Annotated in this window: 53 protein-coding genes and 1 riboswitch (2 of these 54 cut by a window edge); of the genes, 40 read left to right on the plus strand and 13 right to left on the minus strand. The window is 64.5% G+C overall.

Annotated elements, in window-relative coordinates:
- The 11 genes from IB256_RS19805 to lpxC form a co-directional block, all read left to right on the plus strand.
- Window positions 1–719, plus strand: the 3' portion of a protein-coding gene (locus IB256_RS19805; RefSeq protein WP_192403775.1) for a UDP-N-acetylmuramoyl-tripeptide--D-alanyl-D-alanine ligase. The gene continues 646 nt to the left of window position 1, outside the view; only the last 719 of its 1,365 coding nucleotides appear in the window; the start codon falls outside the window, past its left edge; it ends in the stop codon at window positions 717–719.
- Entirely contained in the window at window positions 720–1,802 is a 1,083-nt protein-coding gene (gene mraY / locus IB256_RS19810) for a phospho-N-acetylmuramoyl-pentapeptide-transferase (protein WP_081517491.1), read from the plus strand.
- A 13-nt stretch (window positions 1,803–1,815) separates the two neighbouring features.
- Window positions 1,816–3,162, plus strand: a complete 1,347-nt coding sequence (gene murD, locus IB256_RS19815) for a UDP-N-acetylmuramoyl-L-alanine--D-glutamate ligase (protein ID WP_192403777.1) — start codon at window positions 1,816–1,818, stop codon at window positions 3,160–3,162.
- Window positions 3,162–4,361: a putative lipid II flippase FtsW gene (gene ftsW, locus IB256_RS19820; RefSeq protein WP_045209625.1), complete on the plus strand. Its 1,200-nt coding sequence runs from the start codon at window positions 3,162–3,164 to the stop codon at window positions 4,359–4,361. Before murD ends, ftsW begins: the two co-directional genes overlap by 1 nt.
- On the plus strand, window positions 4,351–5,424 hold the full coding sequence (murG, locus tag IB256_RS19825; RefSeq protein WP_192289959.1) for an undecaprenyldiphospho-muramoylpentapeptide beta-N-acetylglucosaminyltransferase: 1,074 nt from the start codon (window positions 4,351–4,353) through the stop codon (window positions 5,422–5,424). Before ftsW ends, murG begins: the two co-directional genes overlap by 11 nt.
- Window positions 5,417–6,871, plus strand: a complete 1,455-nt coding sequence (gene murC, locus IB256_RS19830; protein WP_192289957.1) for a UDP-N-acetylmuramate--L-alanine ligase — start codon at window positions 5,417–5,419, stop codon at window positions 6,869–6,871. Before murG ends, murC begins: the two co-directional genes overlap by 8 nt.
- Complete coding sequence (locus tag IB256_RS19835) at window positions 6,868–7,815, plus strand: D-alanine--D-alanine ligase (protein ID WP_192289955.1); 948 nt, start codon at window positions 6,868–6,870, stop codon at window positions 7,813–7,815. Before murC ends, IB256_RS19835 begins: the two co-directional genes overlap by 4 nt.
- 3 nt (window positions 7,816–7,818) lie before the next feature.
- A complete protein-coding gene (locus IB256_RS19840) occupies window positions 7,819–8,682 on the plus strand; it encodes a cell division protein FtsQ/DivIB (RefSeq protein WP_192289953.1) in 864 nt (287 codons plus the stop codon).
- Between the two features lie 21 nt (window positions 8,683–8,703).
- Window positions 8,704–9,951: a cell division protein FtsA gene (ftsA, locus tag IB256_RS19845; RefSeq protein WP_045209630.1), complete on the plus strand. Its 1,248-nt coding sequence runs from the start codon at window positions 8,704–8,706 to the stop codon at window positions 9,949–9,951.
- A 53-nt stretch (window positions 9,952–10,004) separates the two neighbouring features.
- Entirely contained in the window at window positions 10,005–11,189 is a 1,185-nt protein-coding gene (ftsZ, locus tag IB256_RS19850) for a cell division protein FtsZ (RefSeq protein WP_017518095.1), read from the plus strand.
- Window positions 11,190–11,301: 112 nt separating this feature from the next.
- Window positions 11,302–12,213, plus strand: a complete 912-nt coding sequence (gene lpxC, locus IB256_RS19855; protein ID WP_045209632.1) for a UDP-3-O-acyl-N-acetylglucosamine deacetylase — start codon at window positions 11,302–11,304, stop codon at window positions 12,211–12,213.
- A 69-nt stretch (window positions 12,214–12,282) separates the two neighbouring features.
- On the opposite strand, the gene IB256_RS19860 is transcribed toward lpxC, so the two are convergent.
- A complete protein-coding gene (locus IB256_RS19860; RefSeq protein ID WP_192403779.1) occupies window positions 12,283–12,750 on the minus strand; it encodes a DUF721 domain-containing protein in 468 nt (155 codons plus the stop codon).
- 290 nt (window positions 12,751–13,040) lie between these two features.
- Here IB256_RS19860 and secA point away from each other — a divergent pair, with 290 nt between their 5' ends.
- The 4 genes from secA (at window position 13,041) to IB256_RS19880 (ending at window position 18,928) form a co-directional block, all read left to right on the plus strand.
- On the plus strand, window positions 13,041–15,791 hold the full coding sequence (gene secA, locus IB256_RS19865; protein ID WP_192289949.1) for a preprotein translocase subunit SecA: 2,751 nt from the start codon (window positions 13,041–13,043) through the stop codon (window positions 15,789–15,791).
- 118 nt (window positions 15,792–15,909) lie between these two features.
- Window positions 15,910–17,127 carry a bifunctional glutamate N-acetyltransferase/amino-acid acetyltransferase ArgJ gene (argJ, locus tag IB256_RS19870; protein ID WP_081517499.1) on the plus strand — a complete coding sequence of 406 codons (1,218 nt, stop codon included), beginning with the start codon at window positions 15,910–15,912 and terminating at the stop codon, window positions 17,125–17,127.
- Window positions 17,128–17,276: 149 nt separating this feature from the next.
- Complete coding sequence (locus IB256_RS19875) at window positions 17,277–17,906, plus strand: glutathione S-transferase family protein (RefSeq protein ID WP_081517500.1); 630 nt, start codon at window positions 17,277–17,279, stop codon at window positions 17,904–17,906.
- Between the two features lie 71 nt (window positions 17,907–17,977).
- Window positions 17,978–18,928, plus strand: coding sequence for a Nudix family hydrolase (locus IB256_RS19880; protein ID WP_192289947.1), 951 nt, complete (start codon window positions 17,978–17,980; stop codon window positions 18,926–18,928).
- 62 nt (window positions 18,929–18,990) lie between these two features.
- On the opposite strand, the gene IB256_RS19885 is transcribed toward IB256_RS19880, so the two are convergent.
- From IB256_RS19885 to IB256_RS19900, 4 genes are read right to left on the minus strand one after another with little or no spacing between them, the layout of a single operon-like run.
- On the minus strand, window positions 18,991–19,563 hold the full coding sequence (locus IB256_RS19885; protein WP_081517502.1) for a cob(I)yrinic acid a,c-diamide adenosyltransferase: 573 nt from the start codon (window positions 19,561–19,563) through the stop codon (window positions 18,991–18,993).
- Between the two features lie 3 nt (window positions 19,564–19,566).
- The gene (locus IB256_RS19890; RefSeq protein ID WP_192403988.1) at window positions 19,567–21,618 is read right to left on the minus strand and encodes a sensor histidine kinase; all 2,052 of its coding nucleotides are present in this window, start codon (window positions 21,616–21,618) and stop codon (window positions 19,567–19,569) included.
- Between the two features lie 60 nt (window positions 21,619–21,678).
- A complete protein-coding gene (locus IB256_RS19895) occupies window positions 21,679–22,590 on the minus strand; it encodes a putative 2-dehydropantoate 2-reductase (RefSeq protein ID WP_192403780.1) in 912 nt (303 codons plus the stop codon).
- A 38-nt stretch (window positions 22,591–22,628) separates the two neighbouring features.
- A complete protein-coding gene (locus IB256_RS19900) occupies window positions 22,629–23,594 on the minus strand; it encodes a response regulator (protein WP_192289943.1) in 966 nt (321 codons plus the stop codon).
- Between the two features lie 160 nt (window positions 23,595–23,754).
- Here IB256_RS19900 and IB256_RS19905 point away from each other — a divergent pair, with 160 nt between their 5' ends.
- Together IB256_RS19905 and IB256_RS19910 are read left to right on the plus strand one after the other, a co-directional pair.
- The gene (locus IB256_RS19905; RefSeq protein ID WP_045209642.1) at window positions 23,755–24,234 is read left to right on the plus strand and encodes a YajQ family cyclic di-GMP-binding protein; all 480 of its coding nucleotides are present in this window, start codon (window positions 23,755–23,757) and stop codon (window positions 24,232–24,234) included.
- Window positions 24,235–24,376: 142 nt separating this feature from the next.
- Entirely contained in the window at window positions 24,377–25,222 is an 846-nt protein-coding gene (locus IB256_RS19910; RefSeq protein ID WP_192289939.1) for a mechanosensitive ion channel family protein, read from the plus strand.
- A 72-nt stretch (window positions 25,223–25,294) separates the two neighbouring features.
- Here the strand turns inward: IB256_RS19910 and IB256_RS19915 are convergent, their stop codons facing one another.
- The gene (locus IB256_RS19915) at window positions 25,295–27,103 is read right to left on the minus strand and encodes an AmpG family muropeptide MFS transporter (RefSeq protein WP_138212325.1); all 1,809 of its coding nucleotides are present in this window, start codon (window positions 27,101–27,103) and stop codon (window positions 25,295–25,297) included.
- Window positions 27,104–27,145: 42 nt separating this feature from the next.
- On the minus strand, window positions 27,146–27,520 hold the full coding sequence (locus IB256_RS19920) for an MGMT family protein (RefSeq protein WP_192290640.1): 375 nt from the start codon (window positions 27,518–27,520) through the stop codon (window positions 27,146–27,148).
- Between the two features lie 193 nt (window positions 27,521–27,713).
- Here IB256_RS19920 and IB256_RS19925 point away from each other — a divergent pair, with 193 nt between their 5' ends.
- On the plus strand, window positions 27,714–28,715 hold the full coding sequence (locus IB256_RS19925) for a DUF481 domain-containing protein (RefSeq protein WP_192289937.1): 1,002 nt from the start codon (window positions 27,714–27,716) through the stop codon (window positions 28,713–28,715).
- 83 nt (window positions 28,716–28,798) lie between these two features.
- Here IB256_RS19925 and IB256_RS19930 read toward each other — a convergent pair whose 3' ends face one another.
- Entirely contained in the window at window positions 28,799–29,557 is a 759-nt protein-coding gene (locus IB256_RS19930) for an SDR family oxidoreductase (RefSeq protein WP_192289935.1), read from the minus strand.
- 107 nt (window positions 29,558–29,664) lie between these two features.
- On the opposite strand from IB256_RS19930, the gene IB256_RS19935 reads away from it, so the two are divergent.
- The 13 genes from IB256_RS19935 to IB256_RS19995 all read left to right on the plus strand — a co-directional run bounded on the left by IB256_RS19935 (window position 29,665) and on the right by IB256_RS19995 (window position 40,753).
- Complete coding sequence (locus IB256_RS19935; protein ID WP_192289933.1) at window positions 29,665–30,402, plus strand: HugZ family protein; 738 nt, start codon at window positions 29,665–29,667, stop codon at window positions 30,400–30,402.
- 88 nt (window positions 30,403–30,490) lie between these two features.
- A complete protein-coding gene (locus IB256_RS19940) occupies window positions 30,491–30,958 on the plus strand; it encodes an FxsA family protein (protein ID WP_138212329.1) in 468 nt (155 codons plus the stop codon).
- Window positions 30,959–31,195: 237 nt separating this feature from the next.
- Complete coding sequence (locus IB256_RS19945; protein WP_009617968.1) at window positions 31,196–31,489, plus strand: co-chaperone GroES; 294 nt, start codon at window positions 31,196–31,198, stop codon at window positions 31,487–31,489.
- Between the two features lie 48 nt (window positions 31,490–31,537).
- Window positions 31,538–33,178, plus strand: a complete 1,641-nt coding sequence (gene groL / locus IB256_RS19950) for a chaperonin GroEL (protein ID WP_045209649.1) — start codon at window positions 31,538–31,540, stop codon at window positions 33,176–33,178.
- A gap of 73 nt (window positions 33,179–33,251) precedes the next feature.
- Window positions 33,252–33,314, plus strand: a riboswitch (Fluoride riboswitch).
- A 64-nt stretch (window positions 33,315–33,378) separates the two neighbouring features.
- On the plus strand, window positions 33,379–33,762 hold the full coding sequence (crcB, locus tag IB256_RS19955) for a fluoride efflux transporter CrcB (RefSeq protein WP_081517512.1): 384 nt from the start codon (window positions 33,379–33,381) through the stop codon (window positions 33,760–33,762).
- Between the two features lie 45 nt (window positions 33,763–33,807).
- Window positions 33,808–34,122, plus strand: coding sequence for a DUF190 domain-containing protein (locus IB256_RS19960; protein WP_192289929.1), 315 nt, complete (start codon window positions 33,808–33,810; stop codon window positions 34,120–34,122).
- Window positions 34,123–34,252: 130 nt separating this feature from the next.
- Window positions 34,253–34,936 carry a response regulator transcription factor gene (locus tag IB256_RS19965; protein ID WP_081517514.1) on the plus strand — a complete coding sequence of 228 codons (684 nt, stop codon included), beginning with the start codon at window positions 34,253–34,255 and terminating at the stop codon, window positions 34,934–34,936.
- On the plus strand, window positions 34,926–36,200 hold the full coding sequence (locus IB256_RS19970) for a sensor histidine kinase (RefSeq protein ID WP_192289927.1): 1,275 nt from the start codon (window positions 34,926–34,928) through the stop codon (window positions 36,198–36,200). The genes IB256_RS19965 and IB256_RS19970 overlap by 11 nt, the downstream gene beginning before the upstream one ends.
- Before the next feature lie 82 nt (window positions 36,201–36,282).
- Complete coding sequence (locus IB256_RS19975; protein WP_192289925.1) at window positions 36,283–36,954, plus strand: class I SAM-dependent methyltransferase; 672 nt, start codon at window positions 36,283–36,285, stop codon at window positions 36,952–36,954.
- Window positions 36,955–36,957: 3 nt separating this feature from the next.
- Window positions 36,958–37,662: a lipopolysaccharide kinase InaA family protein gene (locus IB256_RS19980; protein ID WP_192289923.1), complete on the plus strand. Its 705-nt coding sequence runs from the start codon at window positions 36,958–36,960 to the stop codon at window positions 37,660–37,662.
- On the plus strand, window positions 37,659–37,883 hold the full coding sequence (locus IB256_RS19985) for a hypothetical protein (RefSeq protein ID WP_192289921.1): 225 nt from the start codon (window positions 37,659–37,661) through the stop codon (window positions 37,881–37,883). Before IB256_RS19980 ends, IB256_RS19985 begins: the two co-directional genes overlap by 4 nt.
- 90 nt (window positions 37,884–37,973) lie before the next feature.
- A complete protein-coding gene (gene pncB, locus IB256_RS19990; RefSeq protein WP_192289919.1) occupies window positions 37,974–39,173 on the plus strand; it encodes a nicotinate phosphoribosyltransferase in 1,200 nt (399 codons plus the stop codon).
- A gap of 95 nt (window positions 39,174–39,268) precedes the next feature.
- Window positions 39,269–40,753 carry a helicase HerA-like domain-containing protein gene (locus IB256_RS19995; protein ID WP_192289917.1) on the plus strand — a complete coding sequence of 495 codons (1,485 nt, stop codon included), beginning with the start codon at window positions 39,269–39,271 and terminating at the stop codon, window positions 40,751–40,753.
- A 120-nt stretch (window positions 40,754–40,873) separates the two neighbouring features.
- Here the strand turns inward: IB256_RS19995 and IB256_RS20000 are convergent, their stop codons facing one another.
- The 3 genes from IB256_RS20000 to IB256_RS20010 form a co-directional block, all read right to left on the minus strand.
- The gene (locus tag IB256_RS20000) at window positions 40,874–42,763 is read right to left on the minus strand and encodes a methyl-accepting chemotaxis protein (protein ID WP_192403782.1); all 1,890 of its coding nucleotides are present in this window, start codon (window positions 42,761–42,763) and stop codon (window positions 40,874–40,876) included.
- A 384-nt stretch (window positions 42,764–43,147) separates the two neighbouring features.
- Window positions 43,148–45,043, minus strand: coding sequence for a methyl-accepting chemotaxis protein (locus IB256_RS20005; protein WP_192289913.1), 1,896 nt, complete (start codon window positions 45,041–45,043; stop codon window positions 43,148–43,150).
- 155 nt (window positions 45,044–45,198) lie between these two features.
- Window positions 45,199–45,396: a Flp family type IVb pilin gene (locus IB256_RS20010; protein WP_192403990.1), complete on the minus strand. Its 198-nt coding sequence runs from the start codon at window positions 45,394–45,396 to the stop codon at window positions 45,199–45,201.
- A gap of 376 nt (window positions 45,397–45,772) precedes the next feature.
- Between IB256_RS20010 and cpaB the strand changes: the two genes are divergently transcribed.
- The 9 genes from cpaB to IB256_RS20055 all read left to right on the plus strand — a co-directional run bounded on the left by cpaB (window position 45,773) and on the right by IB256_RS20055 (window position 55,130).
- On the plus strand, window positions 45,773–46,693 hold the full coding sequence (cpaB, locus tag IB256_RS20015; protein WP_192403784.1) for a Flp pilus assembly protein CpaB: 921 nt from the start codon (window positions 45,773–45,775) through the stop codon (window positions 46,691–46,693).
- A 15-nt stretch (window positions 46,694–46,708) separates the two neighbouring features.
- A complete protein-coding gene (locus IB256_RS20020; RefSeq protein WP_192289909.1) occupies window positions 46,709–47,941 on the plus strand; it encodes a type II and III secretion system protein family protein in 1,233 nt (410 codons plus the stop codon).
- Between the two features lie 65 nt (window positions 47,942–48,006).
- Entirely contained in the window at window positions 48,007–49,191 is a 1,185-nt protein-coding gene (gene tadZ / locus IB256_RS20025) for a type 4b pilus Flp biogenesis protein TadZ (RefSeq protein ID WP_045209663.1), read from the plus strand.
- Window positions 49,188–50,435, plus strand: coding sequence for a type 4b pilus Flp biogenesis ATPase TadA (gene tadA, locus IB256_RS20030; RefSeq protein ID WP_081517525.1), 1,248 nt, complete (start codon window positions 49,188–49,190; stop codon window positions 50,433–50,435). Before tadZ ends, tadA begins: the two co-directional genes overlap by 4 nt.
- Complete coding sequence (locus IB256_RS20035; protein WP_192289907.1) at window positions 50,432–51,319, plus strand: type II secretion system F family protein; 888 nt, start codon at window positions 50,432–50,434, stop codon at window positions 51,317–51,319. Before tadA ends, IB256_RS20035 begins: the two co-directional genes overlap by 4 nt.
- 10 nt (window positions 51,320–51,329) lie before the next feature.
- Window positions 51,330–52,238, plus strand: a complete 909-nt coding sequence (locus IB256_RS20040; protein ID WP_192289905.1) for a type II secretion system F family protein — start codon at window positions 51,330–51,332, stop codon at window positions 52,236–52,238.
- A complete protein-coding gene (locus IB256_RS20045) occupies window positions 52,235–53,035 on the plus strand; it encodes a tetratricopeptide repeat protein (RefSeq protein WP_192289903.1) in 801 nt (266 codons plus the stop codon). The genes IB256_RS20040 and IB256_RS20045 overlap by 4 nt, the downstream gene beginning before the upstream one ends.
- A 19-nt stretch (window positions 53,036–53,054) precedes the next feature.
- On the plus strand, window positions 53,055–53,336 hold the full coding sequence (locus IB256_RS20050; RefSeq protein ID WP_192289901.1) for a DUF3613 domain-containing protein: 282 nt from the start codon (window positions 53,055–53,057) through the stop codon (window positions 53,334–53,336).
- An 18-nt stretch (window positions 53,337–53,354) separates the two neighbouring features.
- Window positions 53,355–55,130, plus strand: a complete 1,776-nt coding sequence (locus IB256_RS20055) for a pilus assembly protein TadG-related protein (protein WP_192403786.1) — start codon at window positions 53,355–53,357, stop codon at window positions 55,128–55,130.
- A gap of 24 nt (window positions 55,131–55,154) precedes the next feature.
- On the opposite strand, the gene IB256_RS20060 is transcribed toward IB256_RS20055, so the two are convergent.
- The gene (locus IB256_RS20060) at window positions 55,155–55,991 is read right to left on the minus strand and encodes a response regulator transcription factor (RefSeq protein ID WP_138212347.1); all 837 of its coding nucleotides are present in this window, start codon (window positions 55,989–55,991) and stop codon (window positions 55,155–55,157) included.
- 150 nt (window positions 55,992–56,141) lie between these two features.
- Window positions 56,142–56,490, minus strand: partial view of a prepilin peptidase gene (locus tag IB256_RS20065; protein ID WP_285886538.1) — the 3' portion only. It continues 131 nt past the right edge of the window; the window shows 349 of its 480 coding nt (coding positions 132–480); its start codon lies beyond the right edge, outside the window; the stop codon is at window positions 56,142–56,144.

Consider the following 56,490-nt stretch of genomic DNA (forward strand, 5'->3'; position numbering starts at 1 on the left):
TGGCCATCCTCAATCGCGACGACAAGGCCTTTGATACCTGGCAGGCCCGTGCTGCCGGTCGTCGTATCTCCAGTTTCGGCCTGCACGATGCGCGCGCCGATTTCCGCGCCAGCGATGTAAAGCGTGATGCTCGTGGTTGCCCGGGTTTCACCCTGCAGGGCCCGGCCGGCGAGGCTGCCGTCCAGCTGAATCTGCTGGGTGAGCACAACGTCACGAATGCGCTGGCCGCTGCCGCAGCCGCTCATGCCCTTGGCGTGCCGCTGGTCGGGATCGTTTCCGGCCTGCAGAACCTGCAGCCGGTCAAGGGTCGCGCCGTAGCCCAGCTGGCGACGAATGGCATGCGTGTGATCGACGACAGCTACAACGCCAACCCGGCTTCAATCTGCGCGGCGATTGATATACTCGCCGGCTTTTCCGGCCGGACCGTCCTGGTCCTCGGGGACATGGGCGAGCTGGGCGCGTGGGCGGAATCTTCCCACCGCGAAGTGGGAACCTACGCCATTGGCAAAGTCACCGCGCTCTATGCCGTCGGACCGTTGATGAGCCACGCCGTGCAGGCGTTCGGTTCCGCGGGCCGGCACTTCGCCGATCAGGCCAGCCTGATCAGCGCCCTGGCCGACGAAGCATCGACCACCACCATTCTGATCAAGGGTTCCCGCAGCGCGGCGATGGACAAGGTCGTCGCGGCGCTGTGTGGTTCCTCCGAGGAGATTCACTAAATGCTGCTGCTGCTCGCCGAGTACCTGCAACAGTTCTACAAGGGCTTCGGCGTCTTCCAGTACCTGACCCTGCGCGGCATCCTGAGTGTGCTGACCGCGCTCGCCCTGTCGCTCTGGCTGGGCCCGTGGATGATCCGCACCCTGCAGATCCGCCAGATCGGCCAGTCCGTGCGCAACGACGGCCCGCAATCGCACCTGTCCAAGAAGGGCACGCCGACGATGGGTGGCGCGCTGATCCTCACCGCCATCGCCATCAGCACGCTGCTGTGGTCCGACTGGTCGAACCGTTACGTCTGGGTCGTGCTGGCCGTGACCCTGCTGTTCGGCGCCATCGGCTGGGTGGATGACTACCGCAAGGTAATCGAGAAGAACTCCCGCGGCCTGCCGAGCCGCTGGAAGTATTTCTGGCAGTCGGTATTCGGCCTGGGCGCGGCGATCTTCCTCTATATGACTGCCGAGACGCCGGTCGAGACTACCCTCATCGTGCCGATGCTGAAGAACGTCGAGATCCCGCTGGGCATCTTCTTCGTGGTGCTGACCTACTTCGTGATCGTCGGCTCCAGCAACGCGGTGAACCTGACCGACGGCCTCGACGGCCTGGCGATCATGCCCACCGTGATGGTCGGCGGCGCGCTGGGGATCTTCTGCTACCTGTCGGGCAACATCAAATTCGCCGAATACCTGTTCATCCCGAGTGTGCCGGGCGCGGGCGAGCTGATCATCTTCTGCGGCGCCATCGTCGGCGCAGGGTTGGGCTTCCTCTGGTTCAACACCTACCCGGCCCAGGTGTTCATGGGTGACGTCGGCGCGCTGGCGCTGGGCGCCGCGCTGGGCACCATCGCCGTGATCGTCCGCCAGGAAATCGTGCTGTTCATCATGGGTGGCGTGTTCGTCATGGAAACCCTGTCGGTGGTGATCCAGGTCGCCTCCTTCAAGTTGACCGGCAAGCGGGTGTTCCGCATGGCGCCGATCCACCACCACTTCGAACTCAAAGGCTGGCCTGAACCGCGCGTGATCGTGCGCTTCTGGATCATCACGGTGATTCTCGTGCTGATCGGCCTGGCCACGTTGAAACTGCGTTGAGGACTGATCGAGCATGAGCCTGATCGCTTCCGACCAATTCCGCATCGTTGTCGGCCTCGGCAAGAGCGGCATGTCCCTGGTGCGCTACCTGGCGCGCCAGGGCGTGCCTTTTGCCGTGGCCGATACGCGCGCGAATCCGCCGGAGCTGGCGACCCTGCGCGAGCAGTATCCGCAGGTCGAGGTGCGCTGTGGTGACCTTGACGCCGATTTCCTCTGCCGCGCCCAGGAGCTCTTCGTGAGCCCAGGCCTGTCGCTGCGCGTGCCGGCGCTGATCGAAGCTGCCGCCCGTGGCGTGCGCATGTCCGGCGACGTCGACCTGTTCGCGCGTCACGCGAAGGCGCCCATCGTCGCCATCACCGGTTCCAACGCCAAGAGCACCGTCACCACCCTGGTGGGCGACATGGCCAGGGCCGCCGGCAAGCGCGTCGCCGTTGGCGGCAACCTCGGAACCCCGGCGCTGGACCTGCTGGCCGATGACGTCGAGCTGTACGTGGTGGAGCTGTCCAGCTTCCAGCTGGAAACCTGCGAGCGTCTGAACGCCGAAGTCGCCACCTGCCTGAACGTCAGCGAAGACCACATGGATCGCTACGACGGCATGGCCGATTACCACCTGGCCAAGCACCGCATCTTCCGCGGCGCCAAGCAGGTCGTGGTGAACCGTGCCGACGCGCTGAGCCGTCCGCTGGTCGCCGACAACGTGCCGTGCTGGACGTTCGGCACCAACAAGCCGGACTTCAAGGGCTTCGGCCTGATCGAAGAAGACGGGGAGAAGTGGCTGGCATTCCAGTTCGACAAACTGATGCCGGCCCGTGAGCTGAAGATCCGTGGCGCGCACAACCAGTCCAATGCACTGGCCGCACTGGCCTTGGGGCACGCTGTCGGCCTGCCGTTCGAGCCGATGCTGCAGACCCTGCGTGAGTTCGCCGGCCTCGCTCACCGCTGCCAGTGGGTGCGTGAGCGAAACAGCGTGAGCTACTACGACGACTCCAAGGCCACCAACGTTGGCGCCGCCCTGGCGGCCATCGAAGGCCTGGGCGCCGACATCGACGGCAAGCTGGTGCTGATCGCCGGTGGCGACGGCAAGGGCGCCGACTTCCATGATCTGCGTGACCCGGTTGCGCAGCATTGCCGCGCCGTGGTGCTGCTGGGGCGTGACGCCGAGCTGGTGAGTGCCGCCATTGGCAACGCCGTACCGAAGGTCCGCGTGAATACCCTGGAAGAAGCCGTCGAGCACGCTGCCGACCTGGCTCTGCCGGGTGACGCCGTGCTGCTGTCGCCGGCCTGCGCGAGCCTGGACATGTTCAAGAACTACGAAGAACGCGGACGTCTGTTCGCCAAGGCCGTGGAGGAGCTCGCCTGATGTTCTCCTTCCTGCGCCCTTATCCGTCCCCGCTGATCAGCCGCAATGGCATCGACATCGACTTCCCGCTGCTCGCGGGTTGTCTGGCGCTGCTCGGCCTCGGTCTGGTGATGGTCACTTCGGCATCCTCCGAAGTCGCCGCGGCGCAGTCCGGCAACCCGCTGTACTTCTCGGTCCGCCACCTGATCTACCTCGCCATCGGCTTCGTCGCCTGCGGCGTGACCATGATGGTGCCGATGGAAACCTGGCAGCGCTGGGGCTGGAAGCTGCTCGCCGTGGCCTTCCTGCTGCTGGTGATGGTGATCACCCCCGGCATCGGCCGCGAGGTGAACGGCTCCATGCGCTGGATCGGCTTCGGCCTGTTCAACATCCAGCCCTCGGAGATCGCCAAGGTCTTCGTGGTGATCTTCATGGCCGGCTACCTCGTCCGCCGACAGGAAGAAGTGCGCGAGAGCTGGCTGGGCTTCTTCAAGCCTTTCGTGGTGCTGCTGCCGATGGCCGGCCTGCTGCTGCGCGAGCCCGACTTCGGCGCCACCGTGGTGATGATGGGCGCGGCCGCTGCGATGTTGTTCCTCGGCGGCGTGGGCCTGTTCCGCTTCGGCCTGATGGTGGCGCTGGCAGTGGGCGCCGTGGTCCTGTTGATCCAGACCCAGCCTTACCGGATGGCGCGCCTGACCAACTTCACCGACCCCTGGGCCGACCAGTTCGGCGCGGGCTACCAGCTTAGCCAGGCGCTGATCGCCTTTGGTCGTGGCGGCTGGACCGGCATGGGCCTGGGCAACAGCATCCAGAAGCAGTTCTACCTGCCCGAGGCGCACACCGACTTCGTGTTCGCGGTCCTCGCTGAAGAGCTGGGCATCGTCGGCGCCATGGCCACCGTGGCCCTGTTCGTCTTCGTCAGCCTGCGTGCGCTGTACATCGGCATCTGGGCTGAGCAGTCGAAACAGTACTTCTCCGCCTACGTCGCCTACGGGCTGGCCTTCCTGTGGATCGGTCAGTTCCTGATCAACGTGGGCGTGAACGTCGGCCTGCTACCGACCAAGGGCCTGACCCTGCCATTCCTCAGCTACGGCGGCAGCTCCCTGGTGATCTGCTGTGCCCAGCTGGGAATGCTGCTGCGCATCGAATGGGAACGCCGCACCGTGATGGGCAGCGAGGAATATGAATTCAGCGAAGAGGACTTTGCCGATGAAAGGTAACGTCCTGATCATGGCGGGCGGCACCGGCGGACACGTGTTCCCGGCCCTGGCCTGCGCCCGTGAATTCCAGGCACGCGGCTACAGCGTGCACTGGCTGGGCACTCCGCGCGGCATCGAGAACGACCTGGTACCCAAGGCCGGTCTGCCGCTGCACCTGATCGACGTCAGCGGCCTGCGCGGTAAGGGCCTCAAGTCCCTGTTGCGCGCGCCGTTCGATCTGCTCAAGTCGCTGTTCCAGGCCCTGGGCGTGGTTCGCCAGCTCAAGCCGGTCTGTGTGCTCGGCCTGGGCGGCTACGTCACCGGTCCGGGCGGGCTGGCCGCCAAGCTGTCCGGCGTGCCACTGGTGATCCATGAACAGAACGCCGTTGCCGGCACCGCCAACCGCAGCCTTGCGCCGCTGGCCAAGCGTGTCTGCGAAGCCTTCCCGGACACCTTCGACAGCAGCGCCAAGCGCCTGACCACCGGCAACCCTGTGCGCGTCGAGCTGTTCCTGGAAGAGGGCGCCCGCGCGCCGCTGGCCGGCCGCCGCGTCAACCTGCTGGTTCTGGGCGGCAGCCTGGGCGCCGAGCCGTTGAACAAGCTGCTGCCCGAAGCGCTCGCGCAAATCGGGGCCGAGATTCGCCCGGCCATTCGCCATCAGGCCGGTCGTCAGCATGACGAAATTACTGCGGAGCGTTATCGCGCTGCGGGTGTCGAAGCGGACGTAGCTCCGTTCATCGCCGACATGGCCGCCGCCTACGCCTGGGCCGATCTGGTGATCTGCCGCGCCGGAGCGCTGACCGTGAGCGAGCTGACCGCCGCCGGCCTGCCGTCCTTCCTGGTGCCGCTGCCCCACGCGATCGATGACCACCAGACCAAGAACGCCGAATTCCTGGTGCGGGAGGGCGCGGCCCACCTGCTGCCACAGAAATCTACCAGCGCCGCTGAACTGGCCGCGCAGTTGTCCGAGGTATTGATGCATCCCGATTCCCTGACCCGCATGGCCGCTCGCGCACGCAGCCTGGCCAAGCCCGAGGCTACCCGCACGGTAGTCGATGCCTGCCTGGAGGTGGCCCGTGGTTAAAGAACCCACCGGCGTCACCCGCACCATGCGGCGCATCCGCCGCATCCACTTCGTCGGCATCGGTGGCGTGGGCATGTGCGGTATCGCGGAAGTGCTGCTCAACCTGGGTTACGAAGTCTCCGGCTCCGACCTCAAGGCTTCGCCGGTCACCGAGCGCCTGGAAAAGTTCGGTGCGGAAATCTTCATCGGCCACCGCGCGGAGAACTCCGACGGTGCTGACGTGCTGGTGGTTTCCAGCGCGGTGAACAAGTCGAACCCGGAAGTCGCTGCAGCGCTGGATCGCCGTGTGCCGGTCGTGCCGCGCGCCGAGATGCTCGCCGAGCTGATGCGCTATCGCCACGGCATCGCCGTCGCCGGTACCCACGGCAAGACCACCACCACCAGCCTGATCGCCTCGGTATTCGCCGCCGGCGGCCTGGACCCGACCTTCGTCATCGGCGGCCGCCTGAACGCCGCCGGCACCAACGCGCAACTGGGCACCAGCCGCTACCTGGTGGCCGAGGCCGACGAGAGCGACGCCAGCTTCCTGCACCTGCAGCCGATGGTCTCGGTGGTCACCAACATCGACGCCGACCACATGAGTACCTATGGCGGCGACTTCAACAAGCTCAAGCGCACCTTCGTCGACTTCCTGCACAATCTACCGTTCTACGGCCTGGCCGTGGTCTGCGTGGACGACCCGGTGGTGCGCGAGATTCTGCCGCAGGTTGCCCGTCCGACCGTGACCTACGGCCTGAGCGAGGACGCCGACGTCCGCGCTATCAACATCCGCCAGGAAGGCATGCGCACCTACTTCACCGTGTTGCGCCCCGAGCGCGAGCCGCTGGACGTCTCGGTGAACATGCCCGGCCTGCACAACGTACTGAACTCCCTGGCGACCATCGTCATCGCCACCGATGAAGGTATTTCCGACGAGGCCATCGTCCAGGGGCTGTCCGGTTTCCAGGGCGTCGGTCGACGCTTCCAGGTCTATGGCGACCTGCAGGTGGAAGGCGGCAGCGTGATGCTGGTCGACGATTACGGCCACCACCCGCGCGAAGTCGCAGCGGTGATCAAGGCCGTTCGCGGTGGCTGGCCGGAGCGCCGTCTGGTGATGGTCTACCAGCCGCACCGCTTCAGCCGTACCCGTGACCTGTACGACGACTTCGTGCAGGTGCTGGGCGAAGCCAACGTGCTGATGCTGATGGAGGTCTACCCGGCCGGCGAAGAGCCGATCCCTGGCGCCGACAGCCGTCACCTGTGCCACAGCATCCGCCAGCGCGGCCAGCTCGACCCGATCTACCTGGAGCGCGGCGGTGATCTCGCTTCGCTGCTCAAGCCGCTGCTGCGTCCGGGCGACATCCTGCTCTGCCAGGGCGCCGGCGATATCGGCGGGCTGGCTCCGGCACTGATCAAGAATCCGATGTTCGGCGTCGCTGCTGCGGGCGCCGAGGGGAAGAAGCAATGAGTGACGTCCTCAAATCCGCCCTCGAGCCTCGCGCCTTCGGTCGCGTCGCCGTGCTGTACGGCGGCAAGAGCGCCGAACGCGAGGTGTCGCTGAAGTCCGGCGCCATGGTTCTGCAGGCTCTGCAGGGCGCTGGCGTGGACGCCTTCGGTATCGACGTGGGCGATGATCTGCTGGAGCGTCTGACCCGCGAGAAGATCGACCGCGCCTTCATCATCCTCCACGGTCGTGGCGGTGAAGACGGCACCATGCAGGGTCTGCTGGAAATCGCCGGCATTCCCTACACCGGCAGCGGCGTGCTGGCTTCGGCGCTGGCCATGGACAAGCTGCGCACCAAGCGTGTGTGGCTGAGCCTCGGCCTGCCGACGCCCGACCACGCCGTGCTTGCCAGCGAGGACGATTGCCGCACCGCTTCCGCGAAGCTCGGCTTCCCGCTGATCGTCAAGCCGGCCAGCGAAGGTTCAAGCATCGGCATGGCCAAGGTGAACAGCGTGGAAGAGCTGATCGCCGCCTGGGCTGCTGCCGCGAAATTCGATCCACAGGTGCTCGTCGAGCAGTGGATCAGCGGCCCCGAATACACCGTCGCGATCCTCCGTGGCCAGGTGCTGCCGCCCATTCGCCTGGGCACCCCGCACACCTTCTACGACTACGACGCGAAGTACCTGGCCAACGATACCCAGTACCAGATTCCCTGCGGCCTCGATGCCGAGAAGGAACAGGAGCTCAAGGACCTGACCGCGCGCGCCTGCGATGCCCTTGGCATCCAGGGCTGGGGCCGGACCGATGTGATGCAGGACGCCCAAGGGCGCTTCTGGCTGTTGGAAGTGAACACCGCACCGGGCATGACCGACCACAGCCTGGTGCCCATGGCCGCGCGCGCGGCCGGCCTGGATTTCCAGCAACTGGTGCTGGCGATCCTCGCCGACAGCGTCGAGGCAAGGGGGTAAGTCATGAACGGCGCGCAGCTTCGTCACCAGAATCCCGGGATCGGCCGTGCTCCGGCACGCAAGCCGGTGCCGCGCGGCGCCAGCCGTCTGGTGGCCAAGGAGCCGCTCAGCGCCCGCATGCCCAAGCCCAGCCTCGGCTTCCTGAAGGTGCTGCTGTGGCCTCTGGTGCTGGGTGTGCTCGGCGGCGGTGCCTACTACGGTGCGCAATACGTGCTGCCTTACGCGGACCGGCCGATCGCCAAGGTCAGTGTGGAAGGCGACCTCAGCTACATCAGCCAGGCGGCGGTGCAGCAGCGGATCAGCCCCTATGTGTCGGCCAGTTTCTTCACCATCGACCTGGCCGGCATGCGCCAGGAACTGGAGCAGATGCCCTGGATCGCCCACGCCGAAGTGCGTCGCGTATGGCCCGACCAGGTGGTTGTCCGCCTGGACGAGCAATTGCCCATCGCCCGTTGGGGTGACGAAGCCCTGCTGAATAATCAGGGTCAGGCTTTCGCCCCGCGTGAAGTGGCCAACTACGAGCACCTGCCGCGCCTGTCCGGCCCGCAGCGTGCGCAGCAGCAAGTGATGCAGCAGTACCAGATTCTCAGCCAGATGCTCCGCCCGCTGGGCTTCACCATCGCCAGCCTGGACATGAGTTCGCGCGGCGCCTGGACCCTGGGCACCGCGCAGGGCGTTGAGATCATGCTGGGCCGCGATCACGCGGTAGAACAGATTCGCCGGTTCGTGACCATCTACGACAAGGCGCTGAAAGACCAGATTACGAAAATTGCCCGCATCGACATGCGCTACCCCAACGGCCTTGCCGTAGGCTGGCGCGATCCGATGCCGGAAGCGACGGTGGCTCAGACCACCGCCGCGCAGTGAGTTGAGGAGACTTCGATAAACATGGCAAGCGTGCAGAGCGGCAAAATGGTCGTCGGCCTGGACATCGGCACCTCCAAGGTGGTGGCGCTGGTGGGTGAGGTAGCGGCCGATGGCAAGCTGGAAATCGTCGGCATCGGGACGCATCCGTCGCGCGGCCTGAAGAAGGGCGTGGTGGTGAACATCGAATCCACCGTGCAATCGATCCAGCGCGCCATCGATGAAGCCCAGCAGATGGCTGGCTGCCGTATCCACTCGGCCTTCGTCGGCATCGCCGGCAACCATATCCGCAGCCTGAATTCCCACGGCATCGTGGCGATCCGCGACCGCGAAGTGAGCGGGGCGGACATCGAGCGCGTACTGGATGCTGCCCAGGCCGTGGCCATCCCGGCCGACCAGCGTGTGCTGCACACCCTGGCACAGGACTACGTGATCGATAACCAGGAGGGCGTGCGCGAGCCGCTGGGCATGTCCGGCGTACGTCTGGAAGCCAAGGTGCACGTGGTGACCTGCGCGGTGAATGCCGCGCAGAACATCGAGAAATGCGTGCGCCGCTGCGGCCTGGAAGTGGATGACATCATTCTCGAGCAGCTGGCCTCGGCCTACTCCGTGCTCACCGAGGATGAAAAGGAACTGGGCGTGTGCCTGGTGGACATCGGCGGCGGCACTACCGACATTGCCATTTTCACCGAAGGTGCCATCCGCCATACGGCGGTGATCCCGATCGCCGGCGATCAGGTCACCAACGACATCGCCATGGCGCTGCGTACCCCGACCCAGTACGCCGAAGAAATCAAGATTCGATATGCTTGTGCCTTGGCCAAACTGGCCGGTCCGGGCGAAACCATCAAGGTGCCCAGCGTAGGGGATCGGCCGCCGCGGGAACTGTCGCGCCAAGCGCTTGCCGAAGTGGTCGAGCCTCGTTACGACGAGCTCTTCACCCTGGTTCAGGCTGAGCTGCGTCGCAGTGGCTACGAGGACCTGATTCCGGCCGGGATCGTTCTGACCGGTGGCACCTCCAAGATGGAAGGTGCCGTCGAACTGGCCGAAGAGATCTTTCATATGCCGGTGCGCCTGGGCGTACCACACAGCGTCAAGGGACTGGCTGACGTCGTGCGCAATCCGATCTATTCCACCGGCGTGGGGCTGCTGCTGTACGGACTGCAAAAGCAATCCGACGGCATCTCCATGTCCGGCAGCAGCTTCAGCAGCGACGAACCCAAGACACCGGTACTGGAAAAGCTTAAACGCTGGGTCCAGGGCAATTTCTGATTTACCACCGCGGTAAACGTAGGCAACACAACTAGAAAGGAAGGAGAGGGGAAATGTTTGAACTGGTAGATAACGTCCCGCAAACAGCAGTCATCAAAGTGATCGGCGTAGGTGGTGGCGGCGGCAACGCCGTGAACCACATGGCCAAGAACAACGTTGATGGCGTCGAATTCATTTGCGCCAACACCGATGCGCAGGCGCTGAAGAACATCGCCGCGCGTACCGTGCTGCAGCTCGGCCCGGGTGTGACCAAGGGCCTGGGCGCTGGCGCCAACCCTGAAGTAGGCCGTCAGGCCGCCATCGAGGACCGTGAGCGCATCGCCGAAGTCCTGGAAGGCGCCGACATGGTCTTCATCACCACCGGCATGGGTGGCGGTACCGGTACCGGTGCTGCGCCGATCATTGCCGAGGTTGCCAAGGAAATGGGCATCCTCACCGTGGCCGTGGTCACCCGTCCGTTCCCGTTCGAAGGTCGCAAGCGCATGCAGATCGCCGACGAGGGCATCCGCTCGTTGGCTGAAAGCGTCGACTCGCTGATCACCATCCCGAACGAAAAACTGCTGACCATCCTGGGCAAGGACGCGAGCCTGCTGGCCGCCTTCGCCAAGGCTGACGATGTACTGGCCGGTGCCGTTCGCGGTATCTCCGACATCATCAAGCGCCCGGGCATGATCAACGTCGACTTCGCCGACGTGAAAACCGTCATGAGCGAAATGGGCATGGCCATGATGGGTACCGGCTGCGCCAGCGGCCCGAACCGCGCTCGCGAGGCTACCGAGGCCGCGATCCGCAACCCGCTGCTGGAAGACGTTAACCTGCAGGGCGCCCGCGGCATTCTGGTGAACATCACCGCCGGCCCCGACCTGTCCCTGGGCGAGTACTCCGACGTGGGTAACATCATCGAGCAATTCGCTTCCGAGCACGCCACCGTGAAAGTGGGTACCGTGATCGATCCGGACATGCGCGACGAGTTGCACGTCACCGTGGTCGCCACCGGCCTGGGCGCTCGACTGGAGAAACCGGTCAAGGTCGTCGATAACACCGTTCAGACCCAGGCCGTCAGCACCCAGGCTCCGGTTCAGCGCGAGCAGCAGTCGGTGAACTACCGTGACCTGGACCGTCCGACCGTCATGCGCAACCAGAACCACGGCGGCGCAGCCACCGCGGCCAAGCTGAACCCGCAGGACGATCTCGACTATCTGGACATCCCGGCCTTCCTGCGTCGTCAGGCCGATTGAGTCGATTTATCAGGAGTATCAATGTGATTGGTGTTCAGCAAAGGGCGGTTCTGCTATCATCGCCGCCCATTGTTGACAACAGTTCGCAACTTGCGCGAAAGCGGCCAAAGCCATGATCAGACAACGCACCTTGAAGAACATCATCCGGGCGACCGGTGTCGGCCTGCACTCCGGGGAAAAGGTTTACCTGACCCTGAAGCCGGCTCCCGTCGATACTGGCATCGTGTTCTGCCGGACCGATCTCGACCCTGTGGTGGAAATTCCCGCCCGGGCCTCGAACGTCGGCGAAACCACCATGTCGACCACCCTGATCAAGGGTGACATCAAGGTGGATACCGTGGAGCACCTGCTCTCGGCCATGGCCGGCCTGGGTATCGACAACGCCTATGTCGAGCTGTCCGCATCGGAAGTTCCGATCATGGACGGCAGCGCAGGTCCTTTCGTATTCCTGATCCAGTCCGCTGGCCTGCAAGAGCAGGAAGCGGCCAAGAAGTTCATCCGTATCAAGCGCGAAATTACGGTGGAAGAGGGCGACAAGCGCGCCACCTTCGTTCCGTTCGACGGCTTCAAGGTGAGCTTCGAGATCGATTTCGATCACCCGGTCTTCCGTGGTCGCACCCAGAAAGCCGTGGTGGATTTCTCCAGCACTTCCTTCGTGAAGGAAGTCAGCCGCGCCCGTACCTTCGGGTTCATGCGTGACATCGAGATGCTGCGTTCCCAGAACCTGGCTCTGGGTGGCAGTGTGGAGAACGCCATCGTGGTCGACGAGTATCGAGTGCTCAACGAAGACGGTCTTCGTTACGAGGACGAGTTCGTCAAGCACAAGATTCTGGACGCCATTGGTGACCTGTACCTGCTGGGTAACAGCCTCATCGGCGAGTTCATCGGTTACAAGTCCGGTCACGCCCTGAACAACCGTCTCCTGCGTACCCTCATCGCAGACAAGGACGCTTGGGAAGTGGTGACCTTCGAGGACGCCAAGACTGCGCCGATCTCCTATATGCGACCCGCTGCGGCCGTATAAGGAAACCTCCTCCTTTCAGCTACAACTTCAAAGGCCACCCTCGGGTGGCCTTTTTTTATTCCAGCGTTTTTATTCCTGGTCCGCTTCCGGCGACTTGCGACTGCGGCTGGCGAGGCGCTCGAGGGCGGCCTTGAGCTGCGGATTGCTGATGCCCTCGGCTGCTTCGTGCAGGGTGGCGGAGGCGGACTCGGTGATGCGGTTGGTATTCACTCGGGTGGGCGCCTGGATCACCGGCTGCACCTTGAACAGAATGCGCGCCAGGCCCCTGAACTCCTCAAATGCGGCCAGCTGCCGCAGCAGGCGGTTCTGCTGGTAGCGCAGGCGCGTGGCCCAGTGACCGTCGGTGACGACCAGCAGCAGGCTGCCCTCACGCCAGGAGGCGACGCGGCAGTAGGGGCGCGCGGCGGGCTGCAACTGCGAGTCGAGCAGTTCCTGCAGGCGCGAGAGGCGCTGCGCCTGGGCGAACAGCGACTGCAGCGGCTTGGCTTCGCGCAGCAGCTTGGTCATCGCCTTGGCGGGCAGGGTACGGAAGGCCATCGAAAGCAACCGGGAGTGAATGAAGAAGGATGGTAACAGATGCACTCAGGGCCAGAGGCCACCGTCCACCCTTGAAGTTATCCGGCTGCGTCACCATATCACCCACTCGGATTCAAAGTTGTCGGTCCATGCATTGCCCCCAAGCTCGCAGAATGCGAAGCTTCGGAGGATGACTTCGGCACTTTTTTCCCGGAAGTTTCCGGGTAGAATGCCCGCTTCATTGCCGTTCCGCGCCGCGGCCAGCCAGTCGGGCAGCCCTCCAATTCTCCAGTTCGGATGACCCAGTCGATATGTTTGCGCCTTTGTTGAAAAAACTCTTTGGAAGCAAGAACGAGCGCGAAGTGAAGCGCATGGCCAAGCAGGTCCAGGCCATCAATGCACTCGAGCCCCAGATGGTCCCGCTTTCCGATGAGCAACTGAAGGCCAAGACCGAAGAGTTCAAGGCACGCGTCGCCAAGGGCGAGACCCTCGACCAGATCCTTCCGGAAGCCTTCGCCGTCGCCCGTGAGGCCGGCAAGCGCGTCATGGGCATGCGTCACTTCGACGTCCAGCTGATCGGCGGCATGTCCCTGCACGAAGGCAAGATTGCCGAGATGCGTACCGGTGAGGGCAAGACCCTCGTGGGTACCCTGGCCGTCTACCTGAATGCCCTGTCCGGAAAAGGCGTGCACGTGGTCACCGTGAACGACTACCTGGCCCGCCGCGACGCCAACTGGATGCGCCCGCTGTATGAGTTCCTGGGCCTGACCGTCGGCATCGTCAGCCCGTTCCAGCCGCCGGAAGAGAAGCGCGCCGCCTACGCCGCCGACATCACCTACGGCACCAACAACGAATTCGGCTTCGACTACCTGCGCGACAACATGGCGTTCAGCCTGGAAGACAAGTTCCAGCGTGAACTGAACTTCGCCGTGGTCGACGAAGTGGACTCCATCCTCATCGACGAGGCGCGGACTCCGCTGATCATCTCCGGCCAGGCCGAAGACAGCTCCGAGTTGTACATCAAGATCAACAAGCTGATCCCGCGCCTGAAACGCCACATCGAGGAAGTCGAAGGCCAGGTGACCCAGCAGGGCCACTACAGCATCGACGAGAAGACCCGCCAGGTCGAACTCAACGAACAGGGCCATGCCTACGTCGAGGAACTGCTGACCCAGAACGGCCTGCTGGCCGAGGGCGAGAGCCTCTACTCGGCGCACAACCTCAGCCTGCTGACCCATGTCTACGCCGCGCTGCGCGCCCACACTCTGTTCCACCGCAACGTGGAATACATCGTCCAGGGCGACCAGGTCCTGCTGATCGACGAGCACACCGGCCGTACCATGCCGGGCCGTCGCCTCTCCGAAGGCCTGCACCAGGCCATCGAGGCGAAGGAAAATCTGCCGATCCAGGCCGAGAGCCAGACCCTGGCCTCGACCACCTTCCAGAACTACTTCCGCCTCTACACCAAGCTGGCCGGCATGACCGGTACTGCCGACACCGAGGCCTTCGAATTCCGCCAGACCTACGGCCTCGACGTGGTGGTGATCCCGACCCACCGTCCGGTTGCCCGTAAGGACTTCAACGACCTGGTCTACCTGACCCAGGACGAGAAGTACGCCGCCATCATCACCGACGTGCAGCAGTGCCAGGCGCTGGGTCGTCCGATCCTGGTGGGTACCGCCTCGGTCGAGACCTCCGAATACGTTTCGCAGCTGCTGCAGAACGCCGGCATCGAGCACAAGGTACTGAACGCCAAGTACCACGAGAAGGAAGCCGAGATCATTGCCCAGGCCGGTCGTCCGGGCTCGGTCACCATTGCCACCAACATGGCCGGTCGTGGTACCGACATCCTGCTGGGCGGCAACTGGGAAGTGGAAGTCGCCGCGCTGGAGAACCCCACCGACGAGCAGGTCGCGCAGATCAAGGCCGACTGGCAGAAGCGTCATCAGCAGGTCATCGAGTCGGGCGGCCTGCACGTGATCGCCTCCGAACGCCACGAATCCCGCCGTATCGACAACCAGCTGCGCGGCCGTGCCGGCCGTCAGGGCGACCCGGGCTCCAGCCGCTTCTACCTGTCGCTGGAAGACCACCTGATGCGCATCTTCGCCTCCGACCGGGTGAAGAACTTCATGAAGGCCCTCGGCATGCAGCCGGGCGAGGCGATCGAGCACCGCATGGTGACCAACGCCATCGAAAAGGCGCAGCGCAAGGTCGAAGGCCGCAACTTCGACATCCGCAAGCAATTGCTGGAGTTCGACGACGTCGCCAACGAGCAGCGCAAGGTGATCTACCACATGCGCAACACCCTGCTCGCGGCCGACAACATCGGCGAGACCATCACCGAGTTCCGCGAAGAGACCCTGAACAACACCGTCAGCGAACACATTCCGCCGCAGTCGCTGCCCGAGCAGTGGGACGTCGCCGGTCTGGAAGCTGCGCTGTACAGCGATTTCGGCCTCAAACTGCCGATCCAGCAGTGGCTGGACGACGACGAGAAGCTCTACGAAGAAACCCTGCGCGAGAAGATCCTCACCGAGCTGGTCGCTGCCTACAACGAGAAGGAAGAGCTCGCCGGCGAAGAAGCCCTGCGCACCTTCGAGAAGCAGATGCTGCTGCGCGTGCTGGACGACCTGTGGAAGGACCACCTGTCCACCATGGATCACCTGCGTCACGGCATCCACCTGCGCGGCTACGCGCAGAAGAACCCGAAGCAGGAATACAAGCGCGAGTCCTTCAACCTGTTCCAGGAACTGCTGAACTCCATCAAGCGCGACACCATCCGCGTGCTGTCCTTCGTCCAGGTTCGCCGCGAAGACCCGGCCGAAGAAGAAGCCCGCCTGCGCCGCGAAGCCGAGGAAATGGCCAAGCGCATGCAGTTCCAGCATGCTGCCGCACCGTCCATGGACCAGGTGACCGGCGAGCCGGAAGAAGAGGGTGAAATCCCGGCTGACAACGTAGTGCCGATGGAACCCGTCCGCAACGAACCGAAGATCGGCCGCAACGAGCCGTGCCCCTGCGGTTCGGGCAAGAAGTACAAGCACTGCCACGGTCAGGTGGAATAACGCTTTCCGCCCCTGATACCAACGCCGCGACCGGCCCTGCCGCTCGCGGCGTTTTTCTCATCTGCTTCACTGATTCGTTTCACTGACTTGATTCACTGACTAGATAGGAGCGCGCCACATGGCTGTTGGTCTCGGCCCCATGTCCACCCTGCACCCGGTCCCCGGTTTCGAACTCGGCATCGCCTCTGCCGGCATCAAACGACCCGGCCGCAAGGACATCGTGGTGATGCGTTGCGCCGAAGGCTCCACCGTGGCTGGTGTGTTCACTACCAACGCCTTCTGCGCCGCTCCCGTGATCCTGGCGCGCAAGCGCTTCCTGGGGCCGGTGCGCTACCTCCTGACCAACACTGGCAACGCCAACGCCGGCACCGGTGAACCGGGCCTGGTCAACGCCACCCGCACCTGCGCCAAGCTGGCCGAGCTTGCCGGCGTGCCGGAAAATGCCGTGCTGCCGTACTCCACCGGGGTGATCGGCGAGCCGCTGCCGGTCGAGAAGATCGAAGCCGCGCTGCCTGCCGCGCTGGCCAACCTGTCTGTGGATAACTGGGCCGACGCCGCTGCCGGCATCATGACCACCGACACCCTGCCCAAGGGCGCCAGCCGCCAGTTCCAGCACGACGGCGTGACCATCACGGTTACCGGCATCAGCAAGGGCGCCGGCATGATCAAGCCGAACATGGCCACCATGCTCGGTTACATCGCCACCGACGCGAAGGTTGCCCAGGGCGTGCTGCAGGACCTGCTGCGCGACGCGTCGAACAAGTCCTTCAATCGCATCACCATCGATGGCGATACCTCCACCAACGACTGCTGCATGCTGATCGCCACCGGCCAGGCCGCGCTGCCGGAGATCACCGCTGCCAGCGGCGCGCTGTTCGCCGCGCTGAAGCAGGCCGTGCTGGAAGTTTCCATGGAACTGGCCCAGGCCATCGTCCGCGACGGCGAAGGCGCCACCAAGTTCGTCACCGTGCAGGTGAATGGCGGCGCGACTCACCAGGAGTGCCTGGACGTCGGTTATGCCGTGTCCCACTCGCCGCTGATCAAGACCGCGCTGTTCGCTTCCGACCCGAACTGGGGCCGTATCCTCGCGGCTGTCGGCCGTGCCGGCGTGCCGGACCTGGACGTGAGCCTGATCGACGTGTTCCTCGATGACGTGGCCATCGCCAGCCGTGGCTGTCGCGCCACCAGCTACACCGAGGACCAGGGTGCCAAAGTCATGGCCCAGGAAGAGATCACCATCCGCATCGATCTCGGCCGCGGCACCTGCAGCGAGACCATCTGGACCACTGACCTGTCCCACGAGTACGTGAAGATCAACGCGGAATACCGAACCTGATCGACGCGTAAGCGCTGGCGCGGAGACCGTGCCGGCGCCTCGTCACACCTCGCATTCCCGATTTTCATCGATAGATGAAAATCGGGAATTTGTTTTCATGGCTGCCGCGCTCTAAGGTCTCCTGACTGACCCTCAAGAGCATCGCATCCATGTCCCTCACCCTGATCATCGGCAGCAAGAACCTCTCCTCCTGGTCCCTGCGCGGCTGGCTGGCCATGCAGCTCACCGGCGCCGAGTTCGAGGAAATCCTCATTCCCCTCGGTGGGCAGGACATCTCGCGGCGCATCCGCGAGCACTCGCCCAGCGGCAAGGTGCCGGCGCTCAAGTGCGAGCACGGGCTGATCTGGGATTCCCTGTCGATCGCCGAATACCTCGCCGAACGCTTCCCCGAAGCCCACCTCTGGCCCCGTGGCGAAGCGGCCCGCGCCCTGGCCCGCTCGGTCTGCGCCGAGATGCACAGCGGCTTCATGGCGCTGCGTTCGCACATGCCCATGGACATCCAGCGCAACCAGCCGCTGACCAACGTGCCCGACGCGGTGGAGGCGGATATCGCCCGTGTCGTCGAGCTCTGGGCGTTGTGCCGCCAGCAGTTCGGCCAGGACGGTCCGTTCCTGTTCGGCCACGCGAGCATTGCCGACGCCTTCTACGCTCCCATTGCCACGCGTCTGCGCAGCTACTGCGTGACCCTGCCCATCGAGGCGCAGAACTACGTCGATGCGATCTATGCCTGGCCGGCCTTCCGTCCCTGGCTGGACGCGGCGATGGTCGAACGCGCCTGAACCCGGCCGCCAATGACGGTAGAATGCCCGTCTGCGCGGGCCCTGCCTGAATCGGATTGAGGAGTAGCACTGTGAAACGAGTACATGTCGCCGCCGCCGTGATTCGCGGACTCGATGGCCGGGTGCTGATCGCCCGTCGTCCGGACGACAAGCACCAGGGCGGTCTCTGGGAGTTTCCCGGTGGCAAGGTGGAAGAGGGTGAAGCAGTGCAGGTCGCTCTGGCCCGCGAGTTGAAGGAAGAACTTGGCATCGACGTCGAGCAGGCCCGCCCGCTGATCCGTGTGCAACATGACTACAGCGACAAGCACGTGCTGCTGGATGTCTGGGAAGTCTCTGCCTTCTCCGGCGCGCCCCATGGCGCCGAGGGCCAGCCGCTGGCCTGGGTCGCCCCCCGCGACCTGCCGGACTACGAGTTCCCGGCGGCCAACGAGCCCATCGTGCAGGCCGCGCGCCTGCCGGATCGCTACCTGATCACGCCTGATGGCCTGGAAATCCCGCAACTGGTGCAGGGCGTGCGCGCTGCCGTCGCCAGTGGCATCCGTCTGATCCAGCTGCGCGCGCCGAACATGTACAGCCCCGAGTACCGCGACCTCGCCGTCGACGTGCAGGGCCTGTGCGCCGGCAAGGCGCAGCTGATGCTCAAGGGCCCGCTGGAGTGGCTGGGAGATTTTCCGGCGGCCGGCTGGCACCTGACGTCCGAGCAATTGCGCAAGTACGCACCCAACGGCCGGCCGTTCCCCCGCGAGCGCCTGCTGGCGGCGTCCTGCCACAGCGCCGAAGAGCTGGAGCTGGCGGTGCGCATGGGTGTGGACTTCGTCACCTTGTCGCCGGTGCAGCCCACCGAGAGCCATCCGGGCGAGCCGGCGCTGGGCTGGGAGGCAGCGGCAGAACTGATCGATGGCTTCAACCAGCCGGTGTTCCTGCTCGGTGGTGTCGGCCCGCAGGATCTCGAGCGCGCCTGGCAGGCGGGTGCGCAGGGCGTGGCGGGTATTCGTGCGTTCTGGCCGAAGGCGGAAGGCTGATAGGCACTTTGCGCGGGGCGGCGAGGGGTATCGCCTCGCCCACGCCATCCTGCAGAGCCCGGTCAGGCGGGCTTTTCGGCAGCCTGCCAGAGAATCTCCTCCACGCCCTGGCGGCGGGCGATGAAGCGTGCGGCGACGAACAACAGATCGGACAGGCGGTTCAGGTAGCGCAGGCCCGCGCCTTCCAGCGGTTCCTCGGCATTCAGCTGCTGGCAGCGGCGCTCGGCGTTGCGTGCCTGGGCGCGGCACAGGTGGGCGAGGGCGACCAGGCGTGAGCCGCCGGGCAGGATGAAGTTCTTCAGCGGCCCGAGCTCCTCGTTCCAGCGGTCGATCACCTGCTCCAGGCGCTCCACTTCGGCATCGTTCAGCGCGCGGTATTCCGGCATCGCCAGCTCTCCGCCCAGGTCGAACAGGCGATGCTGGATCGGCGCCAATACACCAATCACCTCTTCCAGCGCACTGCTACGCGCTTCGTGCAGCCCGGCCAGCAGCAGGCCAAGGTGGCTGTTCAGCTCATCCACTGCGCCCATGGCTTCCACCCGCGGATGGTGCTTGGGCACGCGGCGGCCGTCGGCCAGGCCGGTTTCGCCGGCATCGCCGGTGCGGGTGTAGATCTTCGACAGGCGATTGCCCATGGCTCAATGCTCCTTGTCGCCCTGCGCCAAAAGCGTCAGCGATGGGGAAATCTCGGCGGCCAGCGGCAGACGGATGGTGAAGCAGGTGCCCACGCCCAGTTCGGACTGCACCTCCATCTGCCCCTTGTGGTTGTTGGTGACGATGAAGTACGAGACCGACAGGCCCAGCCCCGTGCCCTGGCCGACTTCCTTGGTGGTGAAGAAGGGCTCGAAGATGCGCTTGCGCACGTTCTCCGGCATGCCGCAGCCGTTGTCCTCCACGTGGATCTCCGCCCACGGAGGATTGAGCCGGGTACGCAGGGTGATGCGGCCGTATTCGCCTTCCTCTTCGTCGTCGCGCAGGTGGATGGCCTGGGCGCCGTTCTTCAGCAGGTTGAGCAGGACTTGTTCGATTTCGTTGGCGATCACCGGCACCGGGCCCAGGCGTGGGTCGTATTCGTGGACGATCTCCAGCGACTTGAAGTCGAAGCCGCCGGTGAGGTCGAAGTCGTTGCCGGCAATCTCCACCGCCTGCTCCAGAAGCGCCGGCAGTTCGCAGGCCGCCATCTGGCGGTGGCTGCGGCGGCTGAAGGAAAGCATGTGGGTGACGATCTTCGCCGCGCGGGATCCGGCGTACTGGATGCCATCCATCAGCTTGGGGATCTCCCGCGCTTCCAGGTAGTGGTTGAGGTCGTCCAGGCGCACGCCCACTTCGCCGGCCACTTCGAGGTTCTTCGGCAGCTCCTGCGACAGGCGCCGGCGGATGTTCTGCACGTTATGCAGGATGGCGCCCAGCGGGTTGTTGATCTCGTGGGCCATGCCGGCGGCGAGGCCGCCGACGGAGAGCATCTTCTCCGACTGCACCATCATCTCTTCCATCCCCAGGCGGTCGGTGATGTCGTCGATGCGGATCACCGCGCCACGGCCGGTCCCACCCATTAGCGGGTAGAAGGTCAGGGCGTAGTGGCGCGGGGCGTCGGTAAGGGCCCAGGTGACGCGTTCGACGCGCTCGACCTTGTGCTGCTCGGCGGCGCGGGTGAGCTGCGGCAGGAAGGGCTTGAGCGACGGGAAGGCAAGGAACACCGGCTGGTTCACCGCATCGTCCAGGCTGGTGCCGGAGAGCTGGCTGGCTTCCTGGTTCCACTGGGTGACGTAGAGCTGCTCGTCCACCGCGATCAGCGCCGAAGGCATGGAGTCGATGATGCTGTTGAGGTAGTGCTGGAAGCCGGTGAGCTTCTTCTCGATCTTGCTGCGCACCTGGACTTCCAGCTCCAGCTTGCGGTTCGAACGGCGGGTTTCCTCGGCCAGCGACTGGGCCTGTTCCACGGCTTCCTGGGCGTCGTCACGGGCGCGCTTGAGCTGCTGCTCTCGGGCCTCGATGCGGGTCAGCATGGTGTTGAAGGCGTCAGCCAGACGGCCGATCTCGTCGGCGTTGCCGCGCTCGGCGCGCAGGGCATAGTTTTCCTCGCGGGTGACCTGGCGCGAGAGCTCTTCCAGGCTGCGGATAGGCCGGGTAATCAGGCGGCGGATCTGCTGGGCGATGAGCAGCCAGAGCAGCACCGAGACCGCAAGGATCACCAGGCTGGCGGTCAGCGTGCCGGTGTAGAAAGCGCCGGGCAGCTCGCTGCTCGCCACCAGCAGCAGGTAGCCGCTGTTGCGGCCGGCCTGGGGCAGCTCGAACAGTGCATTGAGACGGTATTCGTGCTGGCGCCAGCGCTCCAGGTGGTCCAGGCGCTCGGGCAGCGCCACCGGGCCGTTGCTCGGCGTCTGCGCGATGCGCTCGCCATTGCTGTCGTAGAGCGCGGCGGCGCGCAGCGGCTGGTAGTCGTCCAACTGGCGTAGCAGCACCTGGGCCTGGGTCGGCGAGGACAGTGCCGGCTCGCTGAGCGCCGGGTTGGCGATCAGTCGGCCGATGGTCTGCAGGGCTTGCGGCGCCACGCTGTCCTGGGAAATCCAGTAGGCCGCGCTGATGAAGGCGAGGTTGGCCACCAGCATCACGGTCGCCAGCAGCACCAGCAGGGCGGCGAGGATTTTCTGGCCGACCGGCAGGTCTTCCAGGCGCTGGCGCAGGTTCATGGGTGAAGGCATGGGCGCGTCAAAGAGAAAAACAGGGGAGGCGGGCAGGGTAGCCCGCCATCAGTTGTCGGGCAATCCGCGGGCCACCAGACAGGCCCGCAGGCGCTCGTGCAGGGCGCGCAGTTGCGGCAGTGCCAGGTGCCGGCGGTCGCCCTCGCGGCAGGCGTGGCCGAGCAGGTAGGCAATCTCGCTGCGCCGGCCCTTGGCGACGTCCTGGTACATGGACGAGAAGTTCGCTGCGGTGGCGGCAATCACCCGCTCCACGTCGCCCTGCAGCTCCCGTGCGGCGGCGGAGTAGCCAGCGGCATGGAGCAATTGGCCCAGCTCGTCGCAGAGCCCGGCGACTTCGGCGGGATGGCTGGCCAGCTCGCCGTTGCGGCACTGATGCAGCACGGTGAGCGGGTTGATCGCGCAGTTCAGCGCCAGCTTGCGCCACAGGCGTTCGAGTATGTCGTCGCTCCACTGCGCGGGGATCTGGGCGCGGCGCAGGTCGGCCAGCCATTCCGGCTCGGGGCCGCCCTGTTCGTCGCCCAGCCAGGTCTGGCCGACGCCTGCGAACACCACGCGGAAGTCGGCTTCACGGAAGGCGCCTTCGGTGCTGGAGGCGTACAGGCAGCGGGCGCGGGGTAGATGAGCGCTGACCGCCTGCTGGCTGCCCAGGCCGTTCTGCAGCAGGATCAGCTCGGCCCCGGGTGCCAGGCGCGCGGCCACGCTGGCGGCGGCGGACTCGGCGTCGTAGGCCTTGCAGGCCAGCAGCAGGCGCTGGATCGGCGCGCCCTGGGCGGCGGTTTCCGCCGGGATCGGGTAGAGGCTCTCGCGGCCGTCTTCCACCAGGGTGACGCCGCCGAGGGTGCGGTAGGCGTTGAGGCGCTGGCGGTCGCGCAGCAGCAGACGCACCGGCAGGCCGGCGCGGGACAGGCGGGTGGCCCACAGGCAACCGAGGCTGCCGGCGCCGAGGATGGTCCAGGTCATGGGAGGAACTTCGCGGTTTCGGGGGCTTACCGCGAAGTTTAGCGTAGGCCGGTCAGGCGGCTGGCGTTGATTCGCCCGCTGGCGAAGGCATCGGGCAGCAGCGCGCGGCCTTGCTGCATCAGGTGCTCGACTTCCAGGGGCAGCGCCTTGGCGTCCAGGCCCACCAGACTGATGCCTGCCTTGAGGGTGATGAAGCCTTCGCTGGTCTTGAAGGCCTTGAGGTTCAGGCCTTCGTGCAGGCGGCGGAAGCTGCTCGGCGAGCACTCCTGCAGGTCTTCGAGCAGGGTGATCAGGGCGAAGTGCTGGTCATCGATACGCGCCAGGACATCCAGCGGCCGCACCAGTTGCTGCAGGCGCCGGGCGACGCCATGGAGCAGTTCGTTCTGGAACGACTGGCCGTGCTTCTGCCCCAGTTCGGCCAGCTCCGGCAGGCCGATCAGCATGTAGCACACCGCGCCGCCGCGGGATTCCACCTGGCGGATGCTGTCGGCCAGCTTCTGCTTCAGGTAGCGCTGGTTGCCCAGGCCGGTGGCGCTGTCCACCAGGTTGCGCTCTTCCAGACTGGTGATGTTCTGGGTGAGCAGGCGGTTTTCCATCAGCAGGCGCTGCAGGGTGTTGCTCAGGCGGTCGGCGGCCAGTACGCGGGGCACCAGTTGCTCGTTCATTGCCGACTTGCTGACGAAGTCATCGACGCCGCGGTCGAAGGCTTCGGCCAGGGCGTTGTCGCCCTCCTTGCCGGTGAGCAGGATGATGTAGGTGTAGTGGTCGCCACTCTCGTCGAGCTGGCGTACCCGCGCGGTCAGCTCCAGGCCGTCCATCTCGGGCATCAGCCAGTCGGCGAGCAGTACGCTCACCGGCTCCTTTTCCAGCAGGTCGAGCGCTTCGCTGGCGCTGCTGGCGAAGCGCACGTTCTGATAGCCGGCCTGACTCAGCGCGCGGCCAATCATGGCGCTGGAGAACTTGGCGTCGTCGACCACCAGAATGCTGAGATGGTTGGTTGGCATGGAAAGGAATGTCTCGCAAACGAGTGGGAAATGCCGGCTCTTAGTGTCAGAGGCCGGGCGCGGTCTTGTCTGTCAGTTATAATGACCGCGCATTTTTATCGTCAAGCCAGGCTCGATGCTGACTGTGAACCGCATCGCGCCGTCCATCTGGAGAGATGTCATGCCTTCGTTCGACGTGGTGTCCGAACTGGACAAACACGAACTGACCAACGCCTTGGATAACGCCACCAAGGAACTGGACCGCCGTTTCGACCTGAAGGGCAAGTGCAGCTTCGAGGCCAAGGAAAAGTCCATCACCCTGACCGCCGAGGCGGATTTCATGCTCGAGCAGATGCTCGACATTCTTCGCTCCAGCCTGGTCAAACGCAAGATTGACGCGCAGTGCATGGAGATCAAGGATTCCTTCGCCTCCGGCAAGGTGGTCAAGCAGGAAGTCGACTTCCGCGAGGGCATCGACAAGGATCTGGCGAAGAAGATCGTCGCCCTGATCAAGGACAAGAAGCTCAAGGTACAGGCCGCCATCCAGGGCGAGCAGGTACGTGTCACCGGTAAGAAGCGCGACGACCTGCAGGAAGCCATCGCGCTGCTGCGCGGCGAATCCCTCGGCATGCCGCTGCAGTTCAACAACTTCCGCGACTGATGCGCACTCTCGACGAAAAGCTGCGGAACCTCACCGCCCGCCTGACGTCGCAGTAATAGAGTCGCTCGGCGAACTCCCGACCGCCATGGCTTGCCATGGCGGTTTTGTTTTTGGAATGGCAATAGACAAGGGGCCTGCATCCATGGATATGAATTACGAGCAGATCATGAACAGCGCGGAGGCCTGGACACCGGTCGTCCTGGCCTACCTGGGCAATGCCACGCTGGCGCTGTTGACCCTGCTGATCGGTTGGTGGGTGATCAACCTGTTTACCCGTCGCGTGGGTGGAGTGCTGTCCACCAAGCACGTGGACAAGACGCTGCAGGGCTTCATTGGCAGCATGGTAAACATCATCCTCAAGATCCTGCTGATGGTCAGCGTGGCGTCGATGATCGGCATCCAGACCACCAGCTTCGTCGCCGCCATCGGTGCCGCCGGCCTGGCCATCGGCCTGGCACTGCAGGGCAGCCTGTCGAACTTCGCCGGTGGGGTGCTGATCCTGTTGTTCCGCCCGTTCAAGATCGGCGACTGGATCGAGGCCCAGGGCGTGTCCGGCACCGTGGACAACATCATGATCTTCCACACCGTGCTGCGCACCGGTGACAACCGTACCGTGATCGTGCCCAACGGCGCGCTGTCCAACGGCATCATCACCAACACCTCGACCCAGACCACCCGCCAGGTGACCTTCGACGTGAAGCTGGCCTTCGACGCTGACCTGGATGGCGCCCGATCCATCCTCAAGGAGCTGGCGGACGATCCGCGCGTGCTCAAGTCCCCGGCGCCGGTGGTGGTGGTCGCGGGCCTGGGCGAGAACTCGGTGACCCTGTCGCTGCGCCTGTGGACCGCCAACGCCGACTACTGGGGCGTCACCTTCATGCTCAACGAGCAGGTGCGCCTGCGTCTGCGCGATTCCGGCATCGACCTGGCGCCGAACAAGGTGGTGCGCGTGGTCAAGGGCGAAGAGGACTCCGTCCTGGCGGACTGATCCCGCCCCGCAGGAACGAAAAAGGCCGGCATTTGCCGGCCTTTTTCATGGGCGCTGATCCAGTAACCAGAATCAGTGACGTTCTGCGCTGGGGTGTTGCGCTGGCGCTTCCGTGGCTTCCTCGGCTGCGCCGTTGGTGATGTCGTTCTTGCGGCGCAGCCACAGCCAGCCGATCAGCAGCAGCGTCGGCACGCCGAGCAGGGCGGTGAAGAAGAAGAAGCGCTCGTAGCCCATGCCCTCGACCATCGCCCCGGAATAGCCGCCGATGAAGCGCGGCAGCAACAGCATGGTGGAGCTGAGCATGGCGTACTGGGTCGCGGAGAACTTCAGGTTGGTCAGGCTCGACAGGTAGGCGACGAAGGCCGAGGTGGCGAGGCCGCCGCTGAAGTTGTCGAGCATGATGGTCACCACCAGCATGGTGACGTGGGGTTCCAGCACCTTGAGCAGGGCGAAGACGTTCTGCCCCATCAGGTGCGGGTCGTCGATTGCGCCCATCTGCGCCAGCATGGCGAACAGCAGGTTGGTCCCGGCAGAGGCCGCGCCGCCGATGAAGAGGATCGGCAGGATGCTGAAACGGGCAATCAGCACACCGCCGGCCGCCGCCCCTACCAGGGTCATGACCACACCGAACAGCTTGCTGACGGTGGCGATGGTGTCCTTGGAGAAGCCCATGTCGATGTAGAACACGCTGGCCATGGTGCCCATGACGGTGTCGGACATGCGGTAGGTGGAGATCAGCCCGAGCAGCAGCAGCGCCTGCCAGCGGTAGCGGCGGACGAACTCGGTGATCGGCGTCAGCACCGGTGCCATCAGCAGGCGTCCCGGGGCGGAAATACAGCTCAGGGCGATCAGCAGGTACAGGAGGGCGAGCCACCACTTGCCGGCTTCGGCCATGTTGATGAAGGCGGTGCCGGTGACCAGCAGGATGATCAGGACGATCACCGAGACGGCCTGGTGGACGAAGTCGAACTGCGGCAGGCCGCGCCCGTGCACCGCCAGCAGCAGTGGGCGGCGTACCTTCGACAGCAGCTCGCGGACCGGGCGGATCTGCCGGCGGCCGTGGGGGGTCATGCAGATGCCGATGAAGATTCCGTACAGTGCGGCTCGTGGCCAGGCCTGGGCGGTCAGGGCGGTGAGCATGGCCGGCACGGAGATCAGCAGCACCAGCAGGGTCAGAACCGAGAGCAGTTGATGATTGAACGCGAAGGCCGAGCTGCCCGCCTGCGGCTGCACGTTGACTGGCGGCTCTTTCATCAGCAGCGTGGTGATCAGGCCGGGCAGGATGGCCAGCGAGCAAACCGCGTAGGTCAGGGCCCAGGCCGACTGGCTGTAATGCAGGGCGCTGGAGCCGGCCCACTCGGCGAGGAACAGCACGCCAGCGGTGGCGAACAGCACGGCGACCCGGTAGCCGGTCATGTAGCACGCGGCCAGCGCGGCCTGGCGGGTGTTCTCGGCGATTTCCAGGCGGTAGGCGTCGATGGCGATGTCCTGGGTGGCCGAGGCGAAGGCCACCACCATCGCCAGGGCGATCAGCCAGTTCAGGTGTGATTGCGGGTTGCACAGGGCCATGCCGAGCAGGCCGATGGCGATCAGCCCCTGGGAGAACACCAGCCAGGAGCGACGGCGACCCAGGCGGCCGATGAAGGGCAGGCGCCACTGGTCGAGCATGGGCGACCACACCCACTTGAAGGCGTACACCAGCCCGATCCAGCTGGCGAATCCGATGGTTTCCCGAGCCACACCCGCTTCACGCAACCACACCGAGAGGGTGGAGAGCACCAGCATGTAGGGCAGGCCGGCGGCGAAACCCAGCAGCAAAAGCGCGAGGCTGGCGGGAGACTTGTAGGCAATCCATGCCTCGCGCCAGGAATGCTCTTTCATGGGGGGTGTTTTCCAGCAGGACGAAAAATTACGCGAACTCTACTAGGACTGCTCGCCGCTAGGCCAGCCGTGCCGACGTATGTCCACCCGATCGTTATGGATTCTGACACCCTCGGCACGTAATCGTGCGCGCTGTTCGTTACCCGAAACCGTGCCGACGGGCAGGCTGATGCGCCCCCCTGCGGCGATCACCCGATGCCAGGGCAGGCGCGTACCTTCGGGCAGTTGGCTGAGGATACGTCCTACAAGCCGTGCGGAACGTCCCAGGCCGGCGAGTCGCGCGACATCGCCATAGGTGATGACACAGCCTTCCGGCACCTGGGCGATGACCAGGAAAATCGCTTCGCGCCGTACCTGCAGGCTTTCCAGTCCGAGGTCAGTCACTGGTGCGCTGGCTGGGGGCTTGGGCTTGGGCATCGAATGCACCGCAATAGAGGGGCTGACGCTCAGGATATCGGCTGGTGCAGCCCTGGCAAGTCGGCTCATTTGTAAGACCCATCTGTCAGTCATTGTGAACTCCCTGCAACTGGGTCTGTCAGTCGTTGCTCTAGTGTCGGGTATCTGGATAATGCCCGGCTTTTTGCCCACTCCATCCAGTTGAATTCGACTCATGTTCCCCAGAACCCTGCTTACAGTCGCACTCGCATCCTGTTCCCTGTCCGCCCTCGCCGACACCGTCTGGTTGAAGAACGGTGACCGCCTCAGCGGCACCATCAAACTCTATGACGGCGGCAGGCTGTTGCTGGCGACCGACTACGGCGGAGACATCACGCTGAAGGCGGACAAGATCAAGACGCTGGAGACCGACCAGAACCTGCTGGTGAAGTACGACGAGGAAACCGGCGAGCACTCCAAGGGCCTGAAAGCGTCGGACCAGGGCAAGGTCACGCTGGTCAACGGCGAGGCGCGCACGGTGGAACTGGCGAAGATCGAGCAGATGATGCCACCCAAGCCGATCCTCGAAGACTGGGTCTGGACCGGCAACGTCGACTTCTCCCTGGACCACAAGCAGGCGGAGAACGATGTCGAGGATTACGACATCGACTTCAAGACCAACGCCCGCCACGGCCGCTGGCGCCACAATCTGCAGGGCGAGTACAACCGCGAGAAGAAGGACGATCAGGTCAGTACCAACAACTATTCCGCGCAATACGCGCTGGACCGCTTCCTCGACGAGCACTGGTTCTGGCAGGGCCAGGCGCAGTACAAGCGCGACTGGATCGAGGACCTGCAGAAGAAACGCACCGTCGGTACCGGCCCGGGCTACCAATTCTGGGACAACGAGCTGGGTGCGTTCTCCCTGGCGACCCTGGTCAACCGCAACGACTACGAATTCGTCGACGACGAGAAATCCCACTTCTACAGCACCAGCCTGAAGTGGGACTACAACCGTTACCTGCTGGCCAAGCAGTTCGAGGTGTTCACCAACGGCGAAGTCAGCAAGCCGCTGGAGTCCAACGTGGAGTACGAGCTGGAGAGCGAGGCGGGCATCCGCTACAAGCTGACCTCCTGGGCGTCCCTGAGCCTGAAGGCCGAATGGGACAAGCTCAGCGGCAACGACGGCGACGTCAACGAGCGTCGCTACACCCTGGGCCTGGGCGTCGGCTGGTAACGCTTCGCTTCGACTGGCTCCGCTCTACGAGAACGGCAATAAAAAACCCCGCACCTGGCGGGGCTTTTTCATGGGCGGGCGGATTACAGGCGCAGGCCGCCGTCCAGTTCCAGCACGCGGCCGGTGTAGTAATCGTTCTCGAGGATGTAGGCCACCGAGTGGGCGATTTCCAGCGGCTTGCCCAGGCGCTTGAGCGGAATGCCGGAAGTCATCTTCTCCAGGGCTTCGGGCTTCATGCTGGCGACCATGTCGGTCTCGATGAAGCCGGGAGCCACGCCCGCCACGCGGATGCCGTAGCGCGCCAGTTCCTTCGCCCACACCACGGTGTCGGCGGCGACGCCGGCCTTGGCGGCGGAGTAGTTGGCCTGGCCCATGTTGCCGGCGCGGGAAATGGAGGAAATGTTGACGATCGCGCCTTCGTTCTTCAGCTCGATCATCTTCGCCGCCACTTCGCGGGTGCAGAGGAACACGCCGGTCAGGTTGACGTCGATCACCGCCTGCCACTGGGCCAGGCTCATCTTGCTCAGTTCGCCGTCCTTGACCTTGATGGTCAGGCCGTCGCGCAGAATGCCGGCGTTGTTGACCAGGCCGTTGATGGCGCCGAAGTCGCTGGCGACCTGGGCCACCATGTGGGTAACCTGTTCTTCATTGGCGACGTTGCACAGATAGGCGCGGGCGTCACCGCCGGCGGCCTTGCAGGCAGCCACGGCTTCGTCCAGTTTTTCGGTATTGAGGTCAACCAGCGCGACGCGCGCGCCCTTGCCGGAGAGGTACTCGCCCATGGCGCGGCCCAGGCCCTGGCAGCCACCGGTGATGATGATGACCTTGTCTTTCAATTGCATCGGAACAACCCCACGAACAGTTTCTGGTGAAAGGCCCCGCCGGCAGCTGTGCACAGAGTCAGTCCTGCCCGTCCGTTTACGACGGATTCTTTGCGAGGAGTCATAAGTTGAGCGTGAAAGCTGCCAAGCATGCCCGAGAACTGCTGCTCAAGGAATACCGCGGCGTCCTCTCTACCCACTCGAAGAAGTGGCCCGGATTCCCCTTCGGCTCCGTCGTGCCGTATTGCCTGGACGAGGCCGGCCGTCCGCTGATCCTGATCAGCCGCATCGCCCAGCACACCCATAACCTGCAGATGGACGGGAAATGCTCGCTGCTCATCGGCGAGCGTGGCGTCGACGACATCCAGGCCGCCGGACGCCTGACTCTGCTGGCCGAGGCGCTGCTGGTCGAGGACGTTGATGCCATCGCCGACGCCGCCGAGCGTTACTACCGCTATTTCCCCGGCTCGCAGGACTACCACATCGTCCACGACTTCGATTTCTGGGTGCTGGAGCCGGTGCAGTGGCGCTACATCGGTGGCTTCGGCGATATCCACTGGCTGGGCGCCAACAGCGTGCCGCTGGCCAACCCCTTCGTCGGCGAAGCGGAGAAGAGCATGGTCGAGCACATGAACAGCGACCACGCCAATGCCATCGAACACTACGTCGAACTGGCCGGGTTGCCCGCCGGGCAGGGCCCGCAGCTGGCGGGAATTGATACAGAAGGTTTCCACCTGCGCATTGGTCAGGGGCTGCACTGGCTGCCGTTCCCGGCGCCCTGCGGCAACGCCGGCGCGGTGCGCCAGGCGCTGGTGCAGTTGGCCAAGGCGGACGTCTGGCCGGGCAACGAAGTGATCCAGGCCTGATCCTTCCCTTGGCTTATCCCTTGAAATTGGAAGGGGGCGTCGCCACCTAGCTTTCTACCCGGGCAATGACCCCGCCAAGGATTCATCGATGCGAGTTCCCCTGTTTCTGATTCTTCTGTTCCCGCTGATCGAGCTGGCCGTGATGATCAAGGTCGGCAGCGTGATCGGCGTGGGCTGGACCCTGCTGCTGATCATCGCCGGCGCCTTCATCGGCGCAGCGGTGCTGCGCGTGGCCGGCGTCGCTACTGCGCTGCGTGCCCGCGAGCGCCTGAATCGAGGCGAGCTGCCCGAGCAGGAAATGCTCGAAGGCCTGGTCATCGCCCTGGGCGGTGGCCTGCTGATGCTGCCGGGCTTCATCAGCGACATCGTCGGCCTGTTCTGCCTGATCCCCTTCACCCGTCGCCTGATGCTTGGCCGCGTGCGCCAGCGCATGCAGGAGCAGGCTGAGCGCCGCCGCGCCTTCGCCGATGATCCGGCCGCCCAGCACCGCAGCGGCCCCAGCGTGATCGAGGGCGAGTACCAGCGCCGCGAGGAAGATCGCGACCGCCTGCGTTGAGCGTCGGGCGGTTTCGCTCGCCTGAAGCACCCGCCGCCTGCAAAAATTTTTTCGTCACACACTTGAAATGCCTTGTAGCGACCTTATGTACCGGTCACCGCAAGGTCCCTGTCACACGGACAGGCTGCTCTTTACGCGTCTCGCCAGCCGGGACGCAAACCGGCACCGCCGGATTCAATAAAACCTGCCGGGCATCGATCCGGCCGTTGGAAATCACAGTTTGGGAGAGTTACGACTATGAAGCTTCGTCCTCTGCATGACCGCGTCGTCATCCGTCGCAGCGAGGAAGAGACCAAGACCGCAGGCGGCATCGTGCTGCCGGGTTCCGCCGCCGAGAAGCCGAACCGCGGTGAAGTGGTCGCTGTTGGTGCCGGCCGTGTCCTGGACAACGGCGAAGTTCGCGCTCTGGCCGTGAAGGTCGGTGACAAGGTGGTCTTCGGTCCGTACTCCGGCAGCAACGCCATCAAGGTCGACGGCGAAGAACTGCTGGTGATGGGCGAGTCCGAGATCCTCGCCGTCCTGGAAGACTGATTTCAGTCCGTCCACTCCCCACCGAATTCGATTTAGAGGAAACAGAACATGGCTGCCAAAGAAGTTAAGTTCGGCGATTCCGCTCGCAAGAAAATGCTGGTCGGCGTAAACGTCCTGGCCGACGCTGTGAAAGCGACCCTGGGCCCGAAAGGCCGTAACGTCATCCTGGACAAGAGCTTCGGCGCTCCGACCATCACCAAGGACGGCGTTTCCGTCGCCAAGGAAATCGAACTCAAAGACAAGTTCGAGAACATGGGCGCCCAGCTGGTGAAAGACGTTGCCTCCAAGGCCAACGACGCTGCCGGTGACGGCACCACCACCGCTACCGTTCTGGCCCAGGCCATCGTCAACGAAGGCCTGAAAGCCGTCGCTGCCGGCATGAACCCGATGGACCTGAAGCGCGGTATCGACAAGGCCACCGTGGCCATCGTTGCCCAGCTCAAGGAGCAGGCCAAGCCCTGCGCCGACACCAAGGCCATTGCCCAGGTAGGCACCATCTCCGCCAACTCCGACGACTCCATCGGCAACATCATTGCCGAAGCCATGGACAAGGTCGGTAAAGAAGGCGTGATCACCGTTGAAGAAGGCTCGGGCCTGGAAAACGAACTGTCCGTCGTAGAAGGCATGCAGTTCGACCGCGGCTACCTGTCCCCCTACTTCATCAACAAGCCGGACACCATGGTGGCCGAGCTCGACGGCCCGCTGCTGCTGCTGGTCGACAAGAAGATCTCCAACATCCGCGAAATGCTGCCGGTCCTGGAAGCCGTTGCCAAAGCCGGCCGTCCGCTGCTGATCGTGGCTGAAGACGTCGAAGGCGAAGCCCTGGCTACCCTGGTCGTCAACAACATGCGTGGCATCGTCAAGGTCGCAGCCGTCAAGGCTCCGGGCTTCGGCGACCGCCGCAAGGCCATGCTGCAGGACATCGCCATCCTGACCGGCGGTACCGTCATCTCCGAAGAAGTCGGTCTGAGCCTGGAAGGCGCCACCCTGGAGCACCTGGGTAACGCCAAGCGCGTGGTTCTGAGCAAAGAAAACACCACCATCATCGATGGCGCTGGCGCTCAAGCCGACATCGAAGCTCGCGTCCTGCAGATCCGCAAGCAGGTCGAAGAGACTTCCTCGGACTACGACCGTGAGAAGCTGCAAGAGCGTCTGGCCAAGCTGGCTGGCGGTGTTGCCGTGATCAAGGTTGGCGCTGCCACCGAAGTCGAGATGAAAGAGAAGAAAGCCCGCGTTGAAGACGCCCTGCACGCTACCCGCGCTGCTGTGGAAGAAGGCGTGGTTCCTGGCGGCGGCGTCGCTCTGGTTCGTGCTCTGCAAGCCATCGAAGGCCTGAAGGGCGACAACGAAGACCAGAACGTCGGTATCGCTCTGCTGCGTCGCGCCGTTGAAGCTCCGCTGCGCCAGATCGTTGCCAACTCCGGCGACGAGCCGAGCGTAGTGGTCGACAAGGTCAAGCAGGGTTCGGGTAACTTCGGCTACAACGCTGCTACCGGTGTGTACGGCGACATGATCGAGATGGGTATCCTCGATCCGGCCAAGGTCACCCGTTCGGCTCTGCAAGCCGCTGCTTCCATCGGCGGCCTGATGGTCACCACCGAGGCCATGGTTGCCGAAGTGGCTGACGACAAGGCTGCTCCGGCCATGCCGGACATGGGCGGCATGGGCGGCATGGGCGGCATGATGTAAGCCACCCGGCACCTGCTGTAAGAAAAAGCCCCGCCTAGGCGGGGCTTTTTCATGGGCGTCGGATATGCCAGACTGCGCCGCAGGAGATGGCATTCCTCCTTCAACCGCCCTTGTGGCTGATGATGCCTACGCATAGACCTGGAAAGGCGCGTAGGCGCTCGCCTGCGGCCTGTCCAAAACACCTTCCCCAGGACAGGACCATGTGGAAACCCATTCTCGCCGTCTCCCTCGGAGCCGCCCTCGGCGCACTGCTGCGCTGGGTGCTCGGGCTCAAGCTCAATACCCTCCTGCCATCCATGCCGCCGGGCACGGTGGTCGCCAACCTGGTTGGCGGCTACATCATCGGCGCGGCTATCGCCTTCTTCGCCAACTCCCCCGGCCTGGCGCCAGAATGGCGATTACTGATCATTACCGGTTTCTGCGGTGGCCTCACCACCTTCTCGACCTTCTCCGCCGAGGTCGTCGTGCTGCTGCAGCAAGGCCGCTTGGCCTGGGCCATGGGCACGGTCGCCACGCACCTTGCCGGTTCCCTGCTGATGACCCTGGCCGGACTCTGGTCGGTGCACGCGCTGATGGGCCGCTAGGCCGTCCAGCCATGAGAGAGGCCGCGAGGCCTTCGGGAGGAAGACATGAACGGCTACCAGTTGAAGTTCTTCACCCAGCAGGACCGCAAACACGCCGGCTTGCCGCTGGCTCAATGGCTGCTGGAGGAGGCGCGCCGGCAAGGCGTACGCGGCGCCACCCTGATGACTGCGAGCGAAGGCTTCGGCAAGACCGGGCGCATTCACTACGCGCATTTCTTCGAGCTGGCCGACCAGCCGCAGGAAGTCACCATGGCAGTGAGCGAGGAAGAGTCCGGGCGCATCTTCGAGGCGATCCGCCAGGCGGGTGTGAAGCTGTTCTACGTGAAGACGCCGATCGAGTTTGGTGTGGCGGGCGACTGAAGCCGCGCCGGAGGGCTCATTCGACCTGCCGCACGGGCAATCGGCAGGTTGAATGTGAAAATTCCGTCAAAGCCGCTTAAGTTCTATTTAAGCTGGTTAGGCTAACGTGCATTGCGTTCGAGGAGAGCATATGCGCATTTTGTTGGTTGAAGACAATCGGGACATCCTGGCCAATATGGCCGACTACCTGGGCCTGAAGGGCTACACGGTGGATTGCGCCCAGGACGGCCTGTCCGGATTGCACCTCGCGGCGACGTCCCATTACGACCTGATCGTGCTGGACGTGATGCTGCCGGGGCTGGATGGTTTCACCCTGTGCCGCCGCCTGCGCGAAGACGCGCGCCGCGACACCCCAGTGATCATGCTGACCGCCCGCGATCAGCTGGACGACCGCCTGCAGGGCTTCCGTTCCGGCGCTGACGATTACCTCCTCAAGCCCTTTGCGCTCTCCGAGCTGGCCGCTCGCATCGAGGCGGTGCTGCGCCGCAGCCAGGGCGGCGGGCGGCGCGAGCTGCAGGTCGCCGACCTGAGCTACAACCTCGACACCCTCGAAGTGAACCGTGCCGGCAAGCCGCTCAAGCTCAACCCCATCGGCCTCAAGCTGCTGGCGGTGCTGATGCAGAAGAGCCCGCACGTGGTGCGCCGCGACGTGCTCGAGGAAGCCGTCTGGGGGGATGACTGCCCCGACAGCGACAGCCTGCGCAGCCACGTTCATCAGCTGCGCCAGGTGATCGACAAGCCCTTCGCATCCTCCCTGCTGCACACGGTGCATGGCGTCGGCTACAAGCTGGCGGAGGAAGCGCATGGAGTATAAGCAGAGCCTTTCCCGACGGATTGTCTTTGCCTTCGTACTCATGACCGCCGCCGTTGGCGGCCTGTTTTCGGTGGGAATCGTCGGCGTCGTTCATATCGTCGAAGAGCGCCTGATTTCCCGCGACCTGGGCGGTGAACTGGACCGCATCATCAATGAGGACCTGGGGAACGGCCAGGCTCCGAAACTCGATCCCGGCATGCGTTTCTTCATCAGTGATGGCGCGGGCGTCTATGCCATGCCGCCGGCGCTGCGCCGGCTGGACGCCGGTTTCCACGAAGTCTTCGATGGCGAGCTGTCTTTCCATGCGCTGGCGCGCGACGTCGATGGCCGCCGCTTCGTCCTGCTGCAGGACCAGAGCGACTTCGAGGCGCGCGAACAGATCCTCTATGCCGCCGTGGTCACCGGTTATGTGCTCAGCCTCGCCCTGTCCGGGGTGCTGGGCTGGCTGCTGGCGCGCAAGGTCATGGAGCCGGTGTCGCGCCTGGCGCGCCAGGTTCGTCACCGGGACCAGTTGCTGGAGCTGGCACCGCCCATGTCGCCGGATTACGCCAACGACGAGGTGGGCGAGCTGGCGGCGGCCTTCGATTACGCCATGGGGCGGCTGCACGATGTGCTGACCCGGGAGAAGCTCTTTACCAGCGACGTCAGCCATGAGCTGCGCACGCCGCTGATGGTGATCGCCACCAGTTGCGAGTTGCTGGCGGAAGAGCCGGGGCTCACCCCGCGGTCGCGTGCTCAGTTGGTGCGGATGAACAGTGCCTGCGAGGAGATGCGGGATCTGGTGCAGACCTTCCTGATGCTGGCGCGGGCCCAGCGCAAGGATATGGCCATCGTGTCCCAGGCTGGGTTGCGGACGATCGGCGACGAGTTGGTCGCACAGTGGCGCGGGCCTATCGAAGCGAAGGGCTTGACCCTGGAATACAACGTCAGCCAGGAGATGCCCGGGCAGTTCAACGCGCCTTTCCTGCGTTCGGTGATGAGCAATTTATTGCGCAATGCCATGCATTACACCGAAAGCGGCAGCATCCGCTTACAACTTGGACCGAACGGATTCTGGGTCGAGGACACCGGCGCCGGCATCCCGGAAGAGCAGCGCGAGCGCGTCTTCCAGCCCTTCACGCGCGGCCAGAACCCGCGTGGTGAGGGGCTCGGGCTGGGGTTGTCGCTGGTCAAGCGGATCTGCGCCTCCGAAGGCTGGGACGTCACGCTGCGTCCGGCCGAGCCCCATGGCTGTCGCTTCGAAGTTCGCCTAGCCGTCGTTTGACAAAAACTTCACAAGTGCATGACCCGGCTGTGACAGGCTGGTTCGTATCGTTCGCCCTGAATTCGGGAAAGGTAAATATCCGATGACTGAAAAACCCGTCGACCTGGAGTTCTCCCAAAAGTACGACCGCCAGCACGCAGAGCGTTACCTGCGCAAGCACCAGGCCGGACTCTCCCGGAAACTTTCTCACTGGCGCGATGTCCAAGTCGCCCGTCAGGCACTCAAGCTGGCGGGGCAGCCCAATCTGGTCCTGGACCTGCCGTGCGGCGCCGGGCGCTTCTGGCCGATGCTGGCCGAAAAGGAGAACCGGGTGATCATCGGGGCAGACAATTCCCCGGACATGATCGCCGTGGCCTGCGCCGGTCAACCGAATGAGGTTGTAAAACGCGTCCGACCTTTGCAGACTTCCGCGTTTGCCATTGATCTGCCCGACAACGCCGTCGATAGCATCTTCTCGATGCGCCTGATGCACCATATCGGCGAAACTGACGATCGTTTGACGATGTTGCGCGAATTTCACCGCGTAACCCGCGATTCGGTGATCCTGTCGATGTGGGTCGATGGTAACTTCAAGTCCTGGAAACGTGCTCGCGCCGAATCGAATCGCAAGAAACACGCCTACCAGAACCGCTTCGTGATACCCGCCAAGACCATCGAGGCGGAGTTCCGCCAGGCTGGTTTCAAGGTCCAGGATCACATTGATTTCGTCCCGCTCGTACACATGTGGCGGGTCTACATTCTGCGTAAGGAGTGATGGATGGCCGTTGATCTGGCTTCGCTGCAGCAAATTTCCGGTGAGAACGCCATCGACCGTTGGCTCCAGGTGCCCGGCAAATGGGTCGAGGAACCCAACCGTCGGCGCGGCGGCGAAAGCGGCGTGCAGCGAGTCCTGACCTCCGACGGCCGGATGCTCTATCGCAAGCAGCAGATGGGCCACATCTACCGCGACCTGCTGCATCCCTTCGGCTACCCCACCGCCATCCGCGAGCGCAATGCGCTCAAGGCCGCCGAAGCGTTGGGCGTGAAAGTGCCGACCCTGGTCTACGCCGGCTGCCGCAAGGTGGATGGCGAATGGCAGGCCCTTCTGGTAACCGAGTCCCTGGACGGTTTCAGCAGCCTGGAAGACTGCTACGCCCGTGGTGACCAGGAGCGTTGGGGCGAGGCCCTGCACCAAAGAATTCTGCAACATTACGGTAGTACCCTTGCAAAGCTTAACGCCGGCCGTTGGCAGCATGGCTGCCTCTACCTGAAGCACGTCTTCGTGAAGATGGACGGCGACAAGATCGAAGTGGCCCTGATTGACATGGAAAAAGCCCGTCAGCGCTTCAGCGCCCAGCGTGCCGCCCGTCACGATCTTCGCCAGGTAAAACGCCGCTCGTCGTGGACAGAGGCGCAATGGCAGGCCTTTGTCTATGGTTACCAAGCGGCGTTTGGCAGCGCCATCAAAGGGTTGCAGACATGAAGTTAGAAATTACGCGAGGTTTGCTCCTCATCGGCGCGCTCGGGGTGGCGACCCTGGCGGCGGCGGCCTGGCATGAGCCTGGGCCTTCGGTCATTTCCGGAAGAGGCGGCCTGGACAGCTGCCCGATGCCGCCCAACCTGCGCGCCAAGCAACAGGACATCCGTCCGGATGACGACCTGCTGCTTTTCCTGTTCGGGATGTCGCAGAGCAAAGCACGCTGATTTCTGATTCCAACTCAAAACCCCGCCTCGGCGGGGTTTTTTGTGGGCGACGGGTTTAGACTGCCGATTCAAGCCTGCAATGAGATGAGCATGAGCGACAGCGCATTTTCCCGGCGGATCGTGCAGAACCTGCTGGATACCGATTTCTACAAGCTGAGCATGATGCAGGCCGTGCTGCACAACTATCCCAACGCCGAAGTCGAGTGGGAGTTCCGCTGTCGCAACGAAGAGGACCTGCGCGCCTACCTCGACCCGCTGCGCGAGCAGATCGAGCAGCTGTCGGAGCTTTCTTTCGCACCGCAGGACCTGGCCTTTCTTGAGCGCATCCCCTTCTTCAAGCCCGACTTCATCCGCTTCCTCGGCCTGTTCCGCTTCAACCCCAGCTATGTGCAGCTGGGTGTGGAGAACGAAGAACTGTTCCTGCGCCTGAAAGGCCCCTGGCTGCACGTGATTCTCTTCGAGGTGCCGCTGCTGGCGATCATCAGCGAAGTGCGCAACCGCCACCGCCATCCGGGCACGACGCTGACGATGGTCCGCGAGCGCTTGCAGGAGAAGTTCGACTGGCTGCGCAAGGAGGCCAGCGCCGAAGAGCTGGCTGGCTTCAAGATGGCCGACTTCGGCACCCGCCGGCGCTTCTCCTATCCGGTGCAGGAAGCCGTAGTACGCGATCTGCGCGATGGCTTCCCCGGCCATTTCGTTGGCACCAGCAACGTTTACCTGGCGCGCGAGCTGGGCGTGAAACCGCTGGGCACCATGGCTCACGAGTGGTTGATGGCGCATCAGCAACTCGGCCCGCGGCTGATCGACAGCCAGGCCGCCGCGCTGGACGCCTGGGTTCGCGAGTACCGCGGGCAGTTGGGCATCGCGCTGACCGATTGCATCACCATGGAAGCCTTCCTGGCGGACTTCGACCTGTACTTCGCCAAGCTCTTCGACGGCCTGCGCCACGACTCGGGCGATCCACTGGAGTGGGCGGAAAAGGCCATCCGGCATTACGAACACCTGGGCATCGACCCGCTGACCAAGACCCTGGTGTTCTCCGACGGCCTTAACCTGCCGCGTGCGCTGGAAATCTACCGGGCGCTGCGCGAGCGCATCGACGTCAGCTTCGGTATTGGCACCCATTTCACCTGCGATGTGCCGGGTGTCCAGCCGATGAACATCGTGCTGAAGATGACCGCCTGCAACGGCCATCCGGTGGCGAAGATCTCCGATGCGCCGGGCAAGACCCAGTGCAAGGACGAGAACTTCCTGCACTACCTCAAGCACGTCTTCAAAGTACCGGGGTAGCCGATTGCGCGGCGCACCGGGACGCGCCACTCTTGCTCAAGCAGCCAACGCGACAGGCCCTCTGGCGCGACAGGTCCACTGAAGGGGAACAACGGATGTCAGCCACCAACGAACTCATCATTGGCGCCGGGCCCGACGGGCAGCCGGTCGGCCAGCCCTGGAAACTCGCCAACCGCCACGGCCTGATCGCCGGTGCGACCGGCACCGGCAAGACGGTGACGCTGCAGCACCTGGCCGAATCGTTCAGCGACGCCGGCATCGCGGTGTTTGCCGCTGACATCAAGGGTGACCTGTGCGGCATCGCCGCCGCGGGCAACCCACAGGGCAAGGTGGCTGAACGCATCGCCAGCATGCCCTGGCTGAACCACAAGCCCCAGGCCTACCCGGTGAGCATCTGGGACGTGGCCGGGAAGACCGGTCACCCGCTGCGCACCACGCTGTCGGAGATGGGCCCGCTGCTGCTGGCCAACCTGCTAGAGCTGACCGAGAGCCAGCAGGCGGCGCTGTTCGCCGCGTTCAAGGTGGCCGACCGCGAAGGCCTGCTGCTGCTCGACCTGAAAGACCTCAAGGCGCTGCTTAATCACTTCAAGGAAAACCCGGACATCCTCGGCGAAGACCGTGCGTTGTTCACCGGCGCCTCGTCCCAGGCACTGCTGCGGCGTCTGGCGCTGCTGGAGCAGCAGGGCGCCGAGGACTTCTTCGGCGAGCCGGCGCTGCAGCTGGAAGACCTGCTGCGCCCCGAGGCCGATGGCCGTGGCCGCATCCACCTGCTGGACGCCAGCAAGCTGGTGCATGACGCCCCCAAGGTCTACGCCACCTTCCTGCTCTGGCTGCTGGCCGAACTGTTCGAGCAATTGCCCGAGCGCGGCGATGCGGACAAGCCCATCCTCGCGCTGTTCTTCGATGAGGCGCACCTGCTGTTCAACGGCACGCCCAAGGCCCTGCAGGATCGTCTGGAGCAGGTGGTGCGGCTGATCCGCTCCAAGGGCGTGGGCGTCTACTTCGTTACCCAGTCGCCCGGGGACTTGCCGGACGACGTGCTGGCGCAACTGGGCCTGCGTATTCAGCATGGTCTGCGCGCATTCACCGCCAAGGAGCAGAAATCCCTGCGCGCGGTGGCCGACGGCTTCCGGCCCAACCCGGCTTTCGAGACCTTGAAGGTGCTCACCGAGCTGGGCATCGGCGAGGCGCTGGTCGGTACGCTGGAGGAGAAGGGCACGCCCGCGATGGTCCAGCGCGTGGCCGTGGCGCCTCCGCAATCGCGCATCGGCCCGCTCACCGACGCCGAGCGCGCCGACGTCATCCGCCGTTCGCCGCTGGCCGGTCACTACGACCAGCCGATCGACCGCGAGTCCGCCTACGAGAAACTGACCGGCCGCGCCGACAACAAGATGGCACCGACCGAGCAGAAGGAAGAGAAGGGCAGCGGTACCGATTTCGGTGACATGGCCGGCGAGATTCTTGGATCGCTGGCCAGCCAGGTCAGCAAGACGGTGGTGCGTCAGGCGGCGAACCAGATCGGCCGGCAACTGGTGCGCGGATTGATGGGCGCGCTATTGGGCGGTAGTAAGCGCAGATAACGTTAGGAGCGGGCCGCTTTCAAAAGGTGCGACGTCGGCGCGATCGCGCGCATGGCTCGCTCCTGCAGGTGTACCCAATGAAAAAGGCGCCCGCAGGCGCCTTTTTCGTTTCCGCCAGAATCAGATGCGGAAGCTGTCCACCAGCTGGCGCAGGCGGCCAGCCTGGTTCTCCAGGTCGGCGCAGGCGCGCAGGGTGGCCTGGAGGTTTTCCACGCCCTCCTGGTTCAGGGTGTTGATCTCGGTGATGTCCATGTTCAGCGAGTCGACCACCGCGGTCTGCTCCTCGGTCGCAGTGGCCACCGACTGGTTCATCGAGTCGATCTCGCCGATGCGGTGGGTGACGCCGGCCAGGCGCTCGCCGGCGCGGTTGGCGATTTCCACGCTCTCCAGGCTGTAGCGCTGGCTCTCGGTCATGGTGTCCACGGCTTCGCGGGCGCCGACCTGCAATTCCTCGATCATTTTCTGGATTTCCTGCGCGGACTCCTGGGCGCGGTGGGCGAGGTTGCGCACCTCGTCCGCGACCACGGCGAAGCCACGGCCGGCCTCTCCGGCGCGGGCGGCTTCGATGGCGGCGTTCAGGGCCAGCAGGTTGGTCTGCTCGGAGATGCCCTTGATCACCTCCAGAATCTGCCCGATGTTCACCGTGCGGCTGTTCAGTGCTTCGATGTTGGCGCAGGCCGAGCTGATCTTGTCGGACAGCAGGTTCATCGCGCTGATGGTCTGCTCGACCACCTGACGACCATCACCGGCCTGGTGCGAGGCGTCGGTGGCGTGGTGCGAGGCATCGGCGGCGTTACGGGCGATTTCCTGGGCGGCGGCGCCCAGCTGGTTGATCGCTGCCGCGACGCTGTTGGTGCGGTTGGATTGCTCGTCGGAGTTGCTCATGGACGAGTTGGATGCATTCACCACCAGTTGCGAGACGTCGTGCAGCTGGCGGGCCGTGGAAGCCACTTCGCGGATCGATTCGTGGATACGTTCGACGAAGCGGTTGAAGGCATTGCCCAGCACACCGAACTCGTCGTTGCTGGCGACCTTCAGGCGCTTGGTCAGGTCGCCTTCGCCCTGGGCGATGTCTTCCATCGCGCGGCCCATGGTGGTCAGCGGCTGCATCAGCACGCGGATCAGCATGCCCAGCAGGAGCAGGATGGCGACGATGGCAATCGCGGCGGCGACGATGGCCGAGGCGCGGAACTTGCTCAGCATTGCGTAGGCGGCGTCCTTGTCGATGGACAGGCCGATGTACCAGTTCACCGACGGCAGGCCCTTCACCTGGGTGAAGCTGAGGATGCGCTGGTGGCCGTTGAGTTCGGCCTCGCTGAAGCCGCTGCCGATCTTCGGCGTGTTCTGCGGGTAGACGTCCGCCAGCGTCTTCATGATCTGGTTCTTGTCCGGATGCACGAGGATCTTGCCGTCGCCGCTGACCAGGAAGGCATAGCCCATGCCGCTGAAGTCCAGCGAGTTGATGATCTCCACCAGGGTCTGCAGGCCGAGGTCGCCGCCGACCACGCCGAGGGTCTTGCCGCCGGCGCGCGCTGGGGTGGCGACAGTCATGATCAGTTGCTGGGTGGCCGCGTCGATGTAGGGCTCGGTCAGCGTGGTGCCGCCGGCCGCGACGGCATCCTTGTACCAGGGGCGGGTGCGCGGGTCGTAACCGTCAGGCATGGCGCTGTTGGGGCGCATGGTGAAGGTGCCGTCTTCCTGGCCCAGGTAGGTGAAGTTGAAGGTCTTGCGCAGGGTGTCCTGCTCCAGCAGGCCGGTCAGGTGCTCGGGCGAGCTGTCGCGGGCGAGGGTCTGGGCGGTGCTTTCGATCAGCAGCAGGCGGCCGCTCAGCCAGTTCTGGATGTTGCTGGCGCTGACGTCGCCCATCTCCCGCAGATAATCCTCGAGGTCCTCGCGGATCGCATTGCGCTGCAGGTAGTCGTTGTAGAGGGTGAAGAGGGCGAATGCCGAGAAAACAACGAGAGAAGCGGCCAGGAGGATCTTATGGCTGAATTTCAGGCTCTTGATCATGCTGCGTCGAGTCCGGAGGTGGTGGGATGCCTGAACGGCGTTGGTCCGGGCGACAGATCCGGTGTCGCCGCAGAACGTCCGTCCCGTGGTGTGAAACGGACGGCGCCGGCGCGGCGGATAGCCGTGCGGGCGTGGCCGGAACTCCCTTGTGCCGGCGGTGACGACAGGCCCGGTTTGTGGGTGGGTATCAAAGGCCTTCACCCTTGATTTCGGCGTGCCCGAGGGAAGCTTGAAAGTGTCGGACGAACGGTAGGGGTGGCTCTGTGGCGGGTGTTTCAGCGGTGATACAGGGTCGTGATTTCCTGGGCGGGCGCGCCATTGCGGAATCGGTCGGCAATAGAACAAGAAAGGCGCCCGAAGGCGCCTTTTCCACTACGGCGGTGATCAGATGCGGAAGCTGTCCACCAGGTGGCGCAGGCGGCCAGCCTGGTTCTCCAGGTCGGCGCAGGCGCGCAGGGTGGCTTGCAGGTTTTCCACGCCTTCCTGGTTCAGGGTGTTGATCTCGGTGATGTCCATGTTCAGCGAGTCGACCACGGCGGTCTGTTCCTCGGTGGCGGTGGCGACCGACTGGTTCATCGAGTCGATCTCGCCGATGCGATGAGTCACGCTGGCCAGGCGCTCGCCGGCGCGGTTGGCGATTTCCACGCTCTCCAGGCTGTAGCGCTGGCTCTCGGTCATGGTGTCCACGGCTTCGCGGGCGCCGACCTGCAATTCCTCGATCATTTTCTGGATTTCCTGCGCGGACTCCTGGGCGCGGTGGGCGAGGTTGCGCACCTCGTCCGCCACCACAGCGAAGCCACGGCCGGCTTCCCCGGCGCGGGCGGCCTCGATGGCCGCGTTCAGGGCCAGCAGGTTGGTCTGCTCGGAGATGCCCTTGATCACCTCCAGAATCTGCCCGATGTTCACCGTGCGGCTGTTCAGCGACTCGATGTTGGCGCAGGCGGAACTGATCTTGTCGGACAGCAGGTTCATTGCGCTGATGGTCTGTTCCACCACCTGGCGACCATCACCGGCCTGGTGCGAGGCGTCGGTGGCATGGTGCGAGGCGTCGGCGGCGTTGCGGGCGATTTCCTGAGCGGCAGCGCCCAGTTCGTTGATCGCCGCGGCCACGCTATTGGTGCGGTTGGCCTGCTCGTCGGAGTTGCTCATGGACGAGTTGGAGGCATTCACCACCAGTTGCGAGACGTCGTGCAACTGGCGCGCGGTGGAGGCGACTTCGCGGATGGACTCGTGGATACGTTCGACGAAGCGGTTGAAGGCGTTGGCCAGCACGCCGAACTCGTCGTTGCTGGCGACCTTCAGGCGCTTGGTCAGGTCGCCTTCACCCTGGGCGATGTCCTGCATGGCGCGGCCCATGTCGGTCAGCGGCGCCATCAGCACGCGGATCAGCATGCCGAGCAGGAGCAGGATGGCGACGATGGCGATCACCGTGGCGATGATCGCGGTGTTGCGGAAGTCGCTGAGCATCGCATAGGCGGAGTCCTTGTTGAGGACCAGCGCGACGTACCAGGTCACGCCCGGCAGGCCCTTCACCGGTGTCATGGAAACCAGTTGGTCCTCGCCGTTGATGCTGACTTCCTGCACGCCCGGCTGCACCTTGGGTGCGCCCTGCTGGTAGACCTCGCCGAGGCTCTTGAAGATCAGGCTGCTGTCCGGGTGCAGGAGGATCTTGCCGGCATCGCTGACCAGGAAGGCATAGCCGTCGCCGTCGAACTTCAGCGAGTTGATGATCGCGGTGATGGTTTCCAGCTTCATGTCGCCAGCGGCCACGCCGACCAGCTGGCCGTTGCGCATGACCGGCATGGACATGGCGAGGATCTGCTCGTTGGTGCCGGCGTCGAGGAAGGGCTCGGTGACGATCAGCCGGCCGGCGGCCACGGCGTCCTTGTACCAGCCACGGGTGCGTGGGTCGTAGCCGTCGGGCATCGGCGCGTAGGGGCGCATGGTGAACACGCCACTGGCGGCTTCACCGAGGTAGACCGATTCGAAGTTCTTCTGGAACACCTGTTGTTCCAGTACGTGCTGAATGCGTTCGGGCGTCGGCTCGCCGTCGGCCAGTTGCGCAGCTTCTGCTTCCACCAGTTGGATGCGCCCTTCCAGCCAGCTCTGGATATTGCTGGCGGTCAGGCTGCCGACCTCGGAGAGGTAGGATTCGGTGTCAGAGTGGATTGCCTCGCGCTGGCGCAGATCGTTGAAGAAGATGAAACAGGCGAAGGCGAAGGTGACCACGAGAGAGGCCGCCAGGAGAATCTTCCTGGAGAAAGACAGCGAACGAAGCATCGGTAAAGCATCCTGCTGTAAAACGGGTTTGAGCAGGCTGTATCGGCAGCGGCGTGGGGAGCTTTAGGAGAAAAGCGGCAGGCAGGCAAACAAGTTCCCGCGCAAGGCGCGGGAACCATGAATAGGGTCGTCAGGAAGTTGTATCGGGAGGGTCGTTATTTAACGGCTTTTGCAACTTCGTCCTGAATGCTGGTCATGATAGTACCCAGGTCTCCACCGATAATACCGGCTCCCGCGATAACCACCACCGAGATCAGTCCCGCAATAACCGCATATTCGATCGCTGTCGCCCCTTCCTTGTCGGCCGCGAACGCCTTGGCCATGCAGAACAGTTTCAGGGACAGTTTTTTTATTTTCAGGTCCATCGCGGGTGCTCCCTCGAATACCACCGGGGCGGCGCCCCGACTTCATCGTCAGGCTAGGCGTCGTATGGCTGAATGCAATTGTTCAAATAGCGCTAATACAAAAGTTATAACCCTCTCGGCATATAAATAATTGCAGGTCGTAAATTTAAGCGGCGTGGTTGACGCTCTAAACACAGCTACTAGATTCAGCCATGGCACAACTGAAAACTGATTATGAGAAATGGTTCTTATCGAACTTCCTCGCCTGGCCGAAACAACAATAAAGGTCTGAAGGACAAACCCCGGTGCTGCCGGTAACGGACTTCTTACGACAAGGCCGCGGACCCTCCGGTCCGCTTTTCCGAGATTGCCCAAGGATGTGGTCATGAATAGCAAGGTGCTGATGGTATTCGCCGGGCTGTTGCTGGTGTGCGCCGGTGTGGTGGGGTATCTCGGACTCAAGGTCGGCAAGCCGGCCGCGCCGGTTGCCGGCGTGGTGCAGGAGGTAGCACCGGCAGCAATGGCCGAAGCCGACAAGCTGCAGCGCACCGCTGTGGTGGTGGCCGCCCGTGACCTGCCGCCCCTGGCGGTGATCGGTAAGGACGATGTCAGCGTGGAAATGCTGCGCACCGCTCCCGCCGGCAGCTTTCCCAAGCCCGAAGCCGTGATCGGCCAGCGCGTCTGGGTCGCCGTTCCGGCGGGCAATATCCTCACCTCTGCCGTCACCGAACCGGGCGGCCCTCTGGCCCGTACCATCCGGCCGGATGAGCGCGCCATGGCGATTGCCGTGGACGAGGTCATCGGTGGCGGCGGCTTCGTGCTCCCCGGCGATTACGTCGACGTCATGCTCTTCGTCCAGGACCAGCAGAGCACTGAGCGCAGCCTCAGCGCCCAGGTGGTGCTGCCGGGTGTGCGGGTGCTGACTTACGGCGAGCAGATTGCCGTTTCCACCGATGGCCAGGCACGCAATGCCGGCGACCCCAAGGACAAGACACCCAAACCGCCACGCACTGCCGTGCTCGCTGTGCCCGCCGAAGCCGCCTCGCGCCTGATGCTCGCCAGCCAGGCCGGCTCCCTGCGCCTGGCGGTGCGCAGCAAGGATGAGAACCTCTACGAGAAGGAACAGCAGGGCCGCTATATCCAGGCCTCGCTCGGCTCCGCCGGCAGCCAGCCGATCACCCTCGAACAACTCATCGGCAAGCCGCGCCAGGCGCCGGCCCCCGCCGTGCGCCAGGTTTCCGCGCCGCAGGTCGACGCCGGCGTGGTGGTCTACCGAGGCACCACCGTTACCCGTGAAGCACATTGAGCAAGGAGTGCATCGATGTCCAAGCGCTTCATTCTTCCCCTGGTTGCTCTGCTGGCTTGCGCCGTCCACTCCGCGGCGCAGGCCGTGCCGAGCGCGTGCGCAGGCTTCGCCGATCAGCAACTGAATCTCGACGTCGAGCAGGGCGCCCAGCGTGACCAGCAACTGCCGGTGCCGATCAAGCGCCTGGCCATCGGCGATCCGAACATCGCCGACGTACAAGTGCTCGACAAGCGCGACTTCCTCGTCACCGGCAAGGCCGAAGGCCTGACCAGCCTGCTGATCTGGACCGCCTGCAGCGACCAGCCGATGCGCACCGTGGTGCGCGTCGGTGCGCGGGCGGTGAGCGACGTGGCGGGTGCAACCGGCGTCGGCGCCGGCAGCCTGCCCAACCAGGTGCAGACCGATATCCGCTTCGTCGAAGTCAGTCGCAGCAAGCTCAAGCAGGCAAGTACGTCACTGGTGCGGCGCGGTTCCAATACCTTCGTACTGGGCTCGCCGGGTAGCCTGGGCAACATGCAGGTCGGCACCGATGGCACGCTGGATGGCTCCTTCGGCAACTCCAACGGCGGCTTCAACATCATCTGGGGTGGTGGCAGCAGCAAGTGGCTGGGCTTCATCAACGCCCTGGAAGGCAGCGGTTTCGCCTACACCCTCGCGCGGCCCAGCCTGGTGGCTACCAGCGGGCAGACGGCCTCGTTCCTCGCCGGTGGCGAGTTCCCGATTCCGGTGCCCAATGGCGACAAGGACACCATCACCATCGAGTACAAGGAGTTCGGCGTGCGCCTGACCCTGACGCCGACGGTGATGAACGACAAGCGCATCGCCCTGAAGGTCGCCCCGGAGGTCAGTGAGCTGGACTTTTCCAGTGGCATCCGCACCAACGACATCGCCGTGCCCGCGCTGACTGTGCGGCGCACCGATACCAGCGTGATGCTGGCCGACGGCGAGAGCTTCGTGATCAGCGGACTGATCAGCAGCAGCACCATCAGCAATATCGACAAGTTCCCCTTCCTCGGCAGCATCCCGGTGATCGGCGCGTTGTTCCGATCTTCGAACCTGGACAAGGACGACCGTGAACTGCTGATGATCGTCACCCCGCACCTGGTGCAGCCGCTGGCCGTCAATGCCGCGCTGCCCAAGCTTCCTGGCGAAGGCCTGCGCGACTACGACCCGGGCTTTGGCGAGTTCTACTTCCTCGAGGACGGCCGCTTCGACAAGCGCAAGGCCAGCAGCGGGATGTCGCACTGATGGATACCTACGAAGCGCTGACCCGCCAGAGAGCGGGAGGCAAGGCAAAGCAAGGGAGCACGGGCATGAGTCAGACTTTCGTGGCGCTGGTCCAGCATCCCGGCGAGCAGGAGTGGCTGCAGAGCAGCCTGGCCGGCTGCGGGCAGGTCGTCCTGGCCAACAGCGGTACGCTGGAGGAACTGCTGTCGCTGCTGGACGTCACCGGTGCGACGGTCCTGTTCACCAGCCTGAACAAGGCCAACCTGGTCTCCCAGGGTTCGCTGATCGAGGGGCTGGTCTCGGCGCGACCGCTGCTCTCGGTCGTCGCCGTCGGCGACGGTCTGGACAACCAACTGGTGCTGGCTGCCATGCGCGCAGGAGCCCGGGACTTTGTCACCTACGGCGCCCGTGCCAGCGAACTGAGCGGGCTGGTCCGACGTCTCGGCGGGCGCCTGCCCACCGTACCGGTGAGCGCCACCCAGCAGGGCGAACTGATCAGCCTGATCAGCGCCCGGCCCGACGCCGATGGCGCCTTCGTCGCCCTGCACCTGGCCCTGGCGCTGCAACGCCAGGCGGACCACCGCGTGCTGCTGGTGGATATCGGCCAACCCACCGGCGAGGCGCTGGCGATCCTCGGCATGGAACCGTCATTCACCTTCGCTGATGCGCTGCGCAACCTGCGCCGGCTGGACCAGACCCTGATCGACAGCGCCTTTGCCCGCCACGAATCCGGCCTGCGCGTGCTCAGCCTGTCGGACGAACCCGGCGTGCTGGAGCGCATCACCACCGCCGAGCTGTACCTGCTGCTGGGCAACCTGCGCAGCGCCTTCAGTCATATCCTGATCAACCTCACCGGCGTTGCCGAAGGCGAACTCAGCGGCCAGCTGCTGATGCAGGCCAACCGCGTGCTGTGGCTCGTGGACCAGAGCGTGCCGTCGTGCAAGAAAGGACTGGAGCGCCTGCGCCGCCTGCGCGAACGCACGCCAGCGCTGCCGCGTATCGAGCTGCTGATCGAGCGTTACTGGGCCTCGGTGCCACCAGACGCCCCGGCGCTGGGCAAGATGTTCGGCCTGGAACTGTTCGGCGTGCTGCCGGCCTCGCCCGAAGCCCGCCTGCGTGCCAAGAACGTCGGCCAGAGCCTGTTCGACCTGGCCCCGCGCGACCCGCTGACGGTGAAGCTGCGTGACTTGGCTGAGGCGCTGGGTGCGGGCGTGGCGGAGAAGCGCGGATTGTTCAGCTGGATCGGCCGGGCGAAGGCCGCGCGCTCATGAGCCAGCACTATGGCGGCGGTCACGGCCGCCACGACCAGGACCTGCAGACGCTGAAGATGCGCCTGCACCGCTACATCATCGACGAGATCGACGAAGATGGCATGAACCTGCTGGAGGGCGCGCGGCCGGCGGTGGCGCAGTACGTCTCCGAGAAGGTCTGCGAGTACGCCTCGCGCCGCCAGCTGGCGATCTCCCGCTACGAACTGGACCGCCTCGCCGAGGAGGTGGTGGACGAACTCACCGGTTTTGGCCCGCTGGAAATCCTCCTGCGCGATCCGGGCATCTCGGAAATCCTGGTCAACGGCCCGGACCGGGTGTTCATCGAGCACGAAGGCCGGCTCTACCAGAGCGACCTGCGCTTCATCGACGACCACCATGTGCAGCGGGTAATCCAGCGCATCCTCGCGCCGCTGGGCCGGCGCCTTGACGAGTCCAGCCCGATGGTGGATGCGCGCCTGCCCGACGGCAGCCGGGTCAACGCGATCATCCCGCCGGTGGCGCTGGACGGGCCCTGCCTGTCGATCCGCAAATTCAGCAAGGAGCTGCTCAAGAGCGCCGACCTGCTGGCCTACCAGAGCGTCGACGAAGCCATGCTGGCGTTCCTCCGCCAGGCGGTGGCGAGCCGTTGCAACATCCTCATCAGCGGCGGCACCGGCACCGGCAAGACCACGCTGCTCAACGTCATGAGCAGCTTCATCGACGAGCGCGAGCGCATCGTTACCATCGAGGACACTGCCGAACTGCAGCTGGGCCACGACCACGTGGTGCGCCTGGAGACCCGTCCGCCGAATGCCGAAGGCTTCGGCGAAGTGACTGCCCGTGACCTGATCCGCAACGCCCTGCGCATGCGCCCGGACCGCATCATCCTCGGCGAGATCCGCGGCGTCGAAGTGCTCGACGTGCTGCAGGCGATGAACACCGGCCACGATGGCTCGATGAGCACCGTACACGCCAACTCGGCGATGGATTCGCTGTTGCGCCTGGAGATGCTGGTGGGACTCACCGGCCAGCGCGTGCCGGAGCAGACCCTGCGGCAGATGCTCTGCTCGGCACTGGACATCATCGTGCAGATCACCCGCCTGTCCAACGGCCGCCGCTGCGTCAGCGAAATCCTCGAAGTGCTGGAGGTGCGTGACGGCGTCTACGTCACCAACTCGCTGTTCAGCCTCGACCGGCGTGGTACCGGGCAATTCGTCCGTACTGCCCAGCCAGGCGGCATCAAGTTCCGCCAGGTGCTGCTGTGAGCGGCGCCCTCTGGCTGGTCGTGGCCAGCCTGGCGCTGGCGGCGCTGGGCCTGGGGCTGGCGGGCATGAGCTGGCGCGCGCGGCACCACGAGCTGGTGATGCGCCGCCTGAGCGGAGAGACTGTGGTGGCCGGAGGAGCGCGCGCTCGCAGCAGCCACTGGCTGGCGCGGCGCATGCGGCGTGCCGGCATCTCTGACATGCGCGGCTGGGTCCTGGGTGCCGTCGTGGCTTGTCTTGTGCTGGGGCTGTTCGGACAGCGCCTGGGCGGGCCGGTGGGCGCGCTCTGCGGTGTCGGGGTGGGAGTGCTCGGCTTCCATGCACTGCTCAATCTGCTGTACCGGCGTCGCCTGCAGAAAATGATCCGGCAGATGCCCAACTTTCTCGACCAGGTGGTGCGCAGCCTGCACTCGGGGCGAACCCTGGGGGATGCCATCACCCAGGCGGTGAATGCGGCCGACGACCCGCTGCGGGAAATCTTCTCGCTGGTGAACAACCATGTGCTGCTGGGCATCAGTCTGCCCGAGGCGCTGCAGGAGGTGGCGGAGCTCTATGACGTGGAGGAGCTGCACGTGCTCTCCCTCGGCGTGGCGGTCAACCACCGTTATGGCGGCAACACCACTGACCTGCTGGAGAACATCATCAAGGTCATCCACGAGCGGGAGAAACTCGGCCGCCAGCTGCGCGCGATGACCGGTGAAACCCGCATGAGCGCGCTGGTGCTGGCGCTGCTGCCGATCAGCCTGGGCGCCTACATCCTGTTCAGCAATCCGGGCTACCTGATGAACATGTGGCACGACCACGGTGGCCGCCTGATGCTGCTGACTTCCCTGGGGTTGCAGGTGCTGGGGTGCTACACGCTCTGGCGCATGCTCAAGAGCATCTGAGGAGGCCGGCATGCCCCTGATGTACGGATTGATGGCGGTGATCCTGGCCCTGGCGGCGATCCTCCTGCTGCTCTCGCAGAGCCGCACGGCCGGTCGCGAACAGCGCCTGATCGAGCAGCGCCTGGGCGGCGATGCAACGCCGCACGGCGCTGGCCAGCGCATGGCGCGGGCATTCGACCGGATGAGCGAGAGTGGCCTGGGTCGGCGCCTGCAACTGCGCGATGAGGAAGTCCGGCTGCTGCTCAACCAGGCCGGCTGGTCCGGCAGTACGCCGCGGCGCATCTACCTGATGTCGATATTCCTGGTCCCGCTGCTGTTCGTGGCCATCGTACTGGTGGTCCTGGCCACGCCGGGGCACGCCCATACCTCTCCGCTGCTGCCCTTGTCCTTCGCCGCCGGGATCGGCTTCCTGCTGCCCAAGCGGGTGCTGTCCTACTTCGCCGGCAAGCGTCGGCAGCGCCTGGCGGACGAGGTGATCCTGTTCATCCAGCTGATCCGCATCCTTTTCGACTCCGGTCTCACGGTGGAGCAGAGCCTGCGGGTGGTCAGCCGGGAAGGGCGGAGTATCGTGCCGGTGCTGGTCGAGGAACTCGACGGCGTACTGGCGCATGCCGAAAGCGGCCTGGACCTGGCGGACGAGCTGGAACTACTGAGCAAACGCCTGGCGGTGGGGGAACTGAGCGACTGCTGCAACGTACTGCGCCAGATGCTGCGCCAGGGCGGCAGTGCTCGCGGATCGCTGCTGACGCTCAAGCAATTGTTCGAGGATCGCCGCCTGACCGGCCTGCAGGAAAAGGTCAGCAAGATGTCGGCGAAGATGAGCCTGGTGATGATGACGCTGCTGTTCCCGGCGCTGCTCATCATCCTCGCCGGGCCCGGCTTCCTCGCGATCACCAAGGCCCTGGGGAGAATGGGATGAGAAACGCGTGCTTGATCGGCCTGCTGGGCCTGACCCTCGGCGGCTGCGCCAATCTCGACAGCCTGGGTGGCGGGCCGAGCGTCGGGCAGAGCTGCGACGAGAAGCTCGGCCAGGCGGTGGAACTGCAGCTCAATCTCGCCCGCGAGATGCTCGACAACGGCCGTGCCCACGCCGCCCTGGCCAACCTCGAAACCCTGCCGCCGAACTCGCTGGAAGTGCGCGAAAGCAAGGCGCTGGCCCTGCGCCGCATCGGTGATCCCAAGGCGCGCATCGTCTACGAAGGGCTGTTGGGTACCTGCAAGTCCGCCGAGGCCCACCATGGTCTGGGGCAGATCGCCATGCGTGGTGGCAATACCGTGGAAGCCGAGCGCGAGCTGCGTGAAGCGGCGCGCCTGCAGCCCACCGACAGCGCGCTGCGCAACGACCTGGGCTACGTCCTGCTGCGGCGCGGCGAGCTGGAGAAGGCGCGCTTCGAGTTCATCACCGCGATGGAGCTGAACGAACATGACAAGCTGCCGGCCACCAACCTGCTCAGCGTCATGTTTATCCAGGGCGAGAACAGCGAGGCCAGCCGGTTGATCCAGAGTGTCGGGCTGTCCGCCGACCAGGTCCGCGCGGCTCAGGATCAGGCGAAGGACCTGCGCCCGGTAAGCCCCGCCAGCCCGGCCAGCCAACCGGCGGTGCAGGCCGAAAGTGTGAGTTACGTGGACGATGCGGTGGAAGACGCGCACCCGGCCCAGGTCGAGTCGACCCCGGCGGTGGCGCGCGACGCCAAGCTGCTGGTCAAGGCCCGCTGAGGTGGGCAGGGAGGGAAGGATGAAGACATGGATTATGGCCGGCGCACTGCTGGCGACGCCGATGCTGGCCCAGGCGGTGGAGACCACCCACACCGAAGCCGGTACCACCGCTCGTGACCAGCAGGAAGTGCTGACCTGGCTGGACCTGCAGAGCAGCGGAAAGGCCGCTTCGGCCCACCGGCAGAGCGCCACGCCGGCCGAGCGCGACCGCGCCTACCAGCGCTACCTGAAGAGCTATACCCACGAGATTCCCGAGTACCTGCTCGACGACAACAACGGCTTCAGCACCGACAAGAACTGATCCCTTCCGGAGGCTGCCATGGGACGTGAACGGCAGCGAGGCGCAATCGGCGTCATGGCGGCGGGAACGCTGCTGCTGGCGCTGATCTGCCTGGCCCTGGTGATCGACACCGGGCGCCTGTACTTCGAACAACGCAAGCTGCAGCGTGTGGCGGATATGGCGGCGCTGGAAGCGGCCACCCAGGGCGGTATGTGCGGCTCGCAGCTGGCCACCGACATCCAGGGTTACGTCACCGCCAGCGCGGCGAAGAACGGCTTCGTGCCCGGCACCGGCGACACGCTGGTCGGGACACTGGGCAGTGTCAGTTTTTCTGCCGGTTACGGCAGTGCCGATTCTCAGCGAGTTTTCAGCGCTGGCGGCAACCTGGCGGATTCCGTGCGCGTGCAGGCCACCCACAGCGTTCCCTCCAGCCTGGTACTCAACGTCGCCAGCCTGTTCAGCGGTGCGTCGAGCACTACGGTGATCAGTGCCCAGGCCGTGGCACGGCGCTCGGCGATGGCGGGAATTTCCGCGGGTAGCGGTGTGCTGAGCCTGGACTCGAGCAACTCGCCGTTGCTCAATGCCCTGCTCGGCGGGCTGCTGGGCACCAACCTCAACCTGGACGTGGTGACTTACCAGGGCATCGCCGGGGCCAACGTCTCGCTGCTTGCCCTGAGCCAGCAGCTCAAGGCCGCCGGGGTGAACCTCGAACTGGGCAAGATCGACAGCCTGCTGGGCGCCAACGTCACCGCGGCACAGCTGCTCCAGGCCATGGTCAACGCGGCGGACTCCTCACAGCTGGCCGGGGTGAATACGGCGCTGCTGCGTACGGCGCTGGCCACCATCAACGTACCGACGGCGCAACTGACTCTGGGGCAGATTCTCAGCGTGGTGGCGCCGGACAGCGTGCGCGATACGGCGCTCAGTGCCGGGGTCAATATGCTGGACCTGCTGATGGCGACGGCGCTGGTGGCGAACAAGAACAACGCGGTGACCATCCCCACCCAGAAGCTCGCCGTGCCTGGACTGCTCACGCAGAGTCTGACTCTGTCGGTAATCAACCCTCCGCAGATCGCTATCGGCTATCCCGGCCGCAACGCCGACGGCTCATGGAGGACTCAGGCACGATCATCGCAGGTCAATCTGACGGTGAAGGCTAACGTGGACCTGCTCAATCTCGGCCTGGTGAAGTCCGATGTGACCCTGGTTGCCGCAGTCGCGCCAGGTTCCGCCGCACTGGAAAGTATCCAGTGTGGAGGGGTTGGCAAGCCGGTGACGGTGGGTGTCCAGGCACAACCTGGCATCGCTTCCCTGAGCCTTGGCGCCTCGGTCAATCTGGTGAGCCTGGGATCGGGCTATCTTGCCAGTGTCGACATCACCACTCCTTCGGGGCCCGTGACAATTGCTACTTCAGCCCCGACTGCGCTGACCTACATCGTAGCCAGCCCCAGCGATCTGCCCAGCGCGGTTCAGCGTGCCCAGAGTCCACTCGGGGCATCTTTGGGGGCGGGCATGGCGAGCCTCAGCAACGGGCTGAAAATCAAAGTGTCGTTGGGCTCGCAGGGATTGCTGTGCAACCCGTTGCTGGGCTGGCTGCTGTGTGACCTGGGCAAGCTGGTGGACAGGGTTGCCGGTGCGGTCATCAACTCCGCCACCGACCTGGAGAAGCTCCTGACCAAGGCCCTGGCGGACCTGGTCACGGCCTTGGGCAACGCGCTAATCGACCCATTGTTGAAACTCTTGGGCATCCAGACCGGCATCCTCGACGTGCGCCTGATCGACCTCCAGACCGGCGGCGCGGAGCTGCTGATCTGAAGATCGTCAGAGGGTGAGGCGGACTCAGTGCACCGCGCTGCTCTGCGACGCGCTGGGGGAGATGGCGAGGGCGAGCTGGGTGCGGTTGTGCATGTGCATCAGCCGCAGCACCTGGGAGACATAGAGCTTCACGGTGTTCTCGGTGATCCCCAAGTCGTAGGCGATCTGGTAGTTGGTCAGCCCTTTGCTCACCAGGCGCGCCACTGCCTGCTGGCGCGGCGAGAGCTTGTTGAACAGCGGGTTGTTGACCACCGGCGTCATCTGCTCGGCGTTGCTCGGCGCTGCGCTGGCCGCAGGCTCGGGCTGTTCCTGCTTGAGCGCGCCGCTGCTGGCCGGCTGGCCGCCGCCACCATGGACTTCATACTTGATCTTGTGGATATCCCGCGAGATCGAGTTGAGTGATTCGGCGAGGTATTCCAGGCGCTGGTTCACGTGGCTCAGGCTGAGCTGGCTGCGGATGCGCTCGTGCAGGCGCGCCTCCAGGCGTTCCAGGCCCTTGAGCAGGTCCATCGGCGCTACCGGCTTCTGATAGTAATCGGCGACACCGACACGCATGGCCTCGATCACTTCCTGGCTGCCTTGCTGGCCGGTGAGGATGATGGTCTCGAAGAACCGCGTAGCGCCGGCCACGTCCTTGAGCGCCTCGACCACGCGGATGCCGTTGTCGCGTCCCAGACCCAGGTCGCAGATCACCAGGCCGATCGAGGCGTCATCGCGGAACTTCTGCAGGGCACTGTCCTTGCTGTCGCTGACCACGCAGCGGTAGCCGCTGTTCTCCAGCAGTTCGGAAAGCTCCGCAGTAACCTGAGGCTCGTCATCGATGACCAGCACGCTGAAACGGCGATTGGCCGTTTTTTCCATGACTGCACGCTCCTTGAAGGATTGCTTCCATTATTTTTATCGTCCGGCCGTTCAATTACCGTAGCCGGATCGTCCCATCAGGTGATGGATGGTATTAACCCTTAGCATATAGTCGTTAAGTTTGGACTCTGCCAATTGTCGGAATCATTTTTATTTGAGGAGCGAGAGGGTCGTCAGAAGACCGGCGAACAGCGCGAAGATGAACGGAAATGACTTGAACTTTGACGGTTGCAGTTTGGTTAATTGCGATTTGCAATTAGCCGGTACTTTGTCCGAATCAATCAAAAGTTTGCTGGCGAACATCAGCACTACACAGAACAGGCAGGCCACCGCCAGGGTGTACAACACCGTCAGCGGGTCGCTGGCCAGGCCCAGGGCGATCAGTATTTTCACGTCGGCCGCGCCCAGCTTCCCCAGCCAGTAGCCCGGCACGCTGAGCAGCGCCGCCAGTAGCGCGGCAACCCCCGCGGCAAGCGGCGCATAGCCCGTCAGCGTGTGG

It is taken from the genome of Pseudomonas sp. PDM17 (assembly GCF_014851985.1).
Lineage (GTDB): Bacteria > Pseudomonadota > Gammaproteobacteria > Pseudomonadales > Pseudomonadaceae > Pseudomonas.

Bases quoted from the DNA above. Each gene is read 5' to 3' on its own strand.
- mraY (WP_081517491.1), top strand. From the start codon at position 720: ATGCTGCTGCTGCTCGCCGAGTACCTGCAACAGTTCTACAAGGGCTTC.
- murD (WP_192403777.1), top strand. From the start codon at position 1,816: ATGAGCCTGATCGCTTCCGACCAATTCCGCATCGTTGTCGGCCTCGGC.
- ftsW (WP_045209625.1), top strand. From the start codon at position 3,162: ATGTTCTCCTTCCTGCGCCCTTATCCGTCCCCGCTGATCAGCCGCAAT.
- murG (WP_192289959.1), top strand. From the start codon at position 4,351: ATGAAAGGTAACGTCCTGATCATGGCGGGCGGCACCGGCGGACACGTG.
- IB256_RS19835 (WP_192289955.1), top strand. From the start codon at position 6,868: ATGAGTGACGTCCTCAAATCCGCCCTCGAGCCTCGCGCCTTCGGTCGC.
- IB256_RS19840 (WP_192289953.1), top strand. From the start codon at position 7,819: ATGAACGGCGCGCAGCTTCGTCACCAGAATCCCGGGATCGGCCGTGCT.
- ftsA (WP_045209630.1), top strand. From the start codon at position 8,704: ATGGCAAGCGTGCAGAGCGGCAAAATGGTCGTCGGCCTGGACATCGGC.
- ftsZ (WP_017518095.1), top strand. From the start codon at position 10,005: ATGTTTGAACTGGTAGATAACGTCCCGCAAACAGCAGTCATCAAAGTG.
- lpxC (WP_045209632.1), top strand. From the start codon at position 11,302: ATGATCAGACAACGCACCTTGAAGAACATCATCCGGGCGACCGGTGTC.
- IB256_RS19860 (WP_192403779.1), bottom strand. From the start codon at position 12,750: ATGGCCTTCCGTACCCTGCCCGCCAAGGCGATGACCAAGCTGCTGCGC.
- secA (WP_192289949.1), top strand. From the start codon at position 13,041: ATGTTTGCGCCTTTGTTGAAAAAACTCTTTGGAAGCAAGAACGAGCGC.
- argJ (WP_081517499.1), top strand. From the start codon at position 15,910: ATGGCTGTTGGTCTCGGCCCCATGTCCACCCTGCACCCGGTCCCCGGT.
- IB256_RS19875 (WP_081517500.1), top strand. From the start codon at position 17,277: ATGTCCCTCACCCTGATCATCGGCAGCAAGAACCTCTCCTCCTGGTCC.
- IB256_RS19885 (WP_081517502.1), bottom strand. From the start codon at position 19,563: ATGGGCAATCGCCTGTCGAAGATCTACACCCGCACCGGCGATGCCGGC.
- IB256_RS19890 (WP_192403988.1), bottom strand. From the start codon at position 21,618: ATGAACCTGCGCCAGCGCCTGGAAGACCTGCCGGTCGGCCAGAAAATC.
- IB256_RS19895 (WP_192403780.1), bottom strand. From the start codon at position 22,590: ATGACCTGGACCATCCTCGGCGCCGGCAGCCTCGGTTGCCTGTGGGCC.
- IB256_RS19900 (WP_192289943.1), bottom strand. From the start codon at position 23,594: ATGCCAACCAACCATCTCAGCATTCTGGTGGTCGACGACGCCAAGTTC.
- IB256_RS19905 (WP_045209642.1), top strand. From the start codon at position 23,755: ATGCCTTCGTTCGACGTGGTGTCCGAACTGGACAAACACGAACTGACC.
- IB256_RS19910 (WP_192289939.1), top strand. From the start codon at position 24,377: ATGGATATGAATTACGAGCAGATCATGAACAGCGCGGAGGCCTGGACA.
- IB256_RS19915 (WP_138212325.1), bottom strand. From the start codon at position 27,103: ATGAAAGAGCATTCCTGGCGCGAGGCATGGATTGCCTACAAGTCTCCC.
- IB256_RS19920 (WP_192290640.1), bottom strand. From the start codon at position 27,520: ATGCCCAAGCCCAAGCCCCCAGCCAGCGCACCAGTGACTGACCTCGGA.
- IB256_RS19925 (WP_192289937.1), top strand. From the start codon at position 27,714: ATGTTCCCCAGAACCCTGCTTACAGTCGCACTCGCATCCTGTTCCCTG.
- IB256_RS19930 (WP_192289935.1), bottom strand. From the start codon at position 29,557: ATGCAATTGAAAGACAAGGTCATCATCATCACCGGTGGCTGCCAGGGC.
- IB256_RS19940 (WP_138212329.1), top strand. From the start codon at position 30,491: ATGCGAGTTCCCCTGTTTCTGATTCTTCTGTTCCCGCTGATCGAGCTG.
- IB256_RS19945 (WP_009617968.1), top strand. From the start codon at position 31,196: ATGAAGCTTCGTCCTCTGCATGACCGCGTCGTCATCCGTCGCAGCGAG.
- groL (WP_045209649.1), top strand. From the start codon at position 31,538: ATGGCTGCCAAAGAAGTTAAGTTCGGCGATTCCGCTCGCAAGAAAATG.
- crcB (WP_081517512.1), top strand. From the start codon at position 33,379: ATGTGGAAACCCATTCTCGCCGTCTCCCTCGGAGCCGCCCTCGGCGCA.
- IB256_RS19960 (WP_192289929.1), top strand. From the start codon at position 33,808: ATGAACGGCTACCAGTTGAAGTTCTTCACCCAGCAGGACCGCAAACAC.
- IB256_RS19965 (WP_081517514.1), top strand. From the start codon at position 34,253: ATGCGCATTTTGTTGGTTGAAGACAATCGGGACATCCTGGCCAATATG.
- IB256_RS19970 (WP_192289927.1), top strand. From the start codon at position 34,926: ATGGAGTATAAGCAGAGCCTTTCCCGACGGATTGTCTTTGCCTTCGTA.
- IB256_RS19975 (WP_192289925.1), top strand. From the start codon at position 36,283: ATGACTGAAAAACCCGTCGACCTGGAGTTCTCCCAAAAGTACGACCGC.
- IB256_RS19980 (WP_192289923.1), top strand. From the start codon at position 36,958: ATGGCCGTTGATCTGGCTTCGCTGCAGCAAATTTCCGGTGAGAACGCC.
- IB256_RS19985 (WP_192289921.1), top strand. From the start codon at position 37,659: ATGAAGTTAGAAATTACGCGAGGTTTGCTCCTCATCGGCGCGCTCGGG.
- pncB (WP_192289919.1), top strand. From the start codon at position 37,974: ATGAGCGACAGCGCATTTTCCCGGCGGATCGTGCAGAACCTGCTGGAT.
- IB256_RS19995 (WP_192289917.1), top strand. From the start codon at position 39,269: ATGTCAGCCACCAACGAACTCATCATTGGCGCCGGGCCCGACGGGCAG.
- IB256_RS20000 (WP_192403782.1), bottom strand. From the start codon at position 42,763: ATGATCAAGAGCCTGAAATTCAGCCATAAGATCCTCCTGGCCGCTTCT.
- IB256_RS20005 (WP_192289913.1), bottom strand. From the start codon at position 45,043: ATGCTTCGTTCGCTGTCTTTCTCCAGGAAGATTCTCCTGGCGGCCTCT.
- cpaB (WP_192403784.1), top strand. From the start codon at position 45,773: ATGAATAGCAAGGTGCTGATGGTATTCGCCGGGCTGTTGCTGGTGTGC.
- IB256_RS20020 (WP_192289909.1), top strand. From the start codon at position 46,709: ATGTCCAAGCGCTTCATTCTTCCCCTGGTTGCTCTGCTGGCTTGCGCC.
- tadZ (WP_045209663.1), top strand. From the start codon at position 48,007: ATGAGTCAGACTTTCGTGGCGCTGGTCCAGCATCCCGGCGAGCAGGAG.
- tadA (WP_081517525.1), top strand. From the start codon at position 49,188: ATGAGCCAGCACTATGGCGGCGGTCACGGCCGCCACGACCAGGACCTG.
- IB256_RS20040 (WP_192289905.1), top strand. From the start codon at position 51,330: ATGCCCCTGATGTACGGATTGATGGCGGTGATCCTGGCCCTGGCGGCG.
- IB256_RS20045 (WP_192289903.1), top strand. From the start codon at position 52,235: ATGAGAAACGCGTGCTTGATCGGCCTGCTGGGCCTGACCCTCGGCGGC.
- IB256_RS20050 (WP_192289901.1), top strand. From the start codon at position 53,055: ATGAAGACATGGATTATGGCCGGCGCACTGCTGGCGACGCCGATGCTG.
- IB256_RS20055 (WP_192403786.1), top strand. From the start codon at position 53,355: ATGGGACGTGAACGGCAGCGAGGCGCAATCGGCGTCATGGCGGCGGGA.
- IB256_RS20060 (WP_138212347.1), bottom strand. From the start codon at position 55,991: ATGGAAAAAACGGCCAATCGCCGTTTCAGCGTGCTGGTCATCGATGAC.